45 protein-coding genes, 3 tRNA genes and 2 pseudogenes (2 of these 50 running past the window's edge) are annotated in these 57,461 nt (G+C 71.8%); 23 read left to right on the forward strand and 27 right to left on the reverse strand.

Annotated elements, in window-relative coordinates:
* From ACFY6S_RS10340 to ACFY6S_RS10355, 4 genes are all read left to right on the forward strand, one after another.
* On the forward strand, window positions 1-201 hold the 3' portion of the coding sequence (locus ACFY6S_RS10340; RefSeq protein ID WP_388821375.1) for a MarR family winged helix-turn-helix transcriptional regulator. The gene continues 234 nt to the left of window position 1, outside the view; only the last 201 of its 435 coding nucleotides appear in the window; the start codon falls outside the window, past its left edge; its stop codon occupies window positions 199-201.
* Window positions 202-317: 116 nt separating this feature from the next.
* Window positions 318-878 carry a hypothetical protein gene (locus tag ACFY6S_RS10345; protein WP_388821378.1) on the forward strand — a complete coding sequence of 187 codons (561 nt, stop codon included), beginning with the start codon at window positions 318-320 and terminating at the stop codon, window positions 876-878.
* A gap of 188 nt (window positions 879-1,066) precedes the next feature.
* Window positions 1,067-2,110: a rod shape-determining protein gene (locus ACFY6S_RS10350; RefSeq protein WP_388821381.1), complete on the forward strand. Its 1,044-nt coding sequence runs from the start codon at window positions 1,067-1,069 to the stop codon at window positions 2,108-2,110.
* 157 nt (window positions 2,111-2,267) lie between these two features.
* Window positions 2,268-3,827, forward strand: coding sequence for a GAF domain-containing protein (locus tag ACFY6S_RS10355; protein WP_388821636.1), 1,560 nt, complete (start codon window positions 2,268-2,270; stop codon window positions 3,825-3,827).
* Between the two features lie 36 nt (window positions 3,828-3,863).
* On the opposite strand, the gene ACFY6S_RS10360 is transcribed toward ACFY6S_RS10355, so the two are convergent.
* The 4 genes from ACFY6S_RS10360 to ACFY6S_RS10375 form a co-directional block, all read right to left on the reverse strand.
* Window positions 3,864-4,697, reverse strand: a complete 834-nt coding sequence (locus ACFY6S_RS10360) for an SAM-dependent methyltransferase (RefSeq protein ID WP_388821384.1) — start codon at window positions 4,695-4,697, stop codon at window positions 3,864-3,866.
* Between the two features lie 217 nt (window positions 4,698-4,914).
* The gene (locus tag ACFY6S_RS10365) at window positions 4,915-6,186 is read right to left on the reverse strand and encodes an MFS transporter (RefSeq protein WP_388821387.1); all 1,272 of its coding nucleotides are present in this window, start codon (window positions 6,184-6,186) and stop codon (window positions 4,915-4,917) included.
* The gene (locus ACFY6S_RS10370; protein WP_388821390.1) at window positions 6,183-7,391 is read right to left on the reverse strand and encodes a PLP-dependent cysteine synthase family protein; all 1,209 of its coding nucleotides are present in this window, start codon (window positions 7,389-7,391) and stop codon (window positions 6,183-6,185) included. The genes ACFY6S_RS10365 and ACFY6S_RS10370 overlap by 4 nt, the downstream gene beginning before the upstream one ends.
* 173 nt (window positions 7,392-7,564) lie before the next feature.
* Window positions 7,565-8,119, reverse strand: coding sequence for a hypothetical protein (locus ACFY6S_RS10375; protein WP_388821393.1), 555 nt, complete (start codon window positions 8,117-8,119; stop codon window positions 7,565-7,567).
* A gap of 313 nt (window positions 8,120-8,432) precedes the next feature.
* Between ACFY6S_RS10375 and ACFY6S_RS10380 the strand changes: the two genes are divergently transcribed.
* Complete coding sequence (locus ACFY6S_RS10380; protein ID WP_388821396.1) at window positions 8,433-10,844, forward strand: ATP-binding cassette domain-containing protein; 2,412 nt, start codon at window positions 8,433-8,435, stop codon at window positions 10,842-10,844.
* An 83-nt stretch (window positions 10,845-10,927) separates the two neighbouring features.
* Here ACFY6S_RS10380 and ACFY6S_RS10385 read toward each other — a convergent pair whose 3' ends face one another.
* Both ACFY6S_RS10385 and ACFY6S_RS10390 read right to left on the reverse strand, forming a co-directional pair.
* Entirely contained in the window at window positions 10,928-11,452 is a 525-nt protein-coding gene (locus tag ACFY6S_RS10385) for a MarR family winged helix-turn-helix transcriptional regulator (RefSeq protein ID WP_388821399.1), read from the reverse strand.
* Window positions 11,453-11,724: 272 nt separating this feature from the next.
* On the reverse strand, window positions 11,725-12,483 hold the full coding sequence (locus ACFY6S_RS10390) for a DeoR/GlpR family DNA-binding transcription regulator (RefSeq protein ID WP_388821402.1): 759 nt from the start codon (window positions 12,481-12,483) through the stop codon (window positions 11,725-11,727).
* 73 nt (window positions 12,484-12,556) lie between these two features.
* Here ACFY6S_RS10390 and ACFY6S_RS10395 point away from each other — a divergent pair, with 73 nt between their 5' ends.
* Window positions 12,557-13,822 carry an MFS transporter gene (locus ACFY6S_RS10395; RefSeq protein ID WP_388821405.1) on the forward strand — a complete coding sequence of 422 codons (1,266 nt, stop codon included), beginning with the start codon at window positions 12,557-12,559 and terminating at the stop codon, window positions 13,820-13,822.
* A gap of 91 nt (window positions 13,823-13,913) precedes the next feature.
* Here ACFY6S_RS10395 and ACFY6S_RS10400 read toward each other — a convergent pair whose 3' ends face one another.
* Window positions 13,914-14,741, reverse strand: coding sequence for an SDR family oxidoreductase (locus ACFY6S_RS10400; protein ID WP_388821408.1), 828 nt, complete (start codon window positions 14,739-14,741; stop codon window positions 13,914-13,916).
* A gap of 76 nt (window positions 14,742-14,817) precedes the next feature.
* Here ACFY6S_RS10400 and ACFY6S_RS10405 point away from each other — a divergent pair, with 76 nt between their 5' ends.
* Window positions 14,818-15,450 carry a TetR/AcrR family transcriptional regulator gene (locus ACFY6S_RS10405; protein WP_388821411.1) on the forward strand — a complete coding sequence of 211 codons (633 nt, stop codon included), beginning with the start codon at window positions 14,818-14,820 and terminating at the stop codon, window positions 15,448-15,450.
* Between the two features lie 15 nt (window positions 15,451-15,465).
* On the opposite strand, the gene ACFY6S_RS10410 is transcribed toward ACFY6S_RS10405, so the two are convergent.
* On the reverse strand, window positions 15,466-15,774 hold the full coding sequence (locus ACFY6S_RS10410; RefSeq protein ID WP_388821414.1) for a DUF6479 family protein: 309 nt from the start codon (window positions 15,772-15,774) through the stop codon (window positions 15,466-15,468).
* A gap of 457 nt (window positions 15,775-16,231) precedes the next feature.
* On the opposite strand from ACFY6S_RS10410, the gene ACFY6S_RS10415 reads away from it, so the two are divergent.
* Entirely contained in the window at window positions 16,232-16,807 is a 576-nt protein-coding gene (locus ACFY6S_RS10415) for a Dps family protein (RefSeq protein ID WP_388821417.1), read from the forward strand.
* A 72-nt stretch (window positions 16,808-16,879) separates the two neighbouring features.
* A complete protein-coding gene (locus ACFY6S_RS10420; protein WP_388821419.1) occupies window positions 16,880-19,276 on the forward strand; it encodes a phosphoketolase in 2,397 nt (798 codons plus the stop codon).
* A 55-nt stretch (window positions 19,277-19,331) separates the two neighbouring features.
* On the opposite strand, the gene ACFY6S_RS10425 is transcribed toward ACFY6S_RS10420, so the two are convergent.
* On the reverse strand, window positions 19,332-20,297 hold the full coding sequence (locus ACFY6S_RS10425; protein WP_388821422.1) for an LLM class F420-dependent oxidoreductase: 966 nt from the start codon (window positions 20,295-20,297) through the stop codon (window positions 19,332-19,334).
* Window positions 20,298-20,659: 362 nt separating this feature from the next.
* Here ACFY6S_RS10425 and ACFY6S_RS10430 point away from each other — a divergent pair, with 362 nt between their 5' ends.
* The 4 genes and pseudogenes from ACFY6S_RS10430 to ACFY6S_RS10445 form a co-directional block, all read left to right on the forward strand.
* On the forward strand, window positions 20,660-21,367 hold the full coding sequence (locus ACFY6S_RS10430) for a hypothetical protein (protein ID WP_388821425.1): 708 nt from the start codon (window positions 20,660-20,662) through the stop codon (window positions 21,365-21,367).
* Between the two features lie 465 nt (window positions 21,368-21,832).
* Window positions 21,833-22,432: a hypothetical protein gene (locus tag ACFY6S_RS10435; RefSeq protein WP_388821428.1), complete on the forward strand. Its 600-nt coding sequence runs from the start codon at window positions 21,833-21,835 to the stop codon at window positions 22,430-22,432.
* A 1,249-nt stretch (window positions 22,433-23,681) separates the two neighbouring features.
* Window positions 23,682-24,020, forward strand: a complete 339-nt coding sequence (locus ACFY6S_RS10440; protein ID WP_388821430.1) for a MerR family transcriptional regulator — start codon at window positions 23,682-23,684, stop codon at window positions 24,018-24,020.
* A 617-nt stretch (window positions 24,021-24,637) separates the two neighbouring features.
* Window positions 24,638-25,051, forward strand: a pseudogene (locus ACFY6S_RS10445) (type I-E CRISPR-associated protein Cas7/Cse4/CasC); the annotation flags it as partial.
* Window positions 25,052-25,667: 616 nt separating this feature from the next.
* On the opposite strand, the gene ACFY6S_RS10450 reads toward ACFY6S_RS10445, so the two are convergent.
* From ACFY6S_RS10450 to ACFY6S_RS10460, 3 genes are all read right to left on the reverse strand, one after another.
* Window positions 25,668-25,741, reverse strand: a tRNA-Ile gene (locus ACFY6S_RS10450).
* A gap of 259 nt (window positions 25,742-26,000) precedes the next feature.
* Window positions 26,001-26,073, reverse strand: a tRNA-Asn gene (locus ACFY6S_RS10455).
* A 5-nt stretch (window positions 26,074-26,078) separates the two neighbouring features.
* Window positions 26,079-26,151: transfer RNA gene (locus tag ACFY6S_RS10460), tRNA-Asn, on the reverse strand.
* A gap of 229 nt (window positions 26,152-26,380) precedes the next feature.
* Between ACFY6S_RS10460 and ACFY6S_RS10465 the strand changes: the two genes are divergently transcribed.
* The 4 genes from ACFY6S_RS10465 to ACFY6S_RS10480 all read left to right on the forward strand — a co-directional run bounded on the left by ACFY6S_RS10465 (window position 26,381) and on the right by ACFY6S_RS10480 (window position 32,225).
* Window positions 26,381-26,692, forward strand: a complete 312-nt coding sequence (locus ACFY6S_RS10465) for a YtxH domain-containing protein (RefSeq protein WP_388821639.1) — start codon at window positions 26,381-26,383, stop codon at window positions 26,690-26,692.
* Between the two features lie 78 nt (window positions 26,693-26,770).
* Window positions 26,771-28,216, forward strand: a complete 1,446-nt coding sequence (locus ACFY6S_RS10470; protein WP_388821433.1) for an FGGY family carbohydrate kinase — start codon at window positions 26,771-26,773, stop codon at window positions 28,214-28,216.
* Between the two features lie 350 nt (window positions 28,217-28,566).
* Window positions 28,567-30,300 (forward strand): ABC transporter ATP-binding protein, encoded by a 1,734-nt coding sequence (locus tag ACFY6S_RS10475; protein ID WP_388821435.1) that lies wholly within the window; start codon window positions 28,567-28,569, stop codon window positions 30,298-30,300.
* Entirely contained in the window at window positions 30,300-32,225 is a 1,926-nt protein-coding gene (locus tag ACFY6S_RS10480; RefSeq protein ID WP_388821438.1) for an ABC transporter ATP-binding protein, read from the forward strand. Before ACFY6S_RS10475 ends, ACFY6S_RS10480 begins: the two co-directional genes overlap by 1 nt.
* 84 nt (window positions 32,226-32,309) lie before the next feature.
* On the opposite strand, the gene ACFY6S_RS10485 is transcribed toward ACFY6S_RS10480, so the two are convergent.
* The 4 genes from ACFY6S_RS10485 to ACFY6S_RS10500 form a co-directional block, all read right to left on the reverse strand.
* Window positions 32,310-33,437, reverse strand: coding sequence for an RNA polymerase sigma factor (locus ACFY6S_RS10485; RefSeq protein ID WP_388821441.1), 1,128 nt, complete (start codon window positions 33,435-33,437; stop codon window positions 32,310-32,312).
* Window positions 33,438-33,579: 142 nt separating this feature from the next.
* Window positions 33,580-35,484 carry a DNA primase gene (gene dnaG, locus ACFY6S_RS10490; RefSeq protein WP_388821444.1) on the reverse strand — a complete coding sequence of 635 codons (1,905 nt, stop codon included), beginning with the start codon at window positions 35,482-35,484 and terminating at the stop codon, window positions 33,580-33,582.
* A 69-nt stretch (window positions 35,485-35,553) separates the two neighbouring features.
* A complete protein-coding gene (locus ACFY6S_RS10495; protein WP_388821447.1) occupies window positions 35,554-36,831 on the reverse strand; it encodes an NAD(P)/FAD-dependent oxidoreductase in 1,278 nt (425 codons plus the stop codon).
* Window positions 36,832-37,062: 231 nt separating this feature from the next.
* Window positions 37,063-38,343 (reverse strand): deoxyguanosinetriphosphate triphosphohydrolase, encoded by a 1,281-nt coding sequence (locus ACFY6S_RS10500; protein WP_388821450.1) that lies wholly within the window; start codon window positions 38,341-38,343, stop codon window positions 37,063-37,065.
* 196 nt (window positions 38,344-38,539) lie between these two features.
* On the opposite strand from ACFY6S_RS10500, the pseudogene ACFY6S_RS10505 reads away from it, so the two are divergent.
* Window positions 38,540-39,243, forward strand: a pseudogene (locus ACFY6S_RS10505) (vancomycin high temperature exclusion protein).
* Between the two features lie 141 nt (window positions 39,244-39,384).
* Here ACFY6S_RS10505 and cutA read toward each other — a convergent pair.
* A complete protein-coding gene (gene cutA, locus ACFY6S_RS10510; RefSeq protein WP_388821453.1) occupies window positions 39,385-39,729 on the reverse strand; it encodes a divalent-cation tolerance protein CutA in 345 nt (114 codons plus the stop codon).
* Window positions 39,730-39,890: 161 nt separating this feature from the next.
* On the opposite strand from cutA, the gene ACFY6S_RS10515 reads away from it, so the two are divergent.
* The 3 genes from ACFY6S_RS10515 (at window position 39,891) to ACFY6S_RS10525 (ending at window position 42,332) form a co-directional block, all read left to right on the forward strand.
* Window positions 39,891-40,730, forward strand: a complete 840-nt coding sequence (locus ACFY6S_RS10515; protein ID WP_388821456.1) for an aminotransferase class IV — start codon at window positions 39,891-39,893, stop codon at window positions 40,728-40,730.
* 239 nt (window positions 40,731-40,969) lie between these two features.
* On the forward strand, window positions 40,970-41,560 hold the full coding sequence (locus tag ACFY6S_RS10520) for a hypothetical protein (RefSeq protein ID WP_388821459.1): 591 nt from the start codon (window positions 40,970-40,972) through the stop codon (window positions 41,558-41,560).
* Window positions 41,561-41,669: 109 nt separating this feature from the next.
* Window positions 41,670-42,332 (forward strand): class F sortase, encoded by a 663-nt coding sequence (locus ACFY6S_RS10525; protein ID WP_388821462.1) that lies wholly within the window; start codon window positions 41,670-41,672, stop codon window positions 42,330-42,332.
* Window positions 42,333-42,446: 114 nt separating this feature from the next.
* Here ACFY6S_RS10525 and ACFY6S_RS10530 read toward each other — a convergent pair whose 3' ends face one another.
* The 8 genes from ACFY6S_RS10530 to ACFY6S_RS10565 form a co-directional block, all read right to left on the reverse strand.
* Window positions 42,447-43,226, reverse strand: coding sequence for a sulfite exporter TauE/SafE family protein (locus tag ACFY6S_RS10530; RefSeq protein WP_388821465.1), 780 nt, complete (start codon window positions 43,224-43,226; stop codon window positions 42,447-42,449).
* Window positions 43,227-43,499: 273 nt separating this feature from the next.
* Window positions 43,500-44,522 carry an ArsR/SmtB family transcription factor gene (locus tag ACFY6S_RS10535; RefSeq protein ID WP_388821468.1) on the reverse strand — a complete coding sequence of 341 codons (1,023 nt, stop codon included), beginning with the start codon at window positions 44,520-44,522 and terminating at the stop codon, window positions 43,500-43,502.
* Between the two features lie 484 nt (window positions 44,523-45,006).
* Window positions 45,007-47,736: a pyruvate, phosphate dikinase gene (gene ppdK, locus ACFY6S_RS10540; RefSeq protein ID WP_388821471.1), complete on the reverse strand. Its 2,730-nt coding sequence runs from the start codon at window positions 47,734-47,736 to the stop codon at window positions 45,007-45,009.
* Window positions 47,737-48,077: 341 nt separating this feature from the next.
* Window positions 48,078-48,761, reverse strand: a complete 684-nt coding sequence (locus ACFY6S_RS10545) for an HAD family hydrolase (protein WP_388821474.1) — start codon at window positions 48,759-48,761, stop codon at window positions 48,078-48,080.
* Complete coding sequence (locus ACFY6S_RS10550) at window positions 48,758-49,861, reverse strand: ABC transporter ATP-binding protein (protein ID WP_388821477.1); 1,104 nt, start codon at window positions 49,859-49,861, stop codon at window positions 48,758-48,760. The genes ACFY6S_RS10545 and ACFY6S_RS10550 overlap by 4 nt, the downstream gene beginning before the upstream one ends.
* Window positions 49,862-49,868: 7 nt before the next feature.
* Window positions 49,869-50,792 carry an ABC transporter permease gene (locus tag ACFY6S_RS10555; RefSeq protein ID WP_388821480.1) on the reverse strand — a complete coding sequence of 308 codons (924 nt, stop codon included), beginning with the start codon at window positions 50,790-50,792 and terminating at the stop codon, window positions 49,869-49,871.
* Window positions 50,780-51,685 (reverse strand): ABC transporter permease, encoded by a 906-nt coding sequence (locus ACFY6S_RS10560; RefSeq protein WP_388821483.1) that lies wholly within the window; start codon window positions 51,683-51,685, stop codon window positions 50,780-50,782. Before ACFY6S_RS10560 ends, ACFY6S_RS10555 begins: the two co-directional genes overlap by 13 nt.
* Entirely contained in the window at window positions 51,685-52,833 is a 1,149-nt protein-coding gene (locus ACFY6S_RS10565; protein ID WP_388821486.1) for an ABC transporter substrate-binding protein, read from the reverse strand. The genes ACFY6S_RS10560 and ACFY6S_RS10565 overlap by 1 nt, the downstream gene beginning before the upstream one ends.
* A gap of 348 nt (window positions 52,834-53,181) precedes the next feature.
* On the opposite strand from ACFY6S_RS10565, the gene ACFY6S_RS10570 reads away from it, so the two are divergent.
* Window positions 53,182-53,952, forward strand: a complete 771-nt coding sequence (locus ACFY6S_RS10570; protein WP_388821489.1) for a GntR family transcriptional regulator — start codon at window positions 53,182-53,184, stop codon at window positions 53,950-53,952.
* Between the two features lie 115 nt (window positions 53,953-54,067).
* Here the strand turns inward: ACFY6S_RS10570 and dusB are convergent, their stop codons facing one another.
* A complete protein-coding gene (gene dusB, locus ACFY6S_RS10575) occupies window positions 54,068-55,282 on the reverse strand; it encodes a tRNA dihydrouridine synthase DusB (protein ID WP_388821492.1) in 1,215 nt (404 codons plus the stop codon).
* Between the two features lie 52 nt (window positions 55,283-55,334).
* On the opposite strand from dusB, the gene ACFY6S_RS10580 reads away from it, so the two are divergent.
* A complete protein-coding gene (locus tag ACFY6S_RS10580) occupies window positions 55,335-56,870 on the forward strand; it encodes an MFS transporter (protein WP_388821495.1) in 1,536 nt (511 codons plus the stop codon).
* On the opposite strand, the gene ACFY6S_RS10585 is transcribed toward ACFY6S_RS10580, so the two are convergent.
* On the reverse strand, window positions 56,777-57,461 hold the 3' portion of the coding sequence (locus ACFY6S_RS10585; RefSeq protein WP_388821498.1) for a helix-turn-helix domain-containing protein. The gene runs 275 nt beyond the window's last position; 685 of the gene's 960 nt are visible here — the last part of the coding sequence; its start codon lies beyond the right edge, outside the window; the stop codon is at window positions 56,777-56,779. The genes ACFY6S_RS10580 and ACFY6S_RS10585 overlap by 94 nt on opposite strands.

Raw genomic sequence — 57,461 nt, forward strand, 5'->3', positions numbered from 1 at the left:
CGCGAGCTGGTCGAGCGGCGCCCGGACCCGGCCGACCGCAGGGTGAAGCTCGCCGCCGCGACCGAGAAGGGCCTCGCGACGGCGGAGCTGCTGCGGGACTCGCTGGACTTCGCCCGCGAGCCGCTCGCCGGGCTGACGGCGGCGGAGCGCGGGGTGCTGCGCGATCTGCTCAAGCGCATGGTGGGCGAGAGCGCGGCCTGAGCGCCCCGCACCGGTCACATCCGCCGGACCCGGCCGGGGACATCCGTGCGGGCACCGCTCTCCCCCGGCCCCCGGCCCCTGTGCGCGGACGCTCCCGAAGCGGGCAGGATGGCCGTATGTCGTCCCCCGGGCCGTTCGGGCCGCTCGAATTCCAGCTGGTGCTGTTGCGCAGGATGGCCGACCACCAGCCGGAGCTGGTCGAGGACGCCCGCCGCGAACTGGGCGTCTCCCTCGCCACCATGCGTGAGGCCAACCGCCGCTGGCAGGCCATGACGCGCTCACCGCGCGCCCGGGGCGCGCTGTCCCGCTACCGCTCCGTACTCGGCGCGCCCGAGCACACCTTCCGGCGGCGGGTCGGCGATCTGGACTGCGAGGCGCTGCTGTGGCCCGTACCGCTCTGGCCCCGGCTGCGCTTCGAGGTGACGACCGGGCCGGGCGGGGCCGTATGGAACGAGTGGCTGGTCCGGGCACCGGGGGCGGCGGGGCCCGAGCCGCGTACGCCCGAGGAGCTGCGCCCCTGGTCCTGCACGGTGGACGAGGTGGCACGGGCGTTCCCGCCGGCCCGGCCGATGGAGGGTGACGCCCCGACGCGGCTGCGGCTCGCCTGCACGGCGCCGGACGGCGGGCAGCGGATCGCGGAGTTCACCTGGGGGCTGCTGCAGCGCTGGTCGGAGTAGGTTCCGCGCTCCGGCGACCAGGCCGCGGCGGTCGGGGCCGGCATCTCCGTGCCCGGTTCTCCTCACCCGGTGTGCCGTGCTCCGTACGGAGCAGCCCAGCGGGCAGGGCGGCGCGGCGCGGCGCAGGATGCGAAGGGAACCGGCCGCCGCCGGTGAACCGCCCGCCAGCGCTCTCGGGAGAACCTGCCGTGACCGTCAGTCTTGAGCAGTTGCGCCGCTGTCACATCGCCGTCGATCTGGGGGCCGCCAGAACCCGGGTCTACGTGAAGGGGGTCGGGCTCGTCGTGGACGAGCCGAGTGCCGCCGCCGTCAACACCCGTACGGGCGCGCTCATCGCCGTCGGCACGCTCGCCGAGCGGATGACGGGCCGTACCCCCGACTACATCCGGGTGGCCCGGCCCGTCAGAGGCGGGACGGTGGTCGATGTCGAGATGGCGCAGCGGATGCTCCGGCACCTCCTCGGCGACAAGCTCCGCCGTCAGCTGCGCCGCAAGCCCCGGCTGCGGGCCGCCGCCTGCACGCCGCACGACAGCGATCCGCTGGCCCAGCGCGCGACCGTCGAAACGCTGGTGGGCCTCGGTGCGCGCCGGGTGGAGCTGGTCGACACACTGATCGCCGCCGCCGTCGGCAGCGGGCTGCCGGTGGAGCAGCCGACCGCCACCATGATCATGGTGTGCGGCGCGGCGACCACGCAGGTGGCGGTGCTCTCGCTCGGTTCGATCGTCACCGCGCAGCGGATTCCGGTCGGCGGGAACGCCATCGACCACGCGGTCATCCAGTACCTGCGCCATCAGCACGAGCTGCTGCTGCCCAGCCATTCGGTACGCCCGTTGCAGCTCGCGCTGAGCGGCAACGGCCTCACCGCGCAGGGGCCTTCGAAGACCGAGATCCACGGCAGGGACGTGGCGACGGGCATCGCCCGTTCGGTGCTGGTGGACACCGCGGCCGTACGGGAGGCGATCTACACTCCGCTGACCGCCGTCCTGGACGGCATCGGCAAGGTGCTCCGGGACTGCCCGCCCGATCTGGTGGCCGACCTCGCGGACCGGGGAATCATGATGGTCGGCGGCAGCGCGCTGCTGCCGGGGCTCGACCAGATGCTGCGCGACGCGACGGGTGTGCCGGTGGCCATCGCGGAACGGCCCGACGTCTGTGCCGTACTGGGCCTGGGCGAGATGCTGGAGGGCAAGGTCAGACCGATGGTCCTGGACCCGCTGGCCGAGGCGCACTGAGGTCCGCCGGGTGAGCGAGGGGCCGACGGGCGGCGGGCGGCCGGACGGACACGCGGACGAGCGGGCGGAAGGGAAGCCGGACGGGCAGACGGGCGCGCGGCCGGCGGCCGACGCGCCGGGCCCGTCCGGAGACGGCCGCGCGGCCCACGGCCCCCGGCTGCCACTGCTGCTCGAAGCCGTGCTCGGTATCGGCACGGATCTCGAACTGCGCGCCACGCTCCAGCACGTCGTCGACACGGCCGCCGAGCTCATCGGCGCGCGGTACGGCGCGCTCGGCGTCGCCGATCAGGAGCGCGGCGGGCTGACGGAGCTGTTCACGTCCGGCGTGAGCGACACCGAGCGGCATCGCGTCGGACGGCTGCCCGACGGGCACACCGGACTGCTCGGGGCGCTCATCGACGAGGCCAGGCCCATCCGGCTGGACGATCTGACCACCGACCCCCGGTCCTGCGGGATGCCGCCGGGCCACCCCGCGATGCGGTCCTTCCTCGGCGTCCCCGTCGAGCTGGACGGGGAGGTCTTCGGCAATCTGTATCTGACGGAGAAGCGGACCGGTTCCTTCACCGAGCAGGACCAGAGCCTGCTGCGGGTGCTGGCCGCCCAGGCCGCCGGCGCCATCGGCACGGCGCGGCTGTACGGCACGGCCCGCCAGCGCGAACGGTGGATCGAGGGGGCCGCCGCCGTCACCACCGCGCTGCTGACCGGGCGGAACGCCGTGGACGCGCTGGTCACGGTCGCCGAGTCGGCCCGGGTGCTCGCCGACGCGTTCGCGGGGGTGGTCCTCCAGCCGACCGAGGAGGGCGGGATGGAGATCGTCGCCGCGTCCACGGTGGACGACCCCGGCGACATCGTCGGCACCACCATCGAACCCGGCTCTCCCGTACTGGTGCAACTGCTGGGCGGCGAACCGGTGTTCATCGAGGACTCGTCCACGGACCCCCGGATGACCACCCATGTGAGGTCGCGCTTCGGCCCGTCCATGATGCTGCCGCTCCAGAGCGGCGGGAAGCTGATCGGTACACTCGCCCTGCCGCGCCGCCGGGGCGGCCGGCCGTACCGGGGGGTGGACCGGCTGCTGGCCACCCAGTTCGCCTCGCAGGCCGCGCTGGCGCTGGTGCTGGCGGACGCGCAGCACGACCGGGAGCAGCTCGCGGTGTACGAGGACCGCGACCGGATCGCCCGCGATCTGCACGATCTGGTGGTGCAGCGGCTGTTCGCCACCGAGATGATGCTGGAGTCCACCCGGCGGCGGGTGACGGGAGGCGGCCTCGACGAGTTGCTCGGCCGGGCGGTGGACGAGCTGGACTCCACCATCCAGGAGGTACGGACCACGATCTTCGCGCTTCAGCAGCCCCCGGCCGACGGACCGACGAGCGTACGGGGGAAGGTGCTGCGCGAGACGGGGGGCGCGGCGGTCCTGCTGGGCTTCCGGCCGTCCGTACGCTTCACGGGCCCGGTGGACACCCTGGTGGGCGAGCCGGCCGGCCGGGAGCTGCTCGACGCGCTGCGCGGCGCGCTGGCCGCCGCGCACCGGCGGGCCGGGGTGACGGCGATCGAGGTGGAGGTCGACGCGACGGCCCGGCTGCCGGGTGACCGGGACGGGGTGCGGCTGACCGTACGGGACAACGGGCTGCGCGACGACGCCCGGGGCCGGAACGGCGAGGACGGGGCGGACGGCGTACGGGGGACGACCGTGACCTGGGAGGCGCCGCGCTGACCGCGGCGCCCCACCGCTCCCCTCGCGGCCCACGGGCTACGGCTTGCGGCCCACCCCGCAGTACGCGTCCACCGCCGGCGCCCCGACCCCGGCGTCGTCGGTGCCGTCCGCCGCCTGGCGCCACCGGGTGACCTGGGCGACACCGGGCTCGACCAGGTCGAGCCCGTCGAAGAACCCGCCGATCTCCTCGACACCGCGTACGTGGTACGGCACCGCGCCGCTCGCGTTGTACGCCTCCGACGCCGCGATCATGCCCGCGCTGGTGGAGGTGGAGTCGCTGATCACCAGGTAACTGCCGGACGGCAGACCGGACATGAGCCGCGTCACCAGCGAGCGGGCCTGCTCGTGGTCGGCGACGTGCCCGAGCGTGTTGAGGATCATCAGCGCGACGGGCCGCGCGAGGTCCAGCGTCTCCTCGGCGGCCTTGAGGATCGTCTCGGGCTCGTACAGATCGGCGTCGAGGTAGTCGGTCCTGCCCTCGGGGGTGCTCGTGAGCAGCGCCCGCGCGTGCGCCAGCACCAGCGGGTCGTTGTCGACGTAGACGATCCGCGAGTCCGGCGCGAGGCGCTGGGCGACCTCGTGCGTGTTGTCCGCTGTCGGCAGCCCCGTACCGATGTCGAGGAACTGCCGTACGCCCTGGTCCACCACGAGATGCCGGACGGCGCGCCCGAGGAAGTGACGGCTCGTCAGTGCCACGTCGACCAGGCCGGGGAAGATCTCCTTGATCTGGTCCCCCACCGCGCGGTCGATGTCGTAATTGTCTTTTCCGCCAACGAAATAATTCCAGAAACGCGCGGAATGCGGCTTTCCGGTGTCGATCCTGGCCCGGATGGCCGCGGACGAGTCAACACTGGGGTCACGATCGGACACGGGAGCGCCTCCTGTGGTGAACATGTGCACAAACGATGTGCGCCCAACCTACAAGGCGGCGGGGAACCGGATCACCGTCAACTGGTCATCCGGGAAACGGATTTGGGCGACCCACCGGCGCCGGGCCGCCGAACCGCCCGGCCGCCCGAGCCGCCCGAGCCGTCGCGGGGCGGCAGGGGCGGTACGGGCGGTTCGGGCGACGAGGGCGAGCGGGCGGTCAGGCGGCCACAGCCTCGGTACGGGGTACGCGGCCCGCCAGGGCTCCGGTGCGGGAGAGGGCGAGGACCGCGAGCGCGCAGCCCAGACCGGTCGCGGTGAGCGTTGCCCAGACCAGCCAGGACGCGTGGTGGCGCCCGGCGAAGTCCCACAGGGCGCCGGTGGCGAGGTTGCCGAGGGTGATGCCCAGCCCGGAGAGGGTGTTGTAGAAGCCGTAGTGCGTGGCCACCAGCCGGTCGCCCGAGAGCGTGACGATGGTGTCCATCTCGAACGGGTACACCACCGCGCCCCCGACAGCCAGCAGCACCACCGCCACCGCCAGGGCGGTGAGTACGGCGGCGGGCGCGCCCCGGTCGGTCGTCGCGGTCAGCAGGGCGAGCGGCGCGAAGGCCGAACCCATGATCATCAGTCCGTACACGAGCGCCCGCGGGCCCGTCCACCGCCGGCCTGCCCAGCCGGTCAGCCGCAGCTGCCCCAGGACCGCCACCGCCGCGGAGAGCACGAACAGCCCGCTGGTCGCGACGGAACCCGCGCTGCCCAGCGTCTCGCCGACGGCCAGCGGCAGCGCCAGGTAGACCTGGAAGGCCAGGACGTACGAGCCGATCATGGCGAGCGAGAACAGCAGGAACGGCCGGTTGGCCGCCACCGTCCGCCACTGCGACCACACACTGTCCGGGCGCCGTCCGCCGTCGGCGGCGGTCCCGTCGCCGGGCAGGGCGCGCCACTGCACGAGGGTCAACACGGCGAAGATCAGAGCGGCGACGGTGCACACCACCCTGAAGTCGGCCACCAGCAGCGCCAGTCCGACCGGCGGTCCGAGCAACATGCCTGCCTGGTAATGGACGTTGAACGCGGCGAAAGCCTCCACCCGGCGGTCGCCCGCCTCGGCGGCGAGAGCGGCGCGCACCGCCGGATTGAACAGGGCTCCGGCGAGCCCGGTGGCGGCGGACGCGATGATCAGGGCCGGCAGCGCGTCCACCCATCCCAGCAGCGCGAATCCGGCGGTGCGCAGCAGACATCCGGCGAGGATCGGCGCCTTGCACCCGTACCGGTCGGCGAGGCTCCCGCCGAGGAGGAACAGACCCTGCTGGGAGAGGTTGCGTACGCCGAGGACCAGGCCGACCGACCACGCGGCGAGGTCCAGATCGCCGGAGAGATGGGCGGCGAGGTAGGGCATGAGCATGTAGAAGGCGCAGTTGATGGCGAACTGATTGGCCATCAGAAGCCTTACGGCGGGTGGGAAGGAGCGAGTGGTGGCCCATACGGATTTCATCGGGACACCTCCACCGGGCCACGGGGGCTCGTCTCCGCGTCTCGTACGGTGCGGGCCGCGCCGAGCGCGTCCCGTGCGGCCGGCGGGTCGACGACCGTGGCGCACCGCGTCCAGCGGGTGACCGCGCGCTCGTCCGGGCGGGCGATCTCGTCCGGGGCCTCGGCGGGCGGCGCCACCAGCAGCGCGTGCTCGCGGCAGAAGGCGTCCGAGTAGAGCGTGCCCGTATAGCGGTGCGGTCCGTCGGGGAAGACCGCCACGATCCGCGCCTCGGCGGCGAGCCGGTCCGCAAGATGCCGGGCCACCAGCGCGACCGCGCCCACGCTCCAGCCGCCGCTCGCGTACCGGTCGCGGGCCAGGGCGCGGGCCGCCCACGCCGCCTCACCGGCCGCGACCCAGTGCACCTCGTCGAAGATCGTGTGGTCGACGTTGCGTGGATGGATGCTGCTGCCGAGACCGCGCATCAGCCGGGGCGCGACCGGCTGCCCGAAGATCGTGGAGCCGGTCGCGTCCACCCCCACCACCCGCAGCGCGGGGAAGAATCCGCGCAGCACCCGCGCGATCCCGGCCGAGTGCCCGCCGGTGCCGACGCTGACGACCAGGGCGTCGATCGTGCCCAGTTGGGCGACGAGTTCGTGGGCGAGCCCGGCGTAGGCCGCCACGTTGTCGGGGTTGTCGTACTGGTCGGGGCACCAGGCGTCCGGATCGGCCGCCAGCAGCTGCGCCACCCGCTCGCGCCTGGCCTGCTGCCAGCCGCCGGTGGGATGCGGTTCCGGTACGACGTGGAGGTCCGCGCCGTACGCCGTCAGCAGGCCGCGCATCAGCGGCTCCGTACCGGGGTCGGTCACCACGGTGACCCGGTGGCCGAAGGTCACCCCGGCCAGCGCGAGGCCGAGGCCGAGGGTGCCGGAGGTGGATTCCACGATCCGGCCGCCCGGCCGCAGATCACCGCGCTCGCGCGCCCGGGCGGTCATGTACAGGGCGGTACGGTCCTTGATTCCGCCGGGGTTGCACCCCTCCAGCTTGGCCCAGAAGCCACGCCCGCCCCGGGTGAACGGCTCCCCCACCCAGAGCACGGGCGTGTCACCGACCAGTCCGGCGGGGGTGTGGACGGGCGGGGAAGCGGGCGTGCGGAGGGGCGGGGAAGCGGGCGTGCGGAGGGGCGGGAAGGCGAAGGCCGGTGAAGAGGGCATGCCGAGTGAGGTCATGTACGGGTCTCCTACGAGGCGGAGTGCGGGGGGAAGTGACGGAGGACGGAACCGTTCGGGCCCCGCGCGGGGAAGCGACGGAGGACGGAACCGTTCGGGCCCCGCGCGGGGAAGCGACGGAGGACGGAACCGTTCGGGCCCCGCGCGGCGGACAGCCGCGCGGCCCGGCCCCGTCAGGTCCGCCACACCCCCAGCGCCGCCCGCGCCCGCGCCGGGCGGCCCCACTCCGGTTCGGGCCGTCCGGGCCCTGCCCTCCCCCGCTCCGGCGCGGGCGGCTCCCGCTCCGGGTCGGCCTTGCCGCTCGCCTCGCCACTCGCCCCGGGCGGCGTCCACCGTCCGGCCGGGTCCACGGTCACGGGCTCGTCCGCGCCCCAGCATCCGGCCGAGGCGTCCGCACCCGTGGCAACAGCCTGGAGGGGAGCCGGCGCCAAGTCGGAGGCGGCGGCCGACGCGGGCCCGGAGGCCGACGCGGGCTCCGAGTGCGACGCGGGCCCGGAGTGCGGCGCGGGCTCCGAGGCCGATCCCGAGCACGGGGGCCGAGGTTCCGACGCCGTTCCCGAGACCGGCGCCACGGCGCTCGTGAGCGGCAGCGAGTCGGCGCGCGGCCCGGCGGCCGGTTGCGGGCCATGGGCACACGCGAGCGCATGGATCAGCACGGCCAGCACCACGGCCACCACCGACCAGCCGCCCCGCGCCACCCCGCGCCCGCCCGACATCACCACCGACACACGACGGACAGTAGCCGACCGGTCACGCCGGGCGCGTGATCCCCTCCGGCGCCGATCAGGACCCGACACCGACCAGGACCAGGACCGGTCAGGACCAGAGCCCCATCAGGATCAGGACCGGTCCGGGACCGATCAGGAATGGAGAAGCGGAAACCGCTCCCCGCTCCGTAGCGTGTGGGTACCCGCCGCGGACATCCGGCAGAAAACGGCGACGCAGCATAATCGGACGTACTGCTCGTAACCGGCCGGATCGAGCCGGGCGACGCGACGCCGACGGAACGGCGAGCAGGCCCAACCCGGAGATGGAGACACGATGAGCATGGCCCCGAGGACGGACACGCGGTCGCCCGCGCCGCGCGATCCCGCGCGGCACAGCGCCGACAGCCACGATCTGATCCGTGTGCACGGCGCGCGGGAGAACAATCTCCGGGATGTCACCGTCGAGATCCCGAAGCGCCGGCTGACGGTGTTCACCGGCGTCTCGGGCTCGGGCAAGAGCTCCCTCGTGTTCGACACGATCGCCGCCGAGTCGCAGCGGCTGATCAACGAGACGTACAGCGCCTTCGTCCAGGGCTTCATGCCGACCCTGGCACGGCCCGATGTCGACGTACTGGACGGCCTGACGACCGCGATCATCGTCGACCAGCAGCGGATGGGAGCCCACTCCCGTTCGACGGTCGCCACCGCCACCGACACCGGCGCCATGCTGCGCATCCTGTTCAGCCGGCTCGGCCGGCCGCACATCGGCTCGCCCCGGGCGTTCTCCTTCAACGTCCCCTCCGTCAGCGGCGCGGGCGCGGTGACCGTCGAACGCGGCGGGAAGACGGTCAAGGAGAGACGCGAGTTCAGTGTCACCGGCGGCATGTGTCCGCGCTGCGAGGGCATGGGCACCGCATCGGACATCGACCTCGCTCAGCTTTTCGACGACTCCAAGTCGCTCGCCGAGGGCGCGATCACCGTCCCGGGGTACAAGACGGACAGCCACTGGACCGTACGGATCTTCGCCGAGTCGGGCTTCCTCGACCCGAAGAAACCGATCCGCGACTACACCGAGGCCGAGCGGCACGACTTTCTGTACCGCGAGCCGACCAAGGTGAAGATCAACGGCATCAACCTCACCTACGAGGGGCTGATCCCCAAGGTCAGGAAGTCGTTCCTCGCCAAGGACCGCGAGGCGCTCCAGCCGCACATCCGCGCCTTCGTGGAGCGGGCGGTGACGTTCACGGCCTGCCCCGAGTGCGACGGCACCCGGCTCAGCGAGGGCGCCCGGTCCTCGAAGATCGACGGGATCAGCATCGCCGACGCCTGTGCGATGCAGGTCAGCGATCTGGCCGCATGGGTGAGCGGCCTGGACGAGCCGTCGGCGGCGCCGCTGCTGACGGCGCTGGGCGAGACCCTCGAATCGTTCGTCGGCATCGGGCTGGGCTATCTCTCGCTCGACCGGCCGTCGGGCACCCTCTCGGGCGGCGAGGCGCAGCGCGTCAAGATGATCCGCCACCTCGGCTCCCCGCTCACCGATGTCACCTATGTCTTCGACGAGCCCACCATCGGTCTCCATCCCCACGACATCCAGCGGATGAACGACCTGCTGCTCCAGCTGCGCGACAAGGGAAACACCGTGCTGGTCGTGGAGCACAAGCCGGAGACCATAGCCATCGCCGACCACGTGGTGGACCTCGGCCCCGGCGCCGGTACGGCGGGCGGCGAAATCGTCTTCGAGGGCACCGTCGAGGGGCTGCGGGCCGGTGGCACGCTCACCGGGCGGCATCTGGACGACCGCACGTCGCTGAAGCCGACGGTACGGACGCCCCGTGGCGTACTGGAGGTGCGCGGCGCCGGCACGCACAACCTGAAGGACGTCGATGTCGACATTCCGCTCGGCGTGCTCGTCGCCGTCACCGGGGTCGCGGGCTCCGGCAAGAGTTCGCTGATCCACGGCTCGGTGGCCGGGCGGGACGGCGTGGTGACGGTGGACCAGTCGGCCATCAAGGGCTCCCGGCGCAGCAACCCGGCGACCTACACCGGGCTGCTGGAGCCGATCCGCAAGGCGTTCGCGAAGGCCAACGGGGTGAAGCCGGCGCTGTTCAGCGCGAACTCCGAGGGCGCCTGCCCGAACTGCAACGGCGCCGGTGTGGTCTACGTGGACCTGGCGATGATGGCAGGCACCGCGACCACCTGCGAGGAGTGCGATGGCAAGCGGTTCCAGGCTTCGGTGCTGGACCACCACCTCGGCGGCCGCGACATCAGCGAGGTGCTCGCGATGTCGATGGCGGAGGCGGAGGAGTTCTTCGGCACGGGCGAGGCGCGCACCCCGGCCGCCCACAAGGTGCTCGGCCGGCTCGTGGACGTCGGGCTCGGCTACCTCACCCTGGGCCAGCCGCTCACCACGCTGTCCGGCGGCGAGCGGCAGCGGCTGAAGCTCGCCACCCACCTGACCGAGAAGGGCGGTGTGTACGTCCTCGACGAGCCGACCACCGGCCTGCACCTCGCCGACGTGGAACAACTGCTCGGCCTGCTGGACCGGCTGGTCGACTCGGGCAAGTCGGTCATCGTCATCGAGCACCACCAGGCGGTCATGGCGCACGCCGACTGGATCATCGACCTCGGGCCCGGCGCCGGTCACGACGGCGGAAGGGTGGTCTTCGAGGGCACCCCCACCGACCTCGTCGCCTCGGGCTCCGCCACGCTCACCGGCGAGCACCTCGCGGCGTACGTGGGGAGCTGACCGGGGGGCCCTGGGGGGGCTCGGGGGCCACGAAGCCCGCCGGTCCCTCCCGGCGCCGGGACCGAGAGCGGCGCCGGGGCCGGCTAGACCGTGGGCGGCGGGTCCTCGTCCAAGGCCGCCAGATGGGCCGCCACATCGTCGGCGAAGCGACCCAGGAGATGTCCGAGAGCCTGTCGGTCCTCCTCGGACCAGCCGCTGATGGCCTCGGTGAACCAGCCGACGATGGACCGCGTGTAACGCTCCGCCGCCGCCGAGCCCTCGGCGGTCGGCTCGATCAGGCTCGCCCGCCGGTCGAGCGGGTCCGTCACGCGGTGGACCAGCCCCCGCCGTTCCAACTCCTGCACCAGCCGGGTCACATGCGGGCCGACCACCTGCATCTTCTGCGCGATCTCCCCGATGCGCAGCGGCTTCTTCGCCAGGCCGACGGTCAGGAGCACCGACATCGCGGGGCGGTCCAGCCGGATGTCCGCGGCCTCCGTGGCGCGCTCGACCAGACGTCCGCGGCTGATCGCGCTCTGGAGCTGTGTCAGACGGGGCATCACGGCCAGAACGTCGGCGCCCGGCTGACCTTCGTCGCGCCCCGGCTCATCTGCTGACTGCGGGCTCATCTCGACTCCACGTGCATGCGTAAGTGAGGCAACCATATGCCGACCTGCGGCGTCGCCGCTCACACGCGAGGCTGAGCGGGACACTGCTCCCCGGCGCCTCGCGTCCGTCCCGCCACGCACAGCGAAGGCCCCGGATGTCAGGCTCCGGGGCCTCCGCGCTCAGGGGGCTGTGCTCAGCAGGGCTGTGGCTCAGCAGGGCTGTACTCAGCGGGCTGTGCTCAAGGCGCTGGAGCCGTGCTCAAGGCGCCGTGCTCAGCGGGGCGGCTGTGCTGTCACACCTTCCGTACGGTGACACCGGCCGCGATCAGCGCGTCGGTCTCCTCGTCGGTGGCGGAGTGGTCGGTCACCACGGCGTGCAGGGCGGATGTCGGTGCGACGAAGGCGAGCGCCGTGCGGGAGAGTTTGGCGGCGTCGGTCACCGCGATGACGCGACGGGCCGAGGCGATGGCGGCGCGCTTCACGGCGGCGTCGGCCAGATCGTAGGCGGTCAGCCCGTCGGCGGCGGTCAGCCCGCAGCAGCCGATGACGGCGGTGTCGAAGCGCAGGGAGGCCAGGGAGGCTTCGGTCAGCGGGCCGGTCAGGGCCAGTTCCCCGGACCGTGGCTGGCCGCCGGGCAGGAGCAGGGTCAGCCGCGGCGCGCCCGTCAGCGCGTTGGCGGCGTGCAGGGACAGCGGCATGACCGTCAGACTTCGGTGGCGCAGCGCGCGGGCCACCTCCAGGCAGGTGGTGCCGCTGTCCAGGACGACCGACTCGCCGTCCGCGATCATTTCGGCCACCTCGGCGGCGATGCGTCGCTTGATGTCGAGCCCGTCCTGGACCCGCAGGTCGAACGGGGGCTCCTCGCCGCGCAGGAGCAGGCTCCGCGCCCCGCCCCGGTAGCGCTCCAGGACCCCCTGGTCGGCCAGGACCTCCAGGTCGCGGCGGATGGTCATCTCCGAAGCGCCGGTGAGGTCGGCCAGTTCCGTGACGCTCAACCGTCCGGTCTCCCGCACGGCGTCGGCGATCTTCTTCAGTCGCTCCGTGGCTGCCATGCCTTGATTGAACATTCACGGCGTTCGTAATGCAACTTTACGCACACCAGACCTGTTCGTTATGGTCGCAATCATGAACAAGACGCTGAGGGCCGGCCGGCTGGCCACGTTCGCCTTCTTCGCTGTTGTCGGCTTCGACATGGGCATGTGGATCGTGCATATCCCGGCCATCGAGGACCACGTCGGCATCAGCCACGCGGTGCTGGGATGGCTCCTTCTCCTGCTCGGCGCCGGCGCCTTCACCGGCATGCAGGTGACCGGGCCGCTCATGGACCGTTTCGGCGCCCGCAAGGTGGTCCCACTGAGCGCGGTGGCCTGTGCCGCCTCCATGGTGCTGCCCGGTCTGGCGGCCAACGCCTGGACCCTGGGCGCGGCCCTGCTGGTGTTCGGTTTCGGCAGCGGCTGCCTGGACGTCGCGGCCAACGCCCATGCCGTACAGGTGGAGCACGCGTACCAGCGGCCCATCATGTCGGCGTTCCACGCGCTGTTCTCCATCGGCGGCGTGATCGCCGCGGCCATCGGCGCCCTCACCCTCACCTGGGGCTGGAGCACACCCGTGACCCTGGGAGTCATGGCCGTGCTCAGCCTGGCCGCGACCGCGCTCGCCGCCCCGGCCCTCCTGCACCCGTCCCCCGCCGCCCCCTCCGCCGCGTCCACCACCACGCCGGCCCCTACCTCTGCCTCTGCCCCGACCCCGGCGGACCCCGCCCCCGCCCCGTCGCCCGGAGCCAAGCCCCGCCGCAGGACACCGCGCCTCATCTGGGCGCTCTCGATCCTGGCCTTCATGCTCATGCTCTGCGAAGGGGTCGCCAACGACTGGAGCGCGCTGCACCTCAAGGACGTGCTCGGCGCGCCCGCGGCCACTGCCGCCCTGGCGTACGGCATGTACTCCACCGCCATGACCGCCGGCCGCCTGCTCGCCGACCGCGTGGCCGCGCGGGTGGGGACCGTCGCCGTACTGCGCTACGGGTCGGCGCTCTCCGCGGGAGGCATGACGCTGGCGGCGCTCGCTCCCAACGTGCCGGTGGCGCTGGCGGGTTGGACCGTCTTCGGGATCGGGCTGTCCGGCTGCATTCCCCAGCTTTTCAGCGCCGCGGGCCACAGCGATCCCGCCGCGGCCGGTGCCAACGTCTCCCGGGTGTCGGGCCTCGGCTACATCGGGATGCTCGCCGGTCCCGCCGTGATCGGGCCGATGACCCAGGCCGTCCCGCTCAACCTGGCCTTCTTCCTGCCCGTCGCCTTCTGCGTGATCGCCTGCCTCACCGCTCCGATCCTCAAGTCCCCCGTCCCGTCCTCGGTCGAGGCGGGCCGGAGCGGCACCGAGCGGGCCGTCGCCTGACAGCCGCCCCCACCACGACGGGTCCGCCCGCCGTCCCGGCCGTGCGCTTCACTGACGGCGGGGACGGCGGGCGGACCCGTCGCGTACGGCATCAGCCGGCCGGCGCGAGTGTGCGCGTCGCGGCGACGACGCCACCGTCGACCACCAGATCGGTGCCGGTGACGAACGTCGCCTCCGGCCCGAGCAGGAAGGCCGCGGCTGCGGCGATGTCGCCGGGGGTGCCGAGCCGCTTGGTCCCGGACATGCCGATCAGCGAGCGCATCGTCCCGCCGGCCGGGCCGTCCAGCTCGGCCCGGCCCATGGCCGTGGCGATGACGCCGGGACTGACACTGTTGACACGGGCGCCCCGCTGCCCCCACGCCGTACTGGCCGCCATCACCCGCACATGGTTGGCACGCTTGGAGACTCCGTACGCCGTCCCCGCGTCGGTGATCACATCCGGGGCCAGGAACGGCAGGCGCAGCAGCCGCTCGGACGGCGTCGTGGCCAGTGCGTACTCCTGCTCCGGGGTGAGGGGGGCGGCGAGGTGGCCGGCCATGCTGGCGATCACGACACCCGCGCCGCCGGGGGCGACGACGGGCGCGAACGCGTCGAGCACCAGCGCGACGCCGAGCAGATCGACGGCGAGGATCGCCTCGACGGACGCCTGGACCGGGGACAGCCCGGCGGTGTGCACGACCTGCGTGACCTCGCCCGCCGCGCGGGCCGCTTCCGCGAGGCCGCGTACCGAATCGGCGGAGGTCACGTCCACGACGTGCGGTACGACGGTCAGCCCCTCGCCGGTCAGCGCCTCCTCGGCCCGCCCAAGGGTCCGCTCCCCGATGTCGGCGAGCAGCACCGTCCGCCCCTGGCCGAGGCGGCGGGCCACGGCCTCCCCCATACCGCCGGCACCGATGACGACCAGCACCTGTCCGCCCATTGCCCACCCTCTCCATTTGCGAGACTTTTTGTCTCGCTTAAAGGTAGAGGATACGCGGTCCGCTAATCTCGGCAACATGCCCGACTCGCGACGTGGTCGCCTACGCAGCGAGACCACGCGCCGGGCCCTCCTCGCGGCGACCCGCGACGAGCTGACGGCGCACGGCTACGACAAGCTGTCCATCGACCGCATCGCGGCCGCGGCGGGCGCGGGCAAGCAGACCGTCTACCGGTGGTACCCGTCGAAAAGCGCCCTGGTCGCCGAATGCGTCCTCGACGGCTACGTCTTCCCCCCGGCCGGCCCCGTCCCCGACACCGGCGACGCCCGCCGCGACCTGCGCGACTGGCTGGGAGCCTTCGCCGACCGGCTCGCCGAGCCCCGGACCGCCGCGCTGATCCGCGCCCTCACCGCCGCGACGGCCGAGAGCGACGACGTGGCCGTGCGGTTCTACGAACGCGTCACCGCGACAGTCGAAAACGCCCTCGCCGCCCGCCTCCGGTCCGCCGCCCCCGCCGACCGGCCCACCTCCTGCGGCGACACGGCCACGGCTGCCGCCGAAGCCCTCATCGGGGCGATGCTCTACCGCCTGCTCGTACGACAGCCGGCCACCCCGCGGTTCCTCGACAGCCTCATCGACACCGTCTTCGGCGGCACAGCGGGGGCGAGCGGCGGGGGCGGGGCGGGCGGCGGCGCGGGGTCGGCCCCGTGACACCCACGAGGAGGTCTACGGTTCCTCCGGGTCGCTCGGGCGGGTGCTTCCGGGACCGCCCAGTTCGTGCGGGCTGAGCCGCTCCGCCCGGCGCGGGACCTCGTTGGGCTCCCGATGCTCGGTGACCTCGCCGACCGGGCCTCCGGCGGGCGGCGTCGGCTGCTCCTCGGGCGTGGGAGGGCTGGGTTCCCGGGCTCGGACCCGTCGGCCGAACACGAACGCGCCGATGAGGACGGCGACCACCACGACGCCGAAGACCAGGGGAAGGAAGGCCGCGGCCCCGGAGGAGGCGGCGTACATGGATGCCAGTGTGTCTCGGTTCATGGCCACCGGGTACCCCTCGGGGACAACAGAACACACCGCCTCGTCGGTGTGAATCCCGTCGGTGTGCGTGAACGGTGTGTCGGCGGCCTCGGCCCCCTCGGGCACTGCCCGCCCCCGTCCGGCCCTCTCCCTGTGGCGCGTCCGGGTCCGGGCGCGTGAAGTGGGAGCTGGGCCCGGACCGCGACACGCCGGGCCGACCGACTGCCTACCGTACGAAGGTCCTCGACGCGGCCGGTGGCACACCACCGCGCCGACCGTGTCCGTACCTGTCCGTATCCGTCCGTCCCTTGTCCCTGTCCGCCTCTTGATCGACTCGGCCGGAGACTCGGCCCGGGACTCGTCCGCCGGACCGGATCCGCCGGACCGGGTCCGCCGGAACCGAGACCCGTGTTTGGGCAGGCGAGCCGGTGGTACCCGATGAATCGAGCCGAACCGGACGACCAGGAAAGGACACCTCATGTCAGCGAAGAACGATCCGCAGTACACCGTGCCGGGAATGACGGTCTCTGAGGGCGGCGAGACCATCCAGTTGCTCAGGATTCGGCTGCACGCTCTCAACGATCTCGCCCTGACCCTCAAGCATGTGCACTGGAATGTCGTCGGTCCGCACTTCATCGCGGTGCACGAGATGCTCGATCCGCAGGTGGACGCCGTGCGCGGCATGGTGGACGAGACGGCGGAGCGCATCTCCACCCTCGGTGGCTCGCCCGCCGGGACCCCGGGCGCCCTGGTGAGGGAGCGCGGCTGGGACGACTATGCCGTGGGCCGGGCCGAGGCCATCGAGCATCTCGGCGCGCTGGACGTCGTGTATTCGGGCATCATCGCCGATCACCGGCAGGCGGTCGACGCGGTGGACAAGCTGGATCCGGTCACCCAGGACTTGCTGATCCAGCACCTGCGCAGCCTCGAACTCTTCCAGTGGTTCATCCGGGCGCACCTGGAGAGCGCCGGCGGTCGGCTGAGCACCCAGGACAAGACCAGCGAGGTGGACGCCGCGGCGGCAGCGGGCAAGCAGGCACTCCGCCAGCCCTGAGCCGCGCCCCCGGCCTCCGGCCCCCACCCGACGGCCCCGGCCCCCGGCCCCCGCCGCCATCAGGAGATGAGCATGCGCGAGTCCCGTGTGAGCAGCACCGGAGCGGGGCCGGCGGGGCTGCCGGCCGAGGAGCTCCAAGCCCTCGACGCCCACTGGCGCGCCGCGAACTACCTGGCCGTCGGCCAGATCTATCTGATGGCGAACCCGCTGCTCCGGGAGCCGCTGGCGCCGCACCACATCAAACCCCGGCTGCTCGGCCACTGGGGGACCTCCCCCGGCCTCAACCTCGTGTACACGCATCTCAACCGGCTCATCAGGGCGCGGGACATCGACGCGCTGTGTGTCTGGGGGCCCGGCCACGGAGGCCCCGCCGTGCTGGCCAATTCCTGGCTGGAGGGCACGTACTCGGAGACGTATCCGGATGTCGGCCGGGACCGGGCGGGGATGGAGCGGCTGTTCCGGCAGTTCTCCTTCCCCGGCGGTGTGCCCAGCCATGTCGCCCCCGAGACCCCGGGCTCGATCCACGAGGGCGGTGAGCTGGGCTATTCACTCGCCCACGCCTACGGGGCCGCGCTGGACCACCCCGGACTGCTGGTCGCCTGTGTGATCGGCGACGGGGAGGCGGAGACCGGCCCGCTCGCCGGGTCCTGGCACGCCAACAAGTTCCTGGACCCGGTGCACGACGGCGCGGTGCTGCCGATCCTGCACCTCAACGGCTACAAGATCGCCAACCCGACCGTGCTCGCCCGGCTGCCGGAGGCCGAACTCGACTCCCTGCTGAGGGGATACGGACACGATCCCCTCCACGTCACCGGTGACGAGCCGGCCGAGGTCCACCGTGCCATGGCCTCGGCGATGGACCGCGCCGCCGACCGCATCGCCGAGATCCAGCACACCGCCCGCGTCGGCGGGGCGGCCGGGCGGCCCGCCTGGCCCATGATCGTGCTGCGTACGCCCAAGGGGTGGACGGGCCCCGCCGAGGTCGACGGCCTTCCGGTGGAGGGGACTTGGCGGGCGCACCAGGTCCCGTTGAGCGGTGTCCGGGACAATCCCGATCACCTGCGTCAGCTGGAGGCGTGGCTGCGCTCGTACCGTCCGGACGAGCTGTTCGACGCGACGGGCGCCCCCGCCCCCTCCGTACTCGAAGGTGTCCCGCGGGGGACGCGCCGGCTGGGCGCGACGCCGTACGCCAACGGCGGTGTGCTGCTGCGGGAGCTGCCGATCCCGCCCCTGGAGCGGTACGCGGTACGGGTGGACGAGCCGGGCACGGTCCTGCACGAACCGACCCGGGTGCTCGGCTCCCTGCTGAGGGACATCATGGCGGCCACCGAGGAGCGGCGGGACTTCCGGGTCGTGGGAGCCGACGAGACCGCCTCGAACCGGCTGGAGGCTCTCTACGAAGCCACCTCCAAGGCGTGGCAGGCCGGCACGCTCGACACGGACGAGCATCTCGCCCGCGACGGACGGGTGATGGAAGTCCTCTCCGAGCACCTCTGTCAGGGCTGGCTGGAGGGATATCTGCTCACCGGCCGCCACGGGCTGTTCTCCAGCTACGAGGCGTTCGCCCATATCGTCGACTCGATGGTCAATCAGCACATCAAGTGGCTGCGGACCTCCCGGCGGCTCCCCTGGCGTCGCCCCATCGCCTCCCTCAACTACCTTCTGACGTCGCACGTCTGGCGCCAGGACCACAACGGCTTCTCACACCAGGATCCCGGCTTCGTGGACCACGTCCTGAACAAGAGCCCCGAGGTCGTACGGGTCTACCTCCCGCCGGACACCAACACACTGCTCTCCATCGCGGATCACGTGCTGCGCAGCCGTGACTACGTCAATGTGATCGTGGCCGGCAAACAGCCCGGCCTCGACTGGCTCACACTGGACCAGGCCCGTGCACACTGCGCGCGCGGCGCGGGGGTCTGGCCGTGGGCCGGTACGGAGGACGGCTCCCGGGAACCGGACGTCGTGCTGGCCTGCGCCGGGGACGTACCCACCCTGGAGACCATGGCAGCCGCCGATCTGCTCCGGCGCCATCTGCCGGAGCTGGCCGTACGCGTGGTGAACGTCGTCGACATGGCACGGCTGCTCCCCCACGAGGAACACCCGCACGGGATGACGGACTCCGAGTACGACGCCGTGTTCACCACCGACAAACCGGTGATCTTCGCGTACCACGGCTACCCCTGGCTGATCCACCGTCTCGCCTACCGCCGCGCGGGACACGCCAACCTTCATGTGCACGGCTACAAGGAGGAGGGGACGACGACCACACCGTTCGACATGGTGGTCCGCAACGACCTCGACCGCTACCGGCTGGTCATGGATGTCATCGACCGCGTGCCGGGACTCGCCGTCCGGGCCGTCGCCGTACGCCAGGCCATGGCGGATGTACGCACCCGCCACCACGCCTGGATCCGTGAGCACGGCACGGACCTGCCCGAGGTGGCGGACTGGACCTGGCCCGGCTGACCGGGGCCGCCCGCCGGTGGCCGTCGACGGCTGACCCGGCGGGTGCCGTGTGGCGTCAGAGTGCGCGCAGCGCGGGCAGCAGCGTCTTCCGCGACCAGTCGAGGAACGGCTCCTGGTGCTCGCCGCCGATCTGGACCAGCGCGATCTCGGTGAAGCCCGCCTCGATGTACGGCTTCACCGCTTCGACGAAAAGATCCGGATCGCTGCCGCACGGAATGGCCTCGGCGATGTCCTCCGGACGCACGTGTTCGGTGGCTCCGGCGAACGCCGCGGGGTTCGGCAGCTCCGAGTTCACCGGCCAGGGCCCGACCGACCAGCGGAACTGGTCGTGGGCGCGGGCGACGGCCGCCTCCCTGTCGGTGTCGTAGCAGACCGGGAGCTGACCGATCTTCGGCTTTCCCGTACCGCCGTGCGCGTCGAACGCCCTGAGCAGCTCCCCCTTGGGCTCGGTGGCGATCACCAGATCGGCCAGCCGCCCGGCGAGCGAGCAGGATCGCTCCCCCGAGACCGCGATACCGAGCGGCGGCGGCTCGTCAGGGAGGTCCCACAGCTTGGCGTTGTCCACCTCGAAGTGGGTGCCCCGGTGGTTCACGGTGCCGCCGGCGAACAGCGCGCGGATGATTCCGACCGCTTCTTCGAGCATCCCGACCCTGGTCCGCGCCGAGGGCCAGCCGCCGCCGACCACATGCTCGTTGAGCTTTTCGCCCGAGCCCAGTCCGAGGCGGAAGCGGCCTTCGGACAGCAGCTGCATCGTCGCGGCCTTCTGCGCGATCACCGCCGGGTGGTACCGGGTGGTCGGGCAGGTCACGTAGGTCATCAGGGGGATGCGCGAGGTGGCCTGCGCCGCCGCTCCCAGGACGCTCCAGGCGTAAGGAGAGTGCCCCTGGGAGTCGAGCCAGGGGAAGTAGTGGTCCGACGTCACGGAGAAATCGAATCCGGCCCGCTCGGCACCGACCACATGCTCCACGAGGGCGCGCGGGCCCGCCTGCTCCGTCATCATCGTGTATCCGAATTGCGCCATGCGGGGCGTTTAGCCGATCTTCGCGACTCGGAAACCTTCCGCCGCGAACGGACGCGTGCAAATGGCCCGGAGTGGTTTGGACCGTGTCCTATGTGGGTTCGGCTCGTCAGTGGATGCGGACTTCGCTCTGCGCCCGGCCGCGTACGACACGGCGCACGAGGCGGCGACCGGCGCGGCCGAGCGGCCCTTGATCCTGGGCACTGGGCCCTCGGTTCTCGTTCTCGGACCTCCAGAAGGACAGACGAGAGGCTTGGGCAACGCGGCCATGGCCTGCGGCGGGCGTGGTGCAGCCCATCGCGGGCGGGCACGTCCGAGTAGATTCCGGCTGACCATCGGCTTTTGCTGGTTTTCTGGAGGTTTGTATGGGATCGCCTGACGGCCGGTTCGCCGGCGCACGGGAGTTGTGTGCCCGGGCGCAGCACGAGCTGGCGGCTGCCGCGGCGCGCAATGAGTTCGTGGATCTGGTGGAGGCCGGCGAGGTGTCCCGGGGGCGGCTGACCGACCTGGCCGCCGAGGAGTCGCTCATCGTGCGCAGTGACCGGCGCAGTTTCGCGCTGGCGGCGTCGCGGTTCGGGGCGGACGACGTCGCCGCGGAGCTGTTTCTCGGGCTGGCCCAGGGAGAGACGCGTGCTGTGGAACTGCTGGCGCGGTTCAGGTCGGCTCTCGCCCCGGCGGAGACGCGCGCGACGCCGGCGGACGACAGTCCGGGACCGGACGGGAGGGCGGGGTGGCGGCCGTCGCCCGTGGCCCAGGGGTATCCGCACCATCTGGGCTGGCTGGTCGCGTTCGGGACGCGCAGTGAATTGGCGCTGGCTCTGCTGGTGAACTTCGGCTTCTGGGGCGGGTACTGCGCGCGTCTGGCGGACGCGCTGCCGCGGCGGTACGGCCTTGCCACCCGTGACGTGGAGTTCTTCACGTACTTCTCGACGCTGCCGCCAGGGTTCGAGGAACAGGCGGGACATCTTCTCCAGTCGGGCCTGGATGCGGGAGAGGACCCTTCGGCGGCTCTGGAGGCGACACGGATGATGCAGGCGTACGAGGCGGCGTTCTGGCAGTCCCTGGTCCGGTGAGGGGAGAGCGCCGGGCGCGGTGAGACCCGATTCGGCGCGATGAGGCCCGACTCCACGAGGCCGTACAGAACCGCTTCGAGGCGCGCGGTACAGAACCGGTTCGAGGCGCACGGACCGCGGACCACCGCCACGAACGCGACCTCCCGCGGCTGCCCGGCTTCCTTCCGCACGCGCTCTACAGGGGATTGGCTTCATTGCCGACATCACCACCGGAGCAGATTGGTCTCCGCCGACCCTCACCACATTTGTCCACGGTTTCCGACCTTTTCCTGCAATGCGAGAATATTCGTCCGCAGTTCCACAGCTCGACGGTTCCGCAGTCGCGCAGTTCCACCAGAAGGAATTACTCGAAAGATTGACCAGTACTATCGCGACCGCGAAGACATGCACATCGGGAACTGGCCAGTCTTTTTCGTGATAGAGTTTCGATGAATTCACAGGACGCCACGAAAAAAGGGGAATGGCGTGAATACCGAGAAGGTTACGGCTCGACGTCTTACGGCCGAAGAAGTTTCAGAGTTGGGCCTCCAGGACGGAGTCTTCGTCTCGGCCGAGATGCATGGCCTTCCTCTCGACTGCTACGCCCCGGCTTTCCTTACGGAGCCGGGTAAGAATTTCGAGGGAGGCTCCTTCGCCGCGAAGACGGTCTTCGGCGATGAGATCCACGTTCTCCCGGACGATGCCGAAGGGCGCGGGATCTGGATCGCCGACGAGACGGGGGAGGAAATCGAGGTTCTCCAGAGCGCCGGCGTCCTTCTGAACCTCGCGCTCTTCGTGCCCAATGGGAACCAGGAATCCCTGGATTCGCTCTACTCCTCCGCGCGGGACGCCTTCGGCGCGGGGATCGTTCAGCGTTGGAGCGAGGAAATCGCCGCGGTACCGGACGTCAAGGTCGACCTGTTCGAGGAGCCGGCCCGGGGACGGAAGAACACGAACAGCCAGAACCGCGACCGCCGCGCCCTGGACATCTACCCGACCCGAGTGCGGTTCATGGAGCCCAGCGATGGCTGGCGGTTCATTGTCGAACCGCACAAGGAGATCGTGGACGAAACACCGACGATCTGACCTGAAGGCATCGCAGAAGCCAAGTCGGCGGCACAGGACTCCTCCCGATGGAGAATTCAGGAGGGCTTGACGGCCTTCTGGGCGAGCGTTTGTCATCGCGGCTCAGCACAATTCACCAGAACGCCCGGCCGGGATTTCCCGGCCGGGCGTTCTGGCGCAGTGGATGTCGCAGTGGGTGTCGGATTCCGTGGCGAAGACGCCCCACCGGTCGTGACCGCGCACGGGTATGGGAGCACCCCGGGAAGCAACTGCCCGCCCCGAGCGCCGTCCGCCACAGGACCGGGTGAAGGTCGAGGCGATGGCGGCGGCACAGGCGCGGGGAGCGGTACGACGCGCCGACCGCGGAACGTGTCCGACCGGCGGTCCGCGCAGCCGGACGGGGAGGCCCCGGTGTTCGCGGCGTCGAGGCCGACGCGGCGGCGCCGGTCGGGCGGGCGGGTCTTCCTGGCCGGCGTGGGGCCGCCACCCCGCCCTTGAGCGGCAGCGGTCAACTACCTCTCTGCCTGACGCACGGAAATCTATGCCAGCCGGAGTAGACATTGGGTGCTGGTGTGGTTATGGTTTCTCTCGTAGCCGAGATCGAGCAGGGCCCGGCAGAGATGAACTGCCGGGCAGCAGTACACGCAGTTGCAGTACGCAGGACGGTGCGGTGGTGGAGTTCCGAAGCCAGGGTTGTCGCAGGACGGCGACGGGGCTGACGACCGGACCGGGCGGCCCGAAGTGATCAGGGGCCGCCGTGAGCAGTACCGCGGTTCACGCGGAAGCAGTTCCGTAAGCGCAGTTCGCAGTACCAGCAGTGCAGTTGTCAGTGGTTCCTCGGTAAAGGCGTCGGCTGCGGGCGCGCGTACCGGGAGGTTCGGCAGTGGGGTTCCAAGCCAGAGCAGACGCAGGACGGGCGACGGGGCTGGCTGCCGAAGGGTGGCGCTGTCCGAGGCCACCAGCAGTTCGTAGTAGCAGTACGCAGTTCCCGTTTGGTAAGCAGATCGGCCAGAGGAAAGAACGGAGGAGCCCCGCGCCATCAGGATCGCCCGGGCGGACACCTTGAGCCCGGGTACCGCAGGACATCGATAGTGAGGTGGTCTCCGGTCAAGCAACCGCGATCCCCGCACCCCCGACAGCATTTGGGTCGGGTCTGCGGAAACAGAAGGCCGGCGTCGTAACACGACCGGCAGATGGTGTAGCAGTTCCTTCGGGGCTCTGGTGCCACTTGGCACCAGAGCCCCTCCACGTGTTTCACAGAGAGGTGCAAATGACAGCAGACGATTCGTTCGGCCGTCTCGATGACGACGACTACCCCGCCTACACGATGGGCCGGGCCGCCGAGATGATCGGCGCCACGCAGGGCTTCCTCCGCGCCATCGGCGAAGCCCGCCTCATCACCCCGCTCCGCTCCGAGGGCGGCCACCGCCGCTACTCCCGCTACCAGCTCCGCATCGCCGCCCGCGCCCGTGAGCTCGTCGACCAGGGCACCGCCATCGAGGCCGCCTGCCGCATCGTCATCCTCGAAGACCAACTCGAAGAAGCCCAGCGCATCAACGCCGAGTACCGCCGCGCCGCCGAATCGGCGAAGTCACCGCCCGCGGTGTGAGGTAGCGCGCGCCCGCCGGGCACCGGCGGCTCCCGCACCCACCTGCCGGGGTGCGGCGCATGGATGGTTCCCCCTGGTGGACGGCTCCTCCAGCGACAGGGTGCGGAAAGGGGCTTCGGCTGCATCGCGCAAGACGACACAGGGCGTACGGCTGCCCCGGCAGGCATGGCCGTCCATCCGTCTTCCCGGACAGCGGGTATCAGCCTTCAGATGACGGTGGCGGGATCAGGGGCGCGCAGCAACAACTGCCGGCCTTCCCCGGACCATCGCGCCCACGTGTGTCCTCGGCCGGCCCCCACAGGCGTCCGCGCGGCTCGGCGCCCCTGCGGGCCGTCCGACCGACAGGCAGGCGCGAGCCGCCATCAGACACGTGGTGAGGGTCCGACCGGGATGCGCGGGTCGGACCCTCACCGCGTACGCGGCCAGGAGGGCCGGGTCGAGCGCCTGTACGGGATCGCCGGCCTCACTGCGTCGCCCGGGACGGCCCGGCCGACTCTCCCTCCACGCACCTCTGGGACTCGGCCCACTTCACCGGCCCGGCCCGCCGACCGAACAGGCACCTGCCCAGATAAACCGGCTGGTCGGCTCCTGTGATCCCCGTGCCCGCGGGGTGGGTGGACACCGAACACTCGGTGGATATCGCGTTGTTCGGCCGCATGGTCGCGGATTCGACCGATCTCAATGTGGATGCGGCTGCCCAGGTGGCGCATGCGTTGAGCGTGCGCACGGTCGAGGTCGAATCGGACTGCTTCACGGCCGTCGACGACAAGAACACGGATGCCGAAATAGGCGCCGGCACGATCGGGTCCGTCGATCTCAACTCGTCAACTCTCTACCGTTACGCGGCAGTCGATGTCGACAAGCTCCAGGAGAATCCGGGGACCGGACTGCGCGAGGACCAGCCCTTCGAGCCCACCCGGCGAGCCGTGGCCGCCTTCGTCGAAGGCTTCCTCACCTCTCTTCCCACCGGAAAGATCAACACCTTCGGCAACCACACGCTGCCTGCGGCAGTCATCGTCAAGTTGCGCTCCCGTTTTCGAATCGGTTCGATGGTCCTCGCGCCTGCGGGGTTGGTCCCAAGTCGGCCAGGGCACCGATGATGCGGTGGCCGTGGTCCCCGCGCCTGCGGGGTTGGTCCCTCCGGCTGGTAGAGCCGTATGAGGGTGACCTGGTGGTCCTGCGGGGTTGGTCCCGTCTTGCCCTGGTCGACGACGAGGTCGGTTCCGGTAGTCCCCGCGCCTGCGGGGTTGGTCCCGCCTGGACGGTGTCCCCGGCACCCTCGATCATGTGGTCCCCGCGCCGAACGCTGCTCCCCTGCCCATTCACAGTGGCTGTTCTCCCAGCCCGGCAAGCCCCCCCCCGCTCGCGCGGGAAGCACGCACCGTGCGAAGGGCCAGGCCGCCGCCGCGACGAACTCCGCGTCGAGGTCATCGACGAGCACCCGGCGTCCGCCCGGCTTCAGGATGCCGCCGACAAGGACGGGCCGGGGGCTACGAAGCGGGAGGAGTCACGGACAGGCGCGGTCGCTCTTGATGTACGCCATCAGAGGGAGCCTGCGTGGTGTCGGTGCGGTGACGGTGCGGCGGCCGCTTCGGCGGTGCTAGCTTGACCGCGACCTTTCCGCAGGTCACATCGTTTTTGCTGGAGTGGGGCGGGTGGGACTCGAACCCACGGCCGACGGATTATGAGTCCGCTGCTCTAACCGGCTGAGCTACCGCCCCCAACGGCGTGTCGCGCACATCTGTGCGCGCCGTCTGCCGCAGCATAGCCGGTCATACGATCTCCTGCCTCGGATGGTCGGCTTCGCTTGACCATGAGGACTTCGTCGCGCCCCCGGCCGGTTCCGCCGGGCGCCAAGTACATCCGTACGAGGGACCGGTGCGGGCCCGTGTCGGCCGGTGTGTGGCGGTTCGGGTGCCGGTGCGGGGTACTGGTGGGCGCACGAAAAAGGACCCCGAAGGGTCCTTCCCGTCTTTCCCGCTCCCCCGGCTGGACTCGAACCAGCAACCCTCCGGTTAACAGCCGAATGCTCTGCCAATTGAGCTACAGGGGATCGCGCTCCCCCGACTGGACTCGAACCAGTAACCTGCCGGTTAACAGCCGGCTGCTCTGCCAATTGAGCTACAGGGGATTGCTGCGTTTGCACCGAACGTACCCTCCCCGGTCGTCCCGGGCGGCGCGCGTTCGCTGCGACACATACATTAGCGCAAGCAGGGGGGTGCTCCGCCAATCGGTATCGAGCCGGGTCACGCCGGGTGATCCCGGGCCCGGACGGGGTAGGCGGAGGACCACAGACCGACCGGTCCGACGCTGACGCTGGGACCTGGGGCTCCGACGGACAGAGAGATTGGGTGGCAGTCATGCGGTACCGGCTCACGTTCATCGCTGGACTGGCTTGTGGATACGTACTCGGCGCCCGCGCCGGGCGCGAGCGCTACGAACAGCTGAAGAAATCGGCGCGCCAGGTCTCCCAGAACCCGGCGGTGCGCAACGCGGCCGAGGCCGCAGCGCAGACCGGCCGTGAGGTCGCGGGCAAGGCGTACCACTCGGTGAACGACGTGGTCGGTGACCGGCTCGGGGACAAGCTGCCCGGTTCCGTCGCGCACCGGGTGCGCTCGCTGCGGGAGCGCAGCCAGAACGGGCAGGACGACTGGGGCACCAGCAACACCTGACCGGCGTCCGCGCCCGCTCCCCGCCGGCGGGGTCCCGGGAGCGCCCGTCCCGCCGCGCGTGCGGCAGAATCGGGTGTCATGGGAATAGTCGCCGGGTTGGACAGTTCGTCCGGGTTCACACGTGTCGTCGTATGTGACTCCGACACAGGTGCCGTGCTGCGCCAGGGGTACGCGCCTCATCCGGTCGAACCCAAGGCCACGGAGGTCGATCCGCAGGTCTGGCTGCTCTCCCTCGGCGAGGCCGCGTCCGGCGGGCTGCTGGAGGGGGTCGAGGCCATCGGCGTGTCGGCCGAGCAGCACGGCATGGTGGCGCTGGACCGGCAGGGCAATCTCGTACGGCCAGCGCTGCTCGGTAACGACAAGCGCGCGCAGGTCGCCGCCGCGGACCTGGTGGACGCGCTGGGCGGGCGGCAGGCGTGGGCCGAGGCCATCGGTTCCGTACCGCAGTCGGGGCAGATCGTCTCCAAGCTGCGCTGGATGGCGCGGGCCGAGCCGGAGGCCGCGCAGCGCACGGCGCTGGTGATGCAGCCGCACGACTGGCTGGTCTGGCAGCTGCTGGGAAGACCGGCCCGCCGGACGACGGACCGGGGTGCCGCGTCCGGCACCGGCTACTGGTCGGCCCGTACCGGGGCGTACCGCCCCGACCTGGTGGAGCTGGCGCTCGGGCATCAGGCCGCGCTGCCCGATGTGCTCGGTCCCGCCGAGGCCGCCGGCACCACCCCCGAGGGGCTGCTGATCTCGGTGGGGACCGGGGAGACCATGGCCGCCGCGTTCGGGCTCGGTGTCGCGGCCGGGGACGCCGTGGTGTCGCTGGGGGCCTCGGGGTCGGTGATGGCCGTGCACCACGAGGCCGCGGCCGATCCGTCGGGGCTGATCACCTCCTTCGCCGACGCCACCGGGATGCATCTGCCGGTCGTGCACACGCTGAACGCGGTCCGGGCGCTGCGCGGCACGTCGGAGCTGCTGGGCACGGCGGACCTCGGCGAACTGTCCGCGCTGGCGCTGAAGTCGACGCCGGGCTCCTCGGGGCTGGTGTTCCTGCCGTACCTGGAGGGCGAGCGCACGCCGCAGCTCCCGCACACGGCCGGCACGCTGACCGGCCTGCGGCGTGAGTCGATGAAGCCGGAGCATCTGGCGCGGGCCGCGTTCGAGGGGATGCTCTGCTCCCTCGCCGACGCGATGGACGTGCTGCGCGGGCGCGGGGTGGAGGTGCGCCGGGTGTTCCTGCTGGGTGCCGCAGCCGAGCTGCCCGCCGTCCAGGCCGTGGCCCCGGCGATCTTCGGCGCGCAGGTCGTCGTGCCGCAGCCCGCCGACTACGCGGCGATCGGCGCGGCGCGGCAGGCGGCGTGGGCCCTCGGGGTCGCTCGGGGGACCCTGGCCCCGCACACCCCGCCGGCCTGGCAGGGCGCGGCGGCGCAGCTTTTCGAGCCGGGTGAGGACGCGGCGGTGGGGACAGCTGTACGGCAGCAGTACGCGGCGACGCGGGAGCAGATCCACCCCGGGGCGTTCGGGCCCACGGGCTGAGCGCCCGGCCCGGTCGGGCCGCCCGCCGGTACGAGAGGGGGAAGCGGCCGGTGCTCCGGGGCAGGCGGCGGGCGGGTGCGGGTTCCGTGTCGCCGACGGGACGGCCCGTCGACCGGGTCGCCTCCCGGCGGTCCGCCCGGTTCACCCGGTCCGCCCGGTTCGACCGGTCCGCGCGGCGCGTCGGCCCGCCGCGCGCCGAACGGCTTCGGGCCGCTTCGGGCCGCCGATGTTCTTGACCCGTCTTTGTACATAAATCCTTGGGGTTCCACGGGTGCGGTGCCGCAAGATGGGGTCGGACCCCACTCTCCGGTCTTGCCCACCGGACCCGAGCCGACCCCGAGAGATTCCGCGTGCTCCTACGACTTCTGCGAGCCCATCTCGCTCCCTACAAGAGATCCATAGCCCTGCTGGTGACGCTCCAGCTGCTGCAGACCTGCGCCACCCTGTATCTGCCCACGCTGAACGCCGACATCATCGACAACGGTGTGGTGAAGGGGGACTCCGGCTACATCCTGGAGTTCGGCGGGATCATGATCGCCGTCAGCGTGGTCCAGGTCATCTGCAACATCGGCGCCGTCTACTACGGCGCGCGTACCGCCTCGGCCCTCGGCCGGGACGTGCGGGCCGCGATCTTCGGGCGGGTGCAGAGCTTCTCCGCCCGCGAGGTGGGGCACTTCGGCGCTCCCTCGCTGATCACCCGCACCACCAATGACGTCCAGCAGGTGCAGATGCTGGTCCTGATGACGTTCACGCTGATGGTGTCCGCGCCCATCATGTGTGTCGGCGGCATCGTGATGGCCCTCGGCCAGGACGTCCCGCTCTCCGCCGTACTGCTGGCCGTCGTTCCGGTGCTGGGCATCTGCGTCACCCTCATCATCAGGAAGATGCGCCCACTGTTCCGGCTGATGCAGACCCGGCTGGACACCGTGAACCGGGTGCTGCGTGAGCAGATCACCGGCAACCGGGTGATCAGGGCCTTCGTGCGGGACGACTACGAGAAGGATCGCTTCCGCGGCGCCAATACGGAGCTGACCGAGGTTGCGCTGTCGACCGGCCGGCTGATGGCGCTGATGTTCCCGACCGTGATGACGGTGGTCAATCTGTCGTCGCTCGCCGTCGTCTGGTTCGGCGCGCACCGCATCGACAGCGGCGGGATGCAGATCGGCGCGCTGACCGCGTTCCTCGCGTATCTGATGCAGATCGTGATGGCCCTGATGATGGCCACCTTCATGTTCATGATGGTGCCGCGCGCCGAGGTGTGCGCCGAGCGCATCGAGGAGGTGCTGGACACCAGGTCGAGCGTCGTACCGCCCGCGAACCCCGTGCGGGAGCTGCGGCGGCACGGGCATCTGGAGATACGGGGCGCGGAGTTCCGTTTCCCCGGCGCCGAGGAGCCGGTGCTGCGCGAGGTGTCCTTCGTCGCGCGTCCCGGCGAGACGACCGCGGTCATCGGGTCGACGGGCAGCGGGAAGTCGACGCTGCTCGGTCTCGTACCCCGGCTGTTCGACGCCACCGGCGGGCAGGTGCTGGTCGACGCGGTGGATGTACGGGAGATCGACGCGGCGCTGCTGGCGCGGACCGTGAGCATGGTGCCCCAGAAGCCGTATCTGTTCTCCGGCACGGTCGCGACGAATCTGCGGTACGGCAATCCGGCGGCCACCGACGAGGAGCTGTGGCACGCGCTGGAGGTGGCGCAGGCCAAGGAGTTCGTCGAGGCGCTGGAGGGCGGGCTCGACGCGCCCGTCGCCCAGGGCGGCACGAATGTCTCCGGCGGGCAGCGTCAGCGGCTCGCCATCGCGCGGACGCTGGTGCGGCGGCCGGAGATCTATCTGTTCGACGACTCGTTCTCCGCGCTGGACTACGCCACGGACGCCGCGCTGCGCGCCGCGCTGGCGCGGGAGACCGCCGAGGCGACCGTCGTGATCGTCGCCCAGCGGGTCTCCACGATCCGTGACGCCGACCGGATCGTGGTCCTGGACGAGGGCCGGGTCGTCGGGTCGGGCCGCCATCACGAATTGATGGCATCGAATGAGACATACCGGGAGATAGTCCTCTCCCAGCTGACCGAGGCGGAGGCTGCCTGATGAGCGGTCCGGGCGGACGCATGATGGCCGCGGGTCCCGCCGCGCGGTCCATGAATTTCAAGGAGTCGGGCAAGCGGCTGCTGCGGCGGCTGGCCACGGAGCGGACGACGCTGGGGTGGATGCTGGGGGCCGGCGTGCTGAGCGTCGCCCTGTCGGTCGTCGGGCCGAAGATCCTCGGCAACGCGACGGACCTGATCTTCGCCGGGGTCGTCGGGCGACAGACGCCCGCGGGCGCCACCAAGGAGCAGACCGTCGACGCGCTGCGCGCCAAGGGCGACGGCGGACTCGCCGATCTGCTCTCCGGCGTGGACTTCACCCCCGGCCAGGGCATCGACTTCGGCGCGGTGGGCAACGTCCTGCTGGTGGCGCTGCTGGTGTACGTGGGCGCGGGTCTGCTGATGCTGGTGTCGACGCGGCTGTCCATCCGCGTGATCAACCGCACGGTGTTCCGGATGCGGGAGGACATCCAGGCGAAGCTGTCGCGGCTCCCGCTGTCGTACTTCGACCAGCAGCCGCGCGGTGAGGTGCTGAGCCGGGCGACGAACGACGTGGACAACATCTCGCAGACCTTGCAGCAGACCTTGGGGCAGCTGGTCAACTCGGTACTGACGATCATCGGTGTGCTGGGGATGATGTTCTGGATCTCCCCGCTGCTGGCGCTGGTCGCGCTGGTGACCGTACCGCTGTCGGTGTTCGTGGCGGCGAAGGTCGGCAAGCGGTCGCAGCCGCAGTTCGTGCAGCAGTGGAAGGTCACCGGATCGCTCAACGCCCATATCGAGGAGATGTACACCGGGCACGCCCTGGTGAAGGTCTTCGGGCGGCAGGAGGAGTCCGCCGAGGGCTTCCGCGAGCAGAACGACAAGCTGTACGAGGCGGGGTTCAAGGCGCAGTTCAACAGCGGGATCATGCAGCCGCTGATGCTCTTCGTCTCCAATCTCAACTATGTGCTGGTCGCGGTCGTCGGCGGGCTGCGGGTCGCCTCCGGCACGCTGTCGATCGGCGACGTGCAGGCGTTCATCCAGTACTCGCGGCAGTTCTCGATGCCGTTGACCCAGGTCGCCTCGATGGCGAATCTGGTGCAGTCCGGAGTCGCCTCGGCGGAGCGGATCTTCGAGCTGCTGGACTCGGAGGAGCAGGAGGCCGACGCCCCTTCGATCGAGCGGCTGCGCGAGCCGCAGGGGCAGGTCGCCCTGGAGAACGTGTCGTTCCGCTACGACCCGGAGAAGCCGCTGATCGAGGACCTGTCGCTCTCGGTGGAGCCGGGGCAGACGGTCGCCATCGTCGGCCCGACCGGCGCGGGGAAGACCACACTGGTCAATCTGCTGATGCGGTTCTACGAGGTGAGCGGCGGCCGGATCACCCTGGACGGCCTGGACATCTCGCGGATCTCGCGCGAGGAGCTGCGGTCCGGGATCGGCATGGTGCTCCAGGACACCTGGCTGTTCGGCGGCACGATAGCGGAGAACATCGCGTACGGCGCCTCCCGCGAGGTCACGCGCGCGGACGTCGAGGAGGCGGCGCGCGCGGCCCACGCCGACCGGTTCGTCCGTACCCTCCCGGACGGCTACGACACGGTGCTCGACGACGAGGGCTCGGGCGTCAGCGCCGGGGAGAAGCAGCTGATCACCATCGCCCGGGCGTTCCTGTCCGACCCGGTGATCCTGGTGCTGGACGAGGCGACCAGCTCGGTGGACACACGTACCGAGGTGCTGATCCAGAAGGCGATGGCGCGGCTGGCCCACGGGCGGACGAGCTTCGTCATCGCGCACCGGCTCTCCACGATCAGGGACGCCGACGTGATTCTGGTGATGGAGAGCGGCTCGATCGTCGAACAGGGCACGCACGAGGAGCTGTTGAAGGCGCGGGGCGCGTACGCGCGGCTGTACTCGGCGCAGTTCGCGCAGGCGGCCGTGGAGGTGGACTGAGGGACGCGCGTCCGGACGGGGTCGTGGGCGGGGGGGGCCGGGACTCGTCGGCGGGGGGCCGGGACTCGTGGGCGGGGGCCCGGCTCAGTCCAGGTAGCCGCGCAGCTGGTCGGCGAAGGCGTGGTCGCGCAGTCTGCCGAGGGTCTTGGACTCGATCTGGCGTATCCGCTCGCGGGTCACGCCGAAGATCCTTCCGATCTCCTCCAGGGTGCGCGGCCGGCCGTCGTCCAGCCCGTAGCGCAGCTGGACCACCTTGCGTTCGCGCTCACCGAGCGTGGAGAGCACCACTTCCAGGTGTTCGCGCAGCAGCAGGAAGGCGGCCGACTCGACCGGGGACGGGGCGTCGCCGTCCTCGATCAGGTCCCCCAGCGCGACATCGTCCTCCTCCCCCACCGGGGTGTGCAGGGACACGGGCTCCTGGGCGAGCCGCAGCACCTCTCTGACGCGGGCGGGGGCCAGGTCCAGCTCGGCGCCGACCTCCTCGGGGGTCGGCTCCTGGCCGCGCTCCTGGAGCATCCGGCGCTGGACCCGTACGACCCGGTTGATCAGCTCGACCACATGGACCGGGACGCGGATCGTACGGGCCTGGTCGGCCAAGGCGCGGGACATCGCCTGGCGTATCCACCAGGTCGCGTACGTCGAGAACTTGTAGCCGCGGGTGTAGTCGAACTTCTCCACGGCCCTGATCAGGCCGAGGTTTCCCTCCTGGACGAGATCGAGCATGGTCAGACCGCGGCCGACATAGCGCTTGGCGACCGAGACGACGAGCCGCAGATTCGCCTCGATCAGCCGGCGCTTGGCCATCCGGCCGAGCACGACCAGCCGGTCGAGGTCCAGGGCGAGCCGCGAGTCGGGGTCGGGAGTGCGGCTCAGTCTCTCCTCGGCGAACAGCCCCGCCTCGACGCGGCGGGCCAGCTCGACCTCGTCGGCGGCGGTGAGCAGCGGTATACGGCCGATCTCCCGCAGATACTGCCGGAAGAGGTCGGACGAGGCCCCGCCGGAGTCGGTACGGCCGCCGTGCCCGCCCGGAGGCTCGGGCACGAGGGGTGACTCCACGGAGCGCTCGGTGAGCAACTGGGTCTGCACGGGGGCGACCTCCTGGGTGATCGCTGCCGTCCGGGGGGAGTACGGCGGCGGGGCGGAGGCGGCCGGGCCGCACTCCGGGGGACTCAGCACCGCCCCCCAGTGTGCGGTACGGCATATCGCTGCCACGAGGGGCGTGCGGTGACTTTCTGAACCCGCGCGTAATCGTGCCGTTACGCGGGCGGCGCGGACCGTACGGGCGGGAGCGGCGCGGCGGCCCGGTGGACGGGGTGGGGAGGGAGGCGCCGGCGGACGCCGGGCCGGACGGCTCTCAGAGCGCGTCGGCGCCCGAGTTCCGCAGGGCCTGGCCGTACTGCTGGAGGATCCACAGGTCCTTCTGCACGGCCGCGTGGTGGTCCGGGTCGGCCTGGGTGCCGAGCCGGGTGAGCGTGCCCGTGACGTCCTGCACGCGGCGGTCGACGGCGCGCAGCCGGACCTGGACGAGCTGCTGTCCGGCGTAGATCTCGTCGATGGTCTTGCCCCGGAAGACCTCCACCGCCAGCTCGGTGACCATGGCGCGCACCTGGTCGTCGGGGGCCGCCTCGCGGACCCTGGCCAGATACTCGGGCGCGGACAGGAGGCCCGACTCGGCGCCGCCCGCCTCCTCGATGGCGCGGCGCACCGCCGCGTACGGCGGGGCGGTGAATTCGTCCTCGCCGTAGGCATCGAAGGCCGGGGAGACCAGCTCGGGGCGCTGGAGCGCGAGCTTCAGCAGCTCGCGCTCGGTGCGGTGGGCGGGGCTGCGCAGGGTGAGGGCGGGGCCGGAGGGTGCCGGTCGCGCCCCCGTCTCGTACGACCGGGGCGCGCGCCGCTCGGGGCCGGCCGACGGGCCCCGGCCGCCCCGGTCGCGCGCCCAGCGCGCCACCTGGGCGACGCGCTTGACCACGAACTGGGTGTCGAGGATGCCGAGGATGCCGGCGAGCTGGACGGCCACCTCGTGCTGCGAGGAGCCGTTCTTGATCCTGGCGACGATCGGCGCGGCCTCGTCCAGCGCCGCCGCCCGGCCGGCCGGGGTCTCCAGGTCGTACCGGGAGACGATCTGCCGGATGGCGAACTCGAAGAGCGGCGTGCGCGGTTGTGCCAGGTCCACGACGGCCTGGTCGCCCTTGGCGAGCCGCAGCTCGCAGGGGTCCATGCCGTCGGGGGCGATGGCGATGTAGGTCTCGGCGGCGAACTTCTGGTCGTCCTCGAAGGCGCGCAGCGCCGCCTTCTGGCCCGCCGCGTCCCCGTCGAAGGTGAAGATCACCCGGGCGCTGCCGTTGTCCATCAGCAGCCGGCGCAGGATCTTGATGTGGTCGCCACCGAAGGCCGTGCCGCAGGTGGCGATGGCGGTGGTGACCCCGGCCAGGTGGCAGGCCATCACGTCGGTGTACCCCTCGACGACAACGGCCCGGCTGGACTTGGCGATGTCCTTCTTCGCCAGGTCCACCCCGTACAGCACCTGGGACTTCTTGTAGATCGCGGTCTCGGGGGTGTTCAGATACTTGGGGCCGTTGTCGTCGTCGCGCAGCTTGCGCGCGCCGAAGCCGACGACCTCTCCCGAGATGTCGCGGATGGGCCACATCAGCCGGCCGCGGAACCGGTCGATCGGGCCGCGCCGGCCGTCCTGGGAGAGACCGGAGAGCAGCAACTCCTTGTCGGAGAAGCCCTGTCCGCGCAGGAAGCGGGTGAGGTGGTCCCAGCCGACCGGGCTGTATCCGACGCCGAAGTGCTCGGCCGCCGCCTGGTCGAAGCCGCGCTCGGCGAGGAACCGGCGGCCGATCTCGGCCTCGTCGCCCGCGAGCTGCTCGACGTAGAAGCGCGCCGCGATCTTGTGGGCCTCGACCAGCCGGGTGCGCTCGCCGCGCTGGCTCGACGGGTTGTACCCGCCTTCTTCGTAACGAAGGGTGATGCCCGCCTGGGCGGCGAGCCGCTCGACCGTCTCGGAGAAGGAGAGGTGGTCGATCTTCATGACGAAGGCGATGGTGTCCCCGCCCTCCTGGCAGCCGAAGCAGTGGAAGAGACCCTTGCTCGGACTGACCTGGAAGGAGGGGGACTTCTCGTCGTGGAAGGGGCAGAGCCCCTTGAGATTGCCGCCGCCCGCGCTGCGCAGCTGGAGATACTCGGACACGACGGCGTCGATCGGGACCGCGTCCCGGACCGCCTTCACGTCGTCATCGTTGATCCTGCCTGCCACGCGTGAATTCTACGGGCCCGCGCCGACACACGCGGACAGCCCTCCGGCGGGCGGAGGCGAAGGGCCCGGCTATCCGCCGAGCGAGGCCAGCGCTACGTTCGGATCGGCCAGGGCGTCCAGATCCTGCGGCGCGCCGGAGCGGATCAGGCGCTGGATGTGCTCGGTGACGTCCCACACGTTCACGTTCATCCCGGCGAGCACCCGGCGGTCCTTCAGCCAGAAGGCGACGAACTCCTTCTTTCCCGCGTCGCCCCGCACCACCACCTGGTCGTAGGAGCCGGGCGGCGCCCATCCCGAGTACTCCAGGCCCAGGTCGTACTGGTCGGAGAAGAAGTAGGGGACGCGGTCGTGGACGACGTCCTGGCCGAGCATGGCGCGCGCGGCGGCCGGGCCGCCGTTGAGGGCGTTGGCCCAGTGCTCGACCCGTACCCGCTCGGCGCCGAGCGAGCCGCCCCAGCCGACCGGCGGGAAGGCGGCCACGTCACCGGCGGCGAAGATGTCCGGGTCGGAGGTGCGCAGCGAGGCGTCCACCGCGATGCCGCCGCCCGCGGACCGGGGAGCGAGGGCGAGCCCGGCGGCCTCGGCGAGGGCGGTACGCGGGGCGGCGCCGATCGCGGCCAGGACGTCGTGCGCCGGATGCTCCTCGCCGTCGTCCGTGAGGGCCGACAGGACCATGCCGTCCTGCCCGGTGATCTCGGTGAGCCGGGCGCCGAAGTGGAACCGTACGCCGTGGTCCCGGTGGATCTCGGTGAACAGCTGGCCCAGTTCGGGGCCGATGACCTGGTGCAGCGGCGTCGCCTCGGCCTCCACGACGGTGACCTCGGCGCCGTATCCGCGCGCCGCCGCGGCGACCTCCAGGCCGATCCAGCCCGCTCCCGCGATCACCAGATGGCCGTTGTCCCGGCCGAGTGCGGCCAGGACCTGGCGCAGCCGGTCCGCGTGGGCGAGCCGGCGCAGATGGTGGACGCCCGCCAGGTCGGTGCCGGGGATGTCGAGGCGGCGCGGTTCGGCGCCGGTGGCCAGCAGCAGCTTGTCGTACCGCAGGGCGGTGCCGTCGCCGAGGAGGACGCACCGGGCGTCCCGGTCGACGGCGGTGACGGCCTGGCCGAGGTGCAGCTCGACCCGCGCCCCGGCGTACCAGGCGGGCTCCTGCGCGAAGACGCTGCCGCGCTCCTCCGCGCCGGTCAGATAGCCCTTGGAGAGCGGCGGGCGCTCGTAGGGGTGGTCGCGCTCGTCACCGATCAGGATCACCCGGCCGGTGAACCCCTCCGCGCGCAGGGTCTCCGCGGCCTTCGCCCCGGCCAGCCCTCCGCCGACGATGACAAATGTCCGATGTGCGTCGACCACTTGATGCCTCCTCTTCGCGCTGCCGCCATCTGCGAGCGTCCCGTACCGAGCCTCACGGCGAAAGGGGGAGCGCTCCTGGGGCCGGTCCCGCGGTCGGTGTCCCACCGTGATCCGGCACCTCTGGTATATGCCCGTATCGGAGGCGGTGAGGCATGAGGGGCCCGGGCGGCTCGTGCCCTGCCGCCCCCTGCCTCGCGCCCCGTGTGGCCCGTGCCCGCCGGTCCTCGCCGGTCAGAGGCGGTTCGTGAGCCCTCTGTGCAGGGAGCGGGCCGCCGCGTCCGTGAACGAGGCGATCTGGTCGACGATGACGCGTTTACGCGCCCGGTCGTCGCCGGCCGTGTCGAACAGGGCGCGGAACTGCGGGTCGAGCCCCTCGGGCGCGCGCGCCGTGAGCGCCTCGGCCAGCTCGGCGAGGACGACGCGCTGGTCGGCCCGGAGCTTCTCCTGTTCCGCGCGCTGCATCACATAGCGGTCCGCGACGGCCTTGAGGACCGCGCACTCGTGGCGGGCGGCGCGCGGGACGACCAGTTCGGCGGTGTAGCGGGTGAGCGGGCCTGTCCCGTACCGCTTTCTGGTCGCCCCCTCGGCGGCCTCGCAGAAGCGGCCGATGAGCTGGCTGGTGGCGTCCTTGAGTCGGGACTGCGCGAGGGCGGAGCCGTCGTAGCGGTGCGGCCACCACTCCTGTGCCATGAGGCGGTCGAGCGCGGCGGCCAGCTCCTCCGGGTCGGTCCCGGCCGGTACGTAGCGGCCGATCGCGACCTTCCAGATCTCCCGCCGCTCGGTCGCGGAGGCGAGCGCCGAGGGGTCGACATGGCCGGCGTGCAGGGCGTCCTCGAAGTCGTGGACGGAGTAGGCGACGTCGTCGGACCAGTCCATGACCTGCGCCTCAAAGCACGTGCGGTCCGCCGGCGCGCCCTTGCGGGCCCAGTCGAAGACGGGCAGGTCGTCCTCGTACACCCCGAACTTCACCGAGCCGGGCTCTGTGGGGTGGCCGCCGCGCGGCCAGGGGTACTTGGTGGCGGCGTCCAGGGCGGCCCGGGTGAGGTTGAGGCCGACGCTGACGAGATCGCCGCCCCCGGGGGCCCGTACGAAACGTTTCGGCTCGATCCGGGTGAGCAGCCGGAGCGACTGGGCGTTGCCCTCGAAGCCGCCGCAGTCGGTGGCGAAGTCGTTGAGCACCTGCTCGCCGTTGTGGCCGAACGGCGGATGTCCCATGTCGTGGGAGAGGCACGCGGCCTCGACGAGATCCGGGTCGCAGCCGAGGGCGGCGCCCAGTTCGCGGCCGACCTGGGCGCACTCCAGGGAGTGGGTCAGTCTGGTGCGGGGGCTGGCGTCCCACTCCCGGCTCCACGAACCGGGCGTCACGACCTGGGTCTTGCCCGCGAGCCTGCGCAGCGCGGCGGAGTGCAGCACGCGGGCGCGGTCGCGCTGGAACGCGGTGCGGCCGGGGCGCTTGTCCGGCTCGGCGGCCCAGCGTTCGGTGGATGCGTCGTCGTACGGGATGCCTGCCATGCACCGACCGTAACCGGAACGGGCGGTTTGAGGCGTACGCGGGTGACGAACCGGCGGAAGATCGGGCGGGGCGCGAGGAAACCGATCGGTGGCTCCGGTCGTCGTACAGGACGGGTCGTACGGAACGAGTCGTACCGGGACGGCCACACACAAACGCGTCAAGCGATTCGGCAACTCGGCAGGGGGACACCGACCCATGACACCGCCCGGGCCGCCGCGCCCGCGACCGTGGCGCACCCGGCGCGGACAGCGCCGCGCCGCGCAGACCGTGATGCTCGGGTGCGTGCTCGCGCTGCTGCCCTCGACCTGGCTGCACGCGGCCGCCGACAGCCGGGTCCGTACGGTCGCCGACGTGCCCGCGCGCGATGTCGCCGTGGTCTTCGGCGCCGGGCTGATCTCCGGCCGGCCGACGCCGTATCTCGCCCACCGCTCGACACGGCGGCCGAGTTGTACCGCACGGGCAAGGTGAAGGTCCTGCTCGTCACCGGGGACAACAGCCGGGAGGAGTACGACGAGCCCGACGCCATGCGGACGTATCTCGTGCGGCGCGGTGTGCCGGACGGGCAGATCGTGAGCGATTTCGCGGGTTTCGACACCTGGGACTCCTGTGTCCGCGCGAAGCGTGTCTTCGGGGTCGGGCGTGCCGTGCTGGTGACGCAGGGGTTCCACATACGGCGCGCGGTGGCGCTGTGCCGGGCGGCGGGGGTCGAGTCGTACGGCGTCGGGGTCGCCGAGCCGCACGACGCGACCTGGTACTACGGCGGGGTACGGGAGATCTTCGCGTCGGGGAAGGCGGCGGCCGACGCCGTGGTCCGCCGTGACCCCACGTTCCTCGGTCCGGCCGAACCGGGGGTGACGGAGGCGCTGGCGACGCACGGGCGGGGGGACGTCGGGCCATGACCGTTCGCCCTGCTCGTGCGCCGCGCTCACGCCTTCCCGCGCGCCGCGCTCACGCCTTCCCGCGCGCCGCGCTCACGCCTTCTCGTGTGCCGCGCTCACGCCTTCCCGCGCGCCGCGCTCACGCCTTCTCGTGTGCCGCGCTCACGGCGCGGTGGTCTCCTCGGCGACCCACGCCAGATACGCGGCGCTCCCCCGCACCACGGGCAGGGCGATGATCTCCGGGGTGTCGTAGCCGTGGGCGGCCTTCAGATGGGCCTCCAGCGCTTCGTAGCGCGCGGCGGTGGTCTTGAAGAGGACCTGCCACTCCTCGGCGGTCTCGATCGCGCCCTGCCAGCGGTAGACCGAGGTGACCGGCGCGGAGACCTGCGCGCACGCGGCGAGCCCGGCCTCGATCACGCCCCTGGCGAGTTCCGCCGCCCGGTCGGCGCTGTCGGTGGTGGTCAGCACGGTGAGGCAAGCAGGGGTCGCGGGGGTGGCTGCGGTCATGGAGGGGGCTCCTTCGTACGGAGGGGACGGGAGAGGAGGAGAGCGGAGAGGCCGTCCGGCGCCGGCCCGCCGGCCGCCCCTGGCACCGTACGGCCCCGGCGGCCCGCGCCGCCCTCTCCGGATCGTCCCCGGCCCCCTCGCGCGCCCCCTACGGTGGCGGTATGACGACTTCCACGCCCCGCCCGGCCCCCCGTACCGCGCCCGCCGGACCCGTGTCCCCGCCCGCGCCCGGCCTGCTGATCGAGGTCGACGAACGCCCCGCCACCGAGGCGGAACTCGGGCAGCGCGTCATGAACACGTACGGGCACTTCACCGCCCTCCAGGTCAGGGACGGCCGGGTGCGCGGGCTGGCGAAGCACCTCGCGCGGCTGGACGGGGCGAGCCGGGAGCTGTTCGGTGCCGGGCTGGACGGCGGGCGGGTGCGGTCGGCGCTGCGGCACGCGCTCGGTGACGTGCGGGACGCGTCGGCCCGCGTGTACGCGCACGAGCGGCCCGGCGCCGGCGGCATCGCGCTGATGGTGACCGTACGGCCGCCCGCCGGGACGCGGGAGCGGGCGGTGAGCCTGATGTCCGTGCCGTACCTGCGCCCGGTCGCGCACCTCAAGCACCTGGGCAGCTTCGCCCAGCTCCACTACGGCCGGGTCGCGGAGCGGGCGGGCTTCGACGACGCGCTGCTCACCGGGCCGGGCGGGGTCGTGTCGGAGGGTGCCATCAGCAACATCGCCTTCTGGGACGGCGACACGGTCGTCTGGCCGGACGCGCCCGCGCTGACCGGCATCACCATGGCCCTGCTGGAGACGCGTCTCCCGGCCGCCGGTCTCACCTCGGTGCGCCGCGCGGTGACCCTCGCCGACCTGCCCCGCTACCGCGCCGCCTTCGTCACCAACTCGCTGGGCATCGTGGCCGTCTCCCGGATCGACGACACGGTCCTCCCGGGCGACGCGGCGCTCCTCACGACGGTGCGCGAGGTCTACGACGGGGTGGAGCGGGAGCTGATCTGACCCATCGGCACCGCCCCCTCACCCGTTCGGCACCGGACGGCGCATGACATCGGGTCGGGCCGGGGCTCCGCTCTGACCTGTGGGTATTCCGGTCGGCGCGGTCGGCGCGCGGCTCCGCGCCGGGGAAACTGATCCTCCATCAGCAGGCGTGCGCGGCGCCGGGCGCCTTATCTCGGAAGGGAAGCACCCGACACGCCGGCCGCGTCCCCAGCGCCCCGCGCCTGCCCCGGAGGATCACCATGCGCCGCCCCACTGCCCGCCTGCTCACCGGTACCGCGCTGGCGGTCGCCTCACTCGGGCTCTGCGCCGCGGGCGCGTCCTCGGCGTTCGCCGGGGACCACGAGCGCGGGGACCACGGACGGGGAGATCAGGAGCGGGGAGGGTACGAGCGGGGGGACCACGACCGAGGGGGCCACGGCCGGCTGGAGCTGTCCCCGAGGAACGCGCGCCCCGGCACCCTGGTGACCGTCTCCACCGGCGCCTGCGGCCATGACGGCCACGGCAAGGGCGAGGCGTGGTCGCTCGGGGTCCGGGACTTCCGGCTCGACCCCCGTCACGACAAGGAGCGCGCGACCGGGGAGTTCCGGGTGCCGGACGACGTGCGGCCGGGCGACCACGAGATCCGCGTACGGTGCGACAACGGCCGGGAGGCCACCGGCGAGCTGTACGTGGAGCACCGCGGGCCGAGCGGCCATGTGAAGACCGGGGTCGGCGGCAGCGTCGGCCGCGACACCACTCAGATCGCGGCGGGCGTGGCCGTCCTGGCCGTGGCCGCCGTTGGCGGGACCCGGCTCCTGCGCCGCCGGGCGAGCGGCGCGCGGGAAGGCTGACGGGGCGGTCGGCGCCGCCCCGGTTCCGCCCGCGTCCCCGTCCCCGTCATGCTCATCGCTGCCGGGGGCGGGGAACCTCCGTACCTCCCCGATCCAGGAGGCCCGCCCCATGACCGCCGAGGCCGACCAGGCCACCGATGCCGCCGCTACGGCTCCCCGGCGCTCCGGCTGGTGCGTCGTCCTCGCGCTCTGCGCCGGGGCCTGGCTCGTCCACAACGGCTTCCAGCCCGTCACGCCGCCCATGCCGTCGGCCGCCGAGGCGTTCGCGGCCGGTCCCGGGCACTACACGGAGGCCGCCGCCGACCCGCTGCCGGCCGCCGCGCCGGTCGCCGTCCGCATCCCCGGCATCGAGGTCGACGCGCCGGTCCTCGGGCTCGGGCTGGCGCGGGACGGGAGCCTCGACGTGCCGCCGGCCGGCAACGGCAATGTCGTCAGCTGGTACAAGGACGGTGCCGCCCCCGGCGCCAAGGGCACCGCGATCCTCGCCGGGCATGTCGACAACGCGCGCGGACCGGCCGTCTTCTACGCCCTGGGCACGCTCAAGAAGGGCGGGCGCGTCGAGGTGGTCCGCTCGGACGGCCGTACCGCCGTCTTCACCGTCGACGCCGTCGAGGTGTACGAGAACACCGACTTCCCCGACGACAAGGTCTACGGCGCCGCCGACCGGGCCGAGCTGCGGGTGATCACCTGCGGCGGCGGCTTCTCCGCGAAGACGGGCTATCAGGGCAACGTCGTCGCGTACGCCCATCTCATCGGCGCGCGGAACACCTGAGCCGGCGGGGCCGGAGCGGACCGGACGCACACCGGGCCTCGCGTGTCTTACGTCTTCCGGGCCGCCGTGCGGGCCTCGCGCCGGGTGGTCGACGGCGGCGCGGCCGTCGGCCCTTCACGCCGTGAACTGGTCGAACGCCAGCTTCGCGACCAGCGAGAACACCACCACCAGCAGCACCCCGCGCACGAACTCGCTGCCCTTCCTGAGCGCCATCCGCGCGCCGAACATCCCGCCCGCCAGGTTGAACACCGCCATCACCCCGGCGAGTTGCCACAGCACCGTCCCCTGGTAGGCGAACATCGCGAGCGCCCCGACATTGGTGCACACGTTCACGATCTTCGCCGTGGCCGAGGCCCGTACGAGGTCGAGATGGAGTACGGCGGTGAGCGCGAGGACGAGGAAGGTGCCCGTACCGGGTCCGAAGAGGCCGTCGTAGAAGCCGATCCCGCCGCCGACCAGCACGATCGCGGAGACGACGCGGGCGCGGCCGGCCGGCTCGCCCGCCTGCGCCCTGCCGAAGGCCGGCCGGAGCATCACGAAGGCCGCCACCGCCAGCAGCACCACCATGATCACGGGCCGCAGCACCTCGCTGCTGATCCCCGCGGCGAAGAACGCGCCGGTCATCGACCCGGCGAGCGCCATGAGTCCGATCCGTACGGCGGTCCCCACCTCGACCGGAGCCCTGCGTACGTAGGTGACCGCGGCGCCCGAGGTGCCGACGAGGGCCACCGCCTTGTTCGTGCCGAGGATGTGCGCGGCCGGTACGTGCGGCAGACCGAGGAGCAGCGCGGGCAGCAGGAGCAGCCCTCCCCCGCCGACCACGGCGTCGATCCAACCCGCCGCCGCGGCGGCGACACAGAGAACGACGAGCATGGTCAGCGATATATCGGGCATGATCGCGACTTTATGGACGGGCCGAGTGCCCTGTCCATCGCCTCCCCGCGGAGTTGAGCAAGTCCAGAGGTTTTCGCGCCGCGGGTCGGTGCCGGACGAAGCGGAGGGCGCCGGGCGGGCGGCGGGCCGGACCGGGGCAGGGCACGGAGGTTGGCGTTTTCCCATGGCGGGCGGCTCCTCCGCACAGGCGTTCGTCAACGACGTCACCGGAGCGGAACGAAAGCGGCACGTGCCGCGGTGGCACGTGCCGACTCCGGGAACCTCACGGGCGCGTCAGGAAACGGACCTTCTGTTACGGGCGTGGCGTCCGTCCACCCGGACCCCGCCCCGCAGGAGCGCGCCGCCCAGCGGGGTGAGGGTGTGCAGCACGGCGTTGCCGTGCCGGAGCGTGCTGATCAGCCCCGCCTCGCGCAGGACGCACGCGTGCTGACTGGCGGAGGCGAGGGACACCCCGGTCCTGCGGGCCAGTTCACTGGTCGTACAGCCGTGCTCGATGGCGCGCAGCACGGCCGAGCGGGTGTGGCCGACGAGCCGGCCGAGCGAGGGGCCCACGCGGTCGGTGGCGGCGGGCGCCTCGGAGTGGGTGATGGGATAGACGAGGACGGGCGCCAGCGCCGGATCGCGGTAGACGACCGGGGTGGTGCGGCAGAAGAACGACGGCTGGAGCAGTAACCCCCGCCCTTCCAGGCGGAGTTCGCGCTCGACCGGGTAGTCGGCCTCCAGCACGGGCCCGCGCCAGCGCACCATCGGCGGCAGCGAGGAGAGCAGCTCGTCCGAGCCGCCGTCGAGCAGCGCCCGGCCGCGCAGCGCGCGGTCCGCCTCGACCCTGGTGCGGACATGGGCCCAGTACGGCTCGACGGCCGCCCGGTGGTACGTACGCACCGCCTCCACGAGCCGGCCGAGATGGCCGGGGCCGCCGTCGGCGAACGTGGCCAGCCGCTGGCCGGGGTCCTTCCGTACGGATCGGGTCCCGCCCGCCCTCAGCAGCGCCAAGTCACCGCGGACCCGCTCGCTCGCGGTGGCGCGCAGGGCTTCGAGGCCCGCCTCCAGGCCGAGGCGGCCTTGGACGGGCGTCAGGAAATCCGGGAAATAGCCGCGCTGCGGTACGAGCGCCGAGAGCAGGCTTGTTTCACCATTCAACCGGCTACGGGCCTCCGCCCGCCATTCCCCATAGGCAAGCGGAGCGCGCCGATCCCTTATTCGGTGAAAGCTGAGAATCGTTTCCCACAGCGGGTCGGGCCCGGGGGCCATCCGGACCCGCGCGAGATCCTTCTCCGTGAAATGAATACGCAGCATGAAATCCCCACCTGTTGCATCCTCAATCTCCCCATCACTGAGTATGCATGCCATCACCGGCTGTTACCACGGTGTTTCGGCCACAGTTGAAACGGCTGGCGGGGGTGGGGTGCGGTGCTAAATGCTGTGACGCGTCGGGCAGGAAACCTGAACCACCGAATAGGCGCAGTGAAGGCCGTGGGGGGCTTTGCTCGCTCGGCGGCGGTCGGTCCAGGTGCGGCTCCGTGCCCGGCTCGCGTAATGGAGTGCGGCCGGTGGGTGGGGATCCACCGGCCGCACTCCCCGGTTTCTTTCCGGAGGCGCGGTGGAAAATCGTGTGGGCCCATGGCGAAGGGGCGGACGCCTCCGCACGAGGCGTCCGCCCCTTCGCTGTGCCCGGGTCCTCACGGCGGCTCCGGCGAGGGTCAGGGATGGACCCGCCGTAAGGACCCGGTGTCCGGGCCGTCCGGCACGTTCCGGACGGGAGGGGTGAACGGGACAGCCCTTAGCGCGAGTCGCTGCCGCCGTGGCCGGCCGCCGCCGCGCGGCCCGCCTCCAGCCGTGCCACCGGGATGCGGAAGGGCGAGCAGGAGACGTAGTCGAGCCCCACCTCGTGGAAGAAGTGCACCGACTCCGGGTCGCCGCCGTGCTCGCCGCACACGCCCAGTTTCAGCCCCGGCCGGGTGGCGCGGCCCGCCTCGGCCGCGCTGCGCACGAGCGCGCCGACGCCGTCCCGGTCGATGGTCTCGAACGGCGAGACGCCGAAGATGCCCTTCTCCAGGTAGGCCGTGAAGAAGCTCGCCTCCACGTCGTCCCGGGAGAAGCCCCAGACGGTCTGCGTGAGGTCGTTCGTGCCGAACGAGAAGAACTCGGCGGCCTCCGCGATCTGCCCGGCGGTCAGCGCGGCGCGCGGCAGCTCGATCATCGTACCGAGCGCCAGCTTGAGCCGGGTGCCGGTGGCCCGCTCGACCTCGGCGATGACCCCTTCCGCCTCGTCGCGCACGATCTCCAGCTCCTGGACCGTGCCGACCAGCGGGATCATGATCTCCGCGCGCGGGTCGCCCTTGGCGTCGACGCGCGCGGCGCTGGCCTCCGCGATGGCCCGTACCTGCATGGCGAAGAGGCCGGGGATGACCAGACCGAGGCGGACCCCGCGCAGCCCGAGCATCGGGTTCTGCTCGTGGAGCTTGTGGACGGCCTGGAGGAGCCGCAGATCGTTCTCGTTGTGGTCCTTGCGCGCCTCGGCGAGGGCGACCCGTACCGACAGTTCCGTGATGTCGGGCAGGAACTCGTGGAGCGGCGGGTCGAGCAGCCGGACCGTGACCGGCAGCCCGTCCATGGCCTCGAACAGCTCGGTGAAGTCCTTCTTCTGGAGGGGCAGCAGCTCCCCGAGGGCCTGTTCGCGCTCCTCGTCGGTGTCCGCGAGGATCAGCTTCTCGACCATCGCGCGGCGCTCGCCGAGGAACATGTGCTCCGTACGGCACAGTCCGATGCCCTGCGCGCCGAACCGGCGGGCGCGCAGGGCGTCCTCGGCGTTGTCGGCGTTGGCGCGCACCCGCAGCCGGCGGCGGCGGTCCGCGTACGCCATCATCCGGTGGACGGCGCCGACCAGTTCGTCGGCCTCCTCGGCGCCCGCGTGCATCCGGCCCTCGAAGTACTCGACCACGGGCGACGGGACGACGGGGACCTCGCCGAGGTAGACCTTGCCGGTCGAGCCGTCGATGGACAGGACGTCGCCCTCCTCGATGACGGTCGAACCCACCGTCAGCCGCCGGGCCTTGGTGTCGACCTCCAGCTCCTCGGCGCCGCACACACAGGTCTTGCCCATACCGCGCGCCACGACGGCCGCGTGCGAGGTCTTGCCGCCGCGCGAGGTGAGGATGGCCTCGGCGGCGATCATGCCGTCCAGGTCGTCGGGGTTGGTCTCGCGGCGGACGAGGATGACTTTCTCGCCGGACCGGGACCACTTGATCGCGGTGTACGAGTCGAAGACGGCCTTGCCGACGGCGGCGCCCGGTGAGGCGGCGATGCCGCGCCCGAGCAGCTCGCGCTCGGTGTGGTCGTCGAACCGGGGGAACATCAGCTGCGCGAGCTGCGCCCCGGTGACGCGCTGGAGCGCCTCGGCCTCGTCGATCAGCCCCTGGTCGACGAGTTGGGTGGCGATCCGGAAGGCGGCGCCGGCCGTGCGCTTGCCGACGCGGGTCTGGAGCATCCAGAGACGGCCGCGCTCGATGGTGAACTCGATGTCGCACAGGTCCCGGTAGTGCGTCTCCAGGGTCGCCATGATGGACAGCAGCTCGTCGTACGACTTCTTGTCGACGGTCTCCAGGTCGGCGAGCGCCACGGTGTTGCGGATGCCGGCGACGACGTCCTCGCCCTGGGCGTTCTGGAGGTAGTCGCCGTACACGCCCTGGTGGCCGCTGGCGGGGTCGCGGGTGAAGGCGACGCCCGTACCCGAGTCGGGGCCGAGGTTGCCGAAGACCATGGAACAGATGGTGACGGCGGTGCCGAGGTCGCCGGGGATGCGCTCCTGACGGCGGTAGAGCTTGGCGCGGTCGGTGTTCCAGGACTCGAAGACGGAGCGGATCGCGAGATCCATCTGGGCGCGCGGGTCCTGCGGGAAGTCGCGGCCCGTTTCCGCGGAGACGATCTCCTTGAACCGCGTGACCAGCTTCTTGAGGTCGGCGACCGCCAGCTCCACGTCGGTGGCGGCGCCCTTGGCCCGCTTGGCCTCCTCCAGCGCCTCCTCGAAGTGCTCGCCGTCCACCCCGAGGACGGTTCTGCCGAACATCTGGATGAGCCGGCGGTACGAGTCCCAGGCGAACCGCTCGTCCCCCGCCTGGGCGGCGAGACCGGCCACCGAGGCGTCGGAGAGACCCACGTTGAGGACGGTGTCCATCATGCCCGGCATGGAGAACTTGGCCCCGGAGCGTACGGAGACCAGCAGCGGGTCCTCCGCCCGGCCGAGCCGCTTGCCCATCCGCTCTTCGAGGGCGTCCAGATGGGCACTGACCTCGTCGCGCAGCGCGGCCGGTTCGCTGCCGGTGTCGAGGTAGATGTTGCACGCCTCGGTGGTGATGGTGAAGCCCGGAGGGACGGGCAGGCCGAGGTTGGTCATCTCCGCGAGGTTGGCGCCCTTGCCGCCGAGGAGGTGCTTCAGATCCTTGTTGCCCTCGGTGAAGTCGTAAACGTACTTCGCGGAAGGGGCTGCGTGGGGATCGCTGTTTTCCGACACGGGTCTCGACTCCTCGACGACGCGGTGGCTGCCCTGACGGCGAGGAACATACCCAGATCGAAGGCGGCTCGGTACGGCCACTTGACTGTCATACGGCATGGACCACCCGTCCGCCGACGGATCGAAAGGACGGAGCGCCCGGCCGTCGGGGGCGGCCCGCTTCACACCTCGAAGCGGAGATGACCCGACCATGACGGAAAACGCTCATACGAGCGGAGTCGGTGATGCTTGATTACACGAGTTGAACACGGAAGGGGTGGCACGCAGTGCCACCCCTTCCAGAGATGCAATCGCCCTTGATCCGCTCATCTGAGCTTCGCTCAAATCAAACGTGGCGATAATCACGCCCGTTCGGCGCAGGCGCGGAGCACCCCGAGGTCCACGTCCTCCAGGCTCCGCGCGAAGTACCGCCCGCTTCCGGGACCGACCGGCAGCAGTGAGGGGACCACCAGCACCGGGCATCCCGCCGCCGCGGCGGACGCCGTGCCGTCCGGCGAGTCCTCCACCGCGACGCACGCGCCGGGCGCGGCTCCGAACCGTCCGGCGGCGGCGCGGTACGGATCGGGGTGCGGCTTGGTCCGTACGGTGTCGTCGGCCGAGAGCGTGAAGGCGAACGGCACATCGGCGAGCGAGCCGCCGACCACCGAGTCCACGACGCTCCTCGGCGAAGCGCTCACCAGCGCGAACGGCACCCGCGCCCGCTCCAGCTCGGCCAGCAGCCGGCGGGCGCCGGGGCGCGGCGGAGCCCCCGCCGCCACCCGCCGGAAGAAGGAGGCGGCGAGTTCGGCGGCGGCCTTGTCCCGGTCGGCCGCGCCCGTGACCCGGATCAGATGAGCGGCCGTGTCGGCGACGGCCCGGCCGACGACCTCCGGCGCGTCCGCGTCGGTGAGCCGGTGGCCGAGACCGGCCGCGACCTCCTCGGCGGTCTCCCACCAGAGCACCTCGGTGTCCACCAGGGTGCCGTCCATGTCGAAGAGGACGGCTGCCGGGGACGCGTGCCGCCCCGGCGGCGTGGGGGCGCTCACGCGCCCCCGCCCGCGGCCGGCACCACCAGCACCGGCCGGGGCGCCGGCTCGACCCGCGCCCGCACCCCCGGCACCAGTTCGCCGGCGTCGCGCGACGGCACGTCGCAGTGGACGGAGCCGCCGCCCGGCAGGTCGAGCAGCACTCGGGTGACCGACCCGAAGAAGGCCGCGGAGACGACCGTGGCGTGGCCGGCCGGATCGGGGGTGGCCAGCACGTTCTCCGGCCGGATCAGCACCTCCAGCTCCCCGGCCGCCGGGATCTCGCCGTCCACGGGCAGTGTCAGCCCGGCGACCTCGATCCGGCCGCCGTCCGCGCGCCGGCCCGGCAGCCGGTTCATCGTGCCGACGAACTCGGCCACGAAGGCGGTGGCGGGCCGCTCGTACAACTCGGCGGGCGGCGCGCACTGTTCGAGCCGCCCCGCGTTGAGCACGGCCACCCGGTCGGCCATGGAGAGCGCCTCCTCCTGGTCGTGCGTGACGAAGATCGTGGTGATCCCCAGCGAGAGCTGGAGCCTGCGGATCTCCTCGCGCAGCGTCAGCCGGACCTTGGCATCGAGTGCCGACAGCGGTTCGTCGAGCAGCAGCACCCGCGGGCGCAGGGCCAGCGCGCGGGCGAGCGCGACGCGCTGCTGCTGGCCGCCGGACATCTGGTGCGGGTAGCGGTCGCCGTGCTCGGGCAGCCCGACCAGGTCGAGGAGTTCGGCCGCGCGCGTGTGCCGCTCGGCGGCCGGCACCTTCCGTACCCGCAGCCCGAAGGCGACGTTGTCGCGGGCGTTCAGATGCGGGAAGAGGCTGTAGGACTGGAAGACCATGCCCGCGTCGCGCCGGTTGGCCGGTACGAGGGTGATGTCCTCGCCGTCCACCAGCACCTCGCCCGAGTCCGGCTGCTCGAAGCCCGCGAGGACCCGCAGCGCGGTGGTCTTGCCGCAGCCGGACGGGCCGAGCAGGGCGAGCAGTTCACCGGGCCGGGCCGTCAGATCCAGGCCGTCGAGGGCGACCGTGGGCCCGAAGGCCCGGCGCAGGGAACGGAATTCGACGAGGGCGCCGGTGGCGCCGGTCTCCTCCGGCCGCCGGGCGGTCGTGGTGGAGAGGGATGACATGGGGCGGCTACTCCTTGCCGGGAACGGAGGGGGCGGGCGGGGCGGGCGTCGCGGCGACGGCGCGGGTGCCGGCGCGCGACAGGGCGAGCAGCAGCGCCCAGGTGATCAGCAGGCTGAGCAGGGAGACCGCCACCGACATCCGCGCCTCGGCGCCCGAGACGGACACGATCCACACCGCGAAGGGCCGGAAGCCCAGCAGCGAGGCGATCGTGTACTCGCCGAGCACCAGCGCCAGGGTGAGGAAGGCGGCGCCGGCCAGCGAGGAACGCAGATTGGGCAGCACGACCCGCCACAGCACCTGGAACCGGCTCGCCCCGCAGTTGCGCGCGGCCTCCACCAGGGTCGGTACGTCGACGGCGCGCAGCCCGGCGTCCAGTGAGCGGTAGACGAACGGCAGCGCCAGCACGGTGTACGCGAGGACGAGGATCACCGGGAAGGACTCGTTCTGCACGGCCAGGAAGGTCTGGTAGAGCGGGGTGCGGGAGAGATGGTCGGGCCCCCAGCGCAGCACCGTGGTCACCCCGGTGACCAGCGCGATCGGCGGCACCACCAGGGGCATCATGCAGACGATCTCGACCACGGGCCGCAGCCTCGGCGCCCCGAGCCGCACCGCCACCAGCGCCGGGACGGCGAGCAGCAGGGCGAGCGCGATGGTCGCTGCGGCCAGTCCGAGCGAGAGCAGCAGGCTCCGGACGAAGCCGTCGGCGGAGAGGATCCCGGTGTACGCGGCGAGGGAGAAGCCCTGGTTCGGGATGTGCACGGTGAAGACGAACGAGGACAGCAGCGGGACGACGAAGTAGATCCCGGCCAGGGCCAGCACGGCGCCGCGCCAGACCCGGGGGCGGCGCCGCGCCCGTACGGCCGTGCCGCCCGGTGTCCGCCGGGGGGTCCGTCCGGGGGCCTCGGTGGCGGTCGGGGTCAGTGCAGCCATCGGGAACTCCGTCGCTGGAGGGGCAGATAGACCGCCATCACCAGTCCGGCGATCACGATCATGTCGAGGCTCAGCGCGAGCGCCACGTTCTCCTGACCGACCAGGACGTTGCCGGAGAGGGCGTCCGCGATCTTCAGGGTGACCAGCGGGACGGACCCGCCGACCAGGGCGGCGGCGGTGGCGTGCGCGGCGAAGGCGCTGCCGAACAGCAGCACGAACCCGCCGAGCAGCGAGGGCGCGAGGACCGGCACCCCGACGTGGCGCCAGAACTGCCAGGCGGTGGCCCCGGCGTTCCGCGCGGCCTCGCGCCACTGCGGGCGCAGCCCGTCGAGCGCCGGGATGATGACGAGCACCATCAGCGGGACCAGGAAGTAGAGGTAGATGACGGCGAGCCCGGTGAAGGAGTAGAGGTTCCAGCCGAGGCTGTCGAGCCGGCCGATCCGGGTGACCACGCCGGAGATGCCGAGGGTCGCGACGAACGCGAACGCCAGGGGAATCCCGCCGAAGTTGGCGAGCACACCGGAGGCGGTGAGCACCGCGTCGCGCAGCGCCCCGCCGCGCGAGGTGACGACGGCCTGGGCGATCAGCACGCCGAGGACCGTGCCGATCACGGCGGTCAGCGCGGAGAGCTGGACGCTGCCGGCGAGGGAGGTGAGGTAGGGGCCCTGGAGCGAGCGCTGGAGGTGTTCCCCGGTCACGGTGGTGGCGCCGGTCGCCGGGTCGTCGCGGGTCAGCGCCCCGTACAGCAGGGCGCCGACCGGCAGTCCGAAGCACACTGCGGCGAAGACGAGCAGCGGGAGAGCGCCGAGCCAGACGCGCGACGCTCCGGGCCGCTTGCGGGCGGCCCGCGCGGTGCGTCCGGCGGCGGGCCTCGTGGTGGGAGCGGCTGTCATCAGGAGACGGCCTTGTCCCAGTTCTCGGCGAGGTCGGCGTTGGCCTTGTCCAGCTCCTCGGAGGTCGGGAAGGTCGGCGTCCCCTCGACGGCGGGCAGCTTGGTGACGAAGGACTTGTCGGCGGTGCCTTCCGTGGTCATGGAGGGCAGCAGCACGGGGCGGGCGTACCCCTTGAGCCAGAGGTTCTGGCCCTCGGCGCTGTAGAGGAACTCCATCCACAGGCGGGCGGCGGCCGGGTGGGGCGCCTCCTTGTTGATGGCCTGCGAGTAGTACTGCGCGTAGACGCCGTCGCTCGGGACGGCGACCTTCCAGTCGACGCCCTTGCCCTTGAACTGGTCGGCGTAGCCGGCGTTGAGGTAGTCCCAGTCGATGCTGATGGGCGTCTCGCCCTTCTCGACGGTGGCCGGGGTGGACTCGACGGGGATGAAGTTGCCGCTCTTCTTCAGCTTGCCGAAGAAGTCGATGCCGGGCTGGATGTCCCCGAAGGAGCCCTTGTTGGCCAGGGACGCCGCGTACACCCCGCCGAAGGCCGAACCCGCCTTGGTGGGATTGCCGTTGAGCGCCACCTTGCCCTTGTACTCGGGCTTGAGGAGATCGGCGAAGGTCTCCGGGCAGGTCTTGATCCTGGCCGCGTCGCAGCCGATGGAGACATAGCCGCCGTAGTCGTTGAACCAGAGCCCGTCCTTCTCCTTCTGGGAGTCCGGAATGCTGTCCCACGCCTCGACCTTGTACGGCGCGAACAGCTTCTCGGCGGCGCCGCTGCGGGCGAAGGCGATACCGAGGTCGAGGACGTCGGGGGCGCGCTTCTGTCCCTTGCGGGACTTGACGGCGGATATCTCGTCGGAGCTGGAGGCGTCGGGGTTCTCGACGCTGACCTTGACCTTGTACCTGGCCTCGAACGCCTTGATGACCTCGCCGTAGTTGGCCCAGTCCGGCGGCAGTGCGATGGCGTTGAGGGTGCCCTCCTTCTCGGCGGCGGCGACCAGTTCCTTCAGCCCGCCGAGGTCGGCGGCCGAGGTGGCGGTGGCGGCGGACGAGGTGTCCTCCTCGGGCGCAGCGCCACAGGCGGAGAGGGTGGTGAGGGCGGCGGTGCCGAGCGCCAGGGCGGCGACGAGTCTGCCGTTGGCGCGGGAACGGTATCGGGTCACGCGGTGTCTCCCGGAGGCGAAAAGGGGCGCCGAGGCGGGCCCCGAAGCAGGAACTTGTTCATACAAGCTGGCATCAGTTCGCCCGACTCAGGTGTCCGGTCAGTTAACGCCTGATGTCTGTCACCGCACGGCAGAGGGAAGACAAAAGCACCCACAACCCCCTGATCAACACGGCACGTTGGAGCGTAACCGCGATCGACAGGGCGTACAAGGGGAGCTACAACGGGTGTCCGCCGACGGCCCACCGGGTGGATACAGTGAAGGGCAAGCCATCGACTATTCGGTACACCTGCGCACAGTTCAGGACTTGCGCAAGGATGGACCCATGAGGGACGCGAGGGGGCCGGGGTGAGCGGTTCGCGCTATCTGGAGATCGCGGAGGCACTGCGCCGGGCGATCCTGAGCGGCGAGTATCCGGTGGGCGCCAAGCTGCCCTCGGAAAGCGATCTGGCCGCCCGCTGGTCCGCCTCGCGCGGCACGGTGCGCCAGGCCGTCGGGCTGCTCGTCTCGGACGGTCTGATCGGCTCCCGGCAGGGGGCGCGGCGGGTGGTCCTGCGGCAGGAGCGCCGGCACAGCTTCGAGCAGCTCAACAGCTTCGCCCAGTGGGGGCAGGCCATGGGGTACGAGGTGGCCGGCCGCATCCTCAGCCGTACGAGCAGGCCCGCGACCGCGGAGGAGTCGTCCCGGCTGGGAGTGGCCCCCGGCAGCGAGGTGCTGTACGTGGTGCGGCTGCGCCGGCTGGACGGCGAGCCGGTGATGGTGGAACGCACCGCGTACACGGAGTGGGTGGCGCCGGTGGTGCGCGCGCTGCCCGACGATGTCGTGTCGATCATGGACAGCCTCGCCGAGCACGCCGGGGTGGTGGCCCACTACGGCGAGCACCTCATCGACGCGGTCGCTGCGGGCAGCGAGGACGCCCGGCTGCTGCGGGTGCGCCGGGGCAGCCCGCTGCTGCGCCAGCGCCATCTGACGAACACGGCCGCGGGCCGGCCCATCGAGTGGACCGAGGACCGCTACCGGGCGGGCAGTGTCGCCTTCGGCGTCAGCAACTCGGCGGCGGCGGCGCCGCTGGCCCGCCGGGCGGGCCCCGACGTGACGGAGCGCGCGGGGCGGGGGTGACCGGCGCCGCCCCGGCCGCCCGGCTTCTCGACCGACCGCGACCGACGGCCCGGCTTCTCGACCGGCCGGCCGCCCGCGCGCCGGGCCTCCCGGCCGTTCCGTTCAGCCGGTCCGTTCAGCCGCCGGACGTGTCCAGCTCCGCGTCGGCGCCGATACCCGCGCAGTCGTACGGGTCCTTCAGCCAGCCGTCCGGCAGCGCCACCCGGTTGTTGCCCGAGGTGCGGCCGCGCGGTCCGTCCGCGCCGTCCGGCCACGGCTGGTCCAGATCGAGGCCGCCCATCAGCTCGTCCAGCTCGGCGAGCGACGAGGTGACCGCCAGCTGCTTGCGGAGCGCCGAACCCACCGAGAAGCCCTTCAGGTACCAGGCCACGTGCTTGCGGAAGTCGATCACCCCGCGGGCCTCGTCCCCAATCCACTCCCCCAGCAGCTGCGCGTGGCGGCGCATGACGACGGCGACCTCGCGCAGCGTCGGCGCCGCCACCGTCCCCGTCCCCTCGAAGGCGGCGACCAGGTCGGCGAACAGCCAGGGCCGGCCCAGACAGCCGCGCCCCACGACCACCCCGTCGCAGCCGGTCGCGCGGACCATCCGCAGGGCGTCGTCCGCCGACCAGATGTCGCCGTTGCCGAGGACCGGGATCTCCGGGACGTGTTCCTTGAGCCGCGCGATGGCGTCCCAGTCGGCGGTGCCGCCGTAGTGCTGGGCGGCGGTCCTGCCGTGCAGCGCGATCGCCGTCACCCCCTCCTCGACCGCGATGCGTCCGGCGTCGAGGAAGGTGAGGTGGTCGTCGTCGATGCCCTTGCGCATCTTCATGGTGACCGGCAGGTCCCCGGCGTTCGACACGGCCTCGCGCAGGATCGCCCGCAGCAGGGGCCGCTTGTACGGGAGGGCCGAGCCGCCGCCCCTGCGGGTCACCTTGGGCACCGGGCAGCCGAAGTTCAGGTCGATGTGGTCGGCGAGGTCCTCGTCCACGATCATGCGGACGGCCTTGCCGACGGTGACCGGGTCCACCCCGTACAGCTGGATCGAGCGGGGGGTCTCGGTCGCGTCGAAGTGGATGAGCTGCATGGTCTTCTCATTGCGCTCGACCAGGGCCCGGGTGGTGATCATCTCGCTGACGAACAGCCCCTTGCCCCCGCCGGCCCCCGGCGGGCGCCCCTGGGACGATGCCCGACCGCCTTCGGCGAACTCCCTGCACAGCGTCCGGAAGGGGGCGTTGGTGATCCCGGCCATCGGGGCGAGCACCACCGGAGGCTGAACGGTGTACGGGCCGATGGCGAGCGGGGCGGCCGGGAGAGCGGCCGGACGGGTGGCCGTGAGCGGAGCGGTCATGAAGCCATTGTCCCCCACGGAGAATGTTGTTAGTTAGTCGTACTATCAACGCATGCCTGAGCTGAGCCATCGACGGAAACTGCTGGTTTTGGCGATCTGCTGCATGAGCCTGCTCATCGTCAGCCTCGACAACACCATCCTCAATGTCGCCCTGCCGGTCATGCAGAGAGAGTTGCACGCCTCCGTCTCCGGGCTGCAGTGGACCATCGACGCGTACACGCTCGTGCTCGCCTCCCTGCTGATGCTCTCGGGCTCCACGGCCGACCGGATCGGCCGGCGCAGGGTCTTCAAGACCGGCCTCGTCCTGTTCACGCTCGGCTCGGCGCTCTGCTCCGTCGCGCCGAACCTCGAATCGCTCGTCGCCTTCCGGATGGTGCAGGCCGTCGGCGGTTCGATGCTCAACCCCGTCGCGATGTCGATCATCACCAACACCTTCACCGGACCCCGCGAGCGAGCCCGTGCCATCGGGGTCTGGGGGGCCGTCGTGGGGATCTCGATGGCGGCGGGACCGCTGATCGGCGGCCTGCTGGTGGACTCCGTGGGCTGGCGGTCGATCTTCTGGATCAATCTGCCGATCGGGGTCGCTGCCCTGCTGCTGACCTGGCGCTACGTCCCCGAGTCCCGCGCCCCCAAGCCCCGCCGCCCCGACCCCGTGGGCCAGCTGCTGGTCATCGGGGTGCTGGGCGCGCTGACCTACGCGATCATCGAGGCGCCCGCGGCCGGCCTGACCTCCCCGCTGATCATCTCCTTCGTCGCCGTCACGGTGCTCTGTCTCGCCGGGCTCCTCCTGTACGAGCCGAGGCGCGCCGAACCCCTGATCGACCTGCGGTTCTTCCGCAGCGCGCCGTTCAGCGGGGCGACCGTCATCGCCGTGTGCGCCTTCGCGGCGCTGGGCGGCTTCCTCTTCCTCAACACGCTCTATCTGCAGAACGTACGGGGGCTCTCCGCGCTGCACGCCGGGCTCTACATGCTCCCGATGGCCGCCATGACGTTCGTCTGCGCGCCGCTCTCGGGGAGGCTGGTCGGCAACCGCGGCCCGCGGCTGTCCCTGCTGATCGCCGGAACGGGGATGACGGCGAGCGGTGTCCTGTTCGCCGCGTTCGACGCGGAGCGGACCACGGCGCTGATGTTCACCGGCTACGTCCTGTTCGGCATCGGCTTCGGCATGGTCAACGCCCCCATCACCAACACCGCCGTCTCCGGCATGCCCCGCTCCCAGGCGGGTGTCGCGGCGGCCGTCGCCTCCACCAGCCGCCAGATCGGCCAGACGCTGGGCGTCGCGGTGATCGGCGCGGTGCTGGCGGGCGGGGCGGTGAGCCGGGTCGGCTCGGCCTCGTACCGTACGGGCTTCACCGACGCCAGCCACCCGGCCTGGTGGATCATCACGGCCTGCGGCGCCAGCGTCCTGCTGGTGGGCGCGCTGACCAGCGGCTCCTGGGCGGACCGTACGGCACGGGAGACGGCTCGGCTCCTGGAGCCCGCAAAGGACGCGGCTCAGCCCCCGGCCGCGACCGGCAGCGGCGGCAGGGCGGACACCGGGTCCGGAGCGGGACCGAGGTCGAGGCCGGGCCCGGGCAGCAGCGCCTGAAGCCGCTCCAGCCGGGTCCTGGACTCCTCGTCCGCCGGCACATAGGTGATCAGCCGGGGCCCGGACGCCGGACCCAGCCAGAGGTTGGTGTGGACCAGATTCAGCTGCCCCACCCGGGGATTGCGGAACCTCTTCGTCCGGTCCCCCGCCGGCGCCACCACCTCGTGCCGCTCCCAGTACTCCCGGAACTCGGGCGAGGCGGCCCGCAACCGCCCCAGCAGGGTCTTCCAGGGCGGCTCCGCCAGATGCTCGGCCATGGAGGCGCGGAACTTCCCCGCCATCGTCCGGCAGGTCTCCTCGCGGTCCCCGAGCCCGGCGCGCCACTCGTCGTTGGTGAAGGCGAGCCACATGCAGTTGCGGTCCTCCGGCGGCAGCGCGTCCAGGTCGCAGAGCAGCCCGCCGTAGCCGCGGTTGTACGCGAGGATGTCGTAGCGGCTGTTCTGCACGCAGGCCGGGAACGGCTCCAGCGCTGCCAGCATCTGCCGCAGCGCCGGTGTGACGGTCGGGCAGGGGGTACCGGGGGCGGGGTCGGCGGTCGCCGCGAGGGCGAAGAGATGCGCGCGCTCGCCGCTGTCGAGCAGCAGGGCGCGG

Source organism: Streptomyces sp. NPDC012835 (assembly GCF_042900885.1).
Classification (GTDB): Bacteria; Actinomycetota; Actinomycetes; order Streptomycetales; family Streptomycetaceae; genus Streptomyces.

Excerpts from the sequence above, each read along its gene's own strand:
- ACFY6S_RS10345 (WP_388821378.1), top strand. The coding sequence starts at position 318 with ATGTCGTCCCCCGGGCCGTTCGGGCCGCTCGAATTCCAGCTGGTGCTG.
- ACFY6S_RS10365 (WP_388821387.1), bottom strand. The coding sequence starts at position 6,186 with ATGAAATCCGTATGGGCCACCACTCGCTCCTTCCCACCCGCCGTAAGG.
- ACFY6S_RS10370 (WP_388821390.1), bottom strand. The coding sequence starts at position 7,391 with ATGACCTCACTCGGCATGCCCTCTTCACCGGCCTTCGCCTTCCCGCCC.
- ACFY6S_RS10380 (WP_388821396.1), top strand. The coding sequence starts at position 8,433 with ATGAGCATGGCCCCGAGGACGGACACGCGGTCGCCCGCGCCGCGCGAT.
- ACFY6S_RS10385 (WP_388821399.1), bottom strand. The coding sequence starts at position 11,452 with ATGAGCCCGCAGTCAGCAGATGAGCCGGGGCGCGACGAAGGTCAGCCG.
- ACFY6S_RS10390 (WP_388821402.1), bottom strand. The coding sequence starts at position 12,483 with ATGGCAGCCACGGAGCGACTGAAGAAGATCGCCGACGCCGTGCGGGAG.
- ACFY6S_RS10395 (WP_388821405.1), top strand. The coding sequence starts at position 12,557 with ATGAACAAGACGCTGAGGGCCGGCCGGCTGGCCACGTTCGCCTTCTTC.
- ACFY6S_RS10400 (WP_388821408.1), bottom strand. The coding sequence starts at position 14,741 with ATGGGCGGACAGGTGCTGGTCGTCATCGGTGCCGGCGGTATGGGGGAG.
- ACFY6S_RS10405 (WP_388821411.1), top strand. The coding sequence starts at position 14,818 with ATGCCCGACTCGCGACGTGGTCGCCTACGCAGCGAGACCACGCGCCGG.
- ACFY6S_RS10410 (WP_388821414.1), bottom strand. The coding sequence starts at position 15,774 with ATGAACCGAGACACACTGGCATCCATGTACGCCGCCTCCTCCGGGGCC.
- ACFY6S_RS10415 (WP_388821417.1), top strand. The coding sequence starts at position 16,232 with ATGTCAGCGAAGAACGATCCGCAGTACACCGTGCCGGGAATGACGGTC.
- ACFY6S_RS10420 (WP_388821419.1), top strand. The coding sequence starts at position 16,880 with ATGCGCGAGTCCCGTGTGAGCAGCACCGGAGCGGGGCCGGCGGGGCTG.
- ACFY6S_RS10425 (WP_388821422.1), bottom strand. The coding sequence starts at position 20,297 with ATGGCGCAATTCGGATACACGATGATGACGGAGCAGGCGGGCCCGCGC.
- ACFY6S_RS10430 (WP_388821425.1), top strand. The coding sequence starts at position 20,660 with ATGGGATCGCCTGACGGCCGGTTCGCCGGCGCACGGGAGTTGTGTGCC.
- ACFY6S_RS10440 (WP_388821430.1), top strand. The coding sequence starts at position 23,682 with ATGACAGCAGACGATTCGTTCGGCCGTCTCGATGACGACGACTACCCC.
- ACFY6S_RS10465 (WP_388821639.1), top strand. The coding sequence starts at position 26,381 with ATGCGGTACCGGCTCACGTTCATCGCTGGACTGGCTTGTGGATACGTA.
- ACFY6S_RS10470 (WP_388821433.1), top strand. The coding sequence starts at position 26,771 with ATGGGAATAGTCGCCGGGTTGGACAGTTCGTCCGGGTTCACACGTGTC.
- ACFY6S_RS10480 (WP_388821438.1), top strand. The coding sequence starts at position 30,300 with ATGAGCGGTCCGGGCGGACGCATGATGGCCGCGGGTCCCGCCGCGCGG.
- ACFY6S_RS10500 (WP_388821450.1), bottom strand. The coding sequence starts at position 38,343 with ATGGCAGGCATCCCGTACGACGACGCATCCACCGAACGCTGGGCCGCC.
- cutA (WP_388821453.1), bottom strand. The coding sequence starts at position 39,729 with ATGACCGCAGCCACCCCCGCGACCCCTGCTTGCCTCACCGTGCTGACC.
- ACFY6S_RS10515 (WP_388821456.1), top strand. The coding sequence starts at position 39,891 with ATGACGACTTCCACGCCCCGCCCGGCCCCCCGTACCGCGCCCGCCGGA.
- ACFY6S_RS10520 (WP_388821459.1), top strand. The coding sequence starts at position 40,970 with ATGCGCCGCCCCACTGCCCGCCTGCTCACCGGTACCGCGCTGGCGGTC.
- ACFY6S_RS10525 (WP_388821462.1), top strand. The coding sequence starts at position 41,670 with ATGACCGCCGAGGCCGACCAGGCCACCGATGCCGCCGCTACGGCTCCC.
- ACFY6S_RS10530 (WP_388821465.1), bottom strand. The coding sequence starts at position 43,226 with ATGCCCGATATATCGCTGACCATGCTCGTCGTTCTCTGTGTCGCCGCC.
- ACFY6S_RS10535 (WP_388821468.1), bottom strand. The coding sequence starts at position 44,522 with ATGCTGCGTATTCATTTCACGGAGAAGGATCTCGCGCGGGTCCGGATG.
- ACFY6S_RS10550 (WP_388821477.1), bottom strand. The coding sequence starts at position 49,861 with ATGTCATCCCTCTCCACCACGACCGCCCGGCGGCCGGAGGAGACCGGC.
- ACFY6S_RS10555 (WP_388821480.1), bottom strand. The coding sequence starts at position 50,792 with ATGGCTGCACTGACCCCGACCGCCACCGAGGCCCCCGGACGGACCCCC.
- ACFY6S_RS10560 (WP_388821483.1), bottom strand. The coding sequence starts at position 51,685 with ATGACAGCCGCTCCCACCACGAGGCCCGCCGCCGGACGCACCGCGCGG.
- dusB (WP_388821492.1), bottom strand. The coding sequence starts at position 55,282 with ATGACCGCTCCGCTCACGGCCACCCGTCCGGCCGCTCTCCCGGCCGCC.
- ACFY6S_RS10580 (WP_388821495.1), top strand. The coding sequence starts at position 55,335 with ATGCCTGAGCTGAGCCATCGACGGAAACTGCTGGTTTTGGCGATCTGC.